Here is a 44,404-nt window from a genome sequence, read left to right as displayed (position 1 = left end):
CCTCGCCCATCATCGCGACAAGCCGGTCTTCGTCGAGCCCGGAGGCGGGCGCCGTGCCGACGATGCCGCCATCGCGCAGCACGACGATATCGTCGGCATAGGCCAGGATCTCGGCGAGGCGATGGGAGATGAAGACGCAGGCGATGCCGCGGGCGCGGGCGGCGCGCGTGAAGTCGAGGAGCTGGGTTGCGGCATGGCCGGCGAGCGAGGCCGTCGCCTCGTCGAGGATGACGAGGCGGACCTTCTCCTCGGTCTCGCTGAAGGCGCGGGCGATTTCCACCATCTGCCGCTCGCCGATCGACAGCGAACTGACCTGGCGGTCCGGGTCGATTCCGTGGCCGGGAAAGATCGCGTCGAGCGAGGCGCGGATCAGGTGCCGGGCGCGCCCGCGCCAGCCGGCGCCGCGCAGGCTCCGATGCATGATCCCGACATTCTCGAAGACGGTGAGGTTGGGGCAGAGCGAGAGTTCCTGGAACACGCAACGTATGCCGAGCGCATGCGCGGCACGGACGCCATAGGCGGGGATGGGCGCGCCGGCCACCGCGATCGCGCCGGAGGATGGCGGCAGGGTGCCGGCGATGATCTGCATCAGCGTGGATTTTCCCGCGCCGTTATGGCCGACGATGCCGAGCATCCGCCCGGCATCGATGTCCAGATCCACCCCTTGCAGGGCCCGCACGCTGCCGAAGTCGCGGGCGATCGCCGCGAGCCGGATCAGGGGGGCGGCGGCTGCGGTCAGTGCAGCGTCTCCGGGCCGGGCGAGGCCGGCGGCGCCGTGTGGTGGAGATTCGCCGCGATCAGGCGTTCCGTCCATGTCTGGCTGTAGAGCGGTGTCGCGACAGCGCCCTGCGGCAGCACCTTGAGCCAGCTCTGCAGCTGGTTGGCGTGGATCTGCAGCAGCGGGACGTTCACCACTTTCGGCACCTTCGCGCCAGCGAGGATCTGCTGGGCAACCCAGAAGGCGATGGACGACACGCCGGGCGCCGAGGAGAGCGAGATCGTGTGGTATCCGCCCGGCTTCTTGTCCAGCTTCGCCCAGAGCGAAAGCTCGACCTGGCGGTTGCCGAAAATGATCAGCGGCGTTCCCCGCCCGGCGGCCATGAAGGCTTCGTAGGTGCCATAGCCATCGCCGCCCTGGGTAACGACGGCCTCGATATGCGGCAACGAGGGCAGCACGCCGGCGACGGCCTTCTGCGCGATGCTCTGCGTCCAGTCGCCGTGGACGGAGCCGACGATCTTCATCTTCGGATATTTCCTGAACGTCTCGACGATCCCCTTGTGGATATCGGTATCGACAGAGGTTCCGGCGATGCCGCGGACTTCCAGCACATTACCCTTGCCGTGCAGGGATTTCGCGACGAAGCGGGCTTCGATCTGCCCCATGTGAACGTAGTTGTAGGCGACCTTGTAGGCGCAGGGGGCGGTGACGAGACTGTCGAACGCGACGACGACGATGCCGGCGTGGCAGGCCTTGGCGATGACGCCGTTCAGCGCCGTGGGCGAGGCGGCGTCGATCACGATGGCCTTCCAGCCCTCGAGGATCAGATCCTCGATCTGGGATTCCTGCTGGGAGGCGGAATTGTCGGCGTTGACGATCTTGGTTTTCGCGACGATGCCGCCGGAGATGGCCTGGTGGCTGGCTTCCTTCCACATCTTGAGCATCTGCTGGCGCCAGCTGTTGCCGGCGTAGGAATTGCTGAGGGCGATGCCGTCATGGGCGGTTGATTTCGCCATGGCGCGAGGGATGGCGAGGCCGGTGACGAGGGTAGCGGTCGAAGCCAGAGCCAGGGCGAAGCCGAGAGGGTTTCCAGTCCGCCGGGTCATGATCGTTTCCTTTCCCCATCGGCGCCACCCTCATTGCTGCGGGCGATCATCGGCCAGGGCGAACGCCGGATTTCTGTTTCTTGTCGGATCTCGACCTTAACACCACGAACCGGGTGACCAAAGCGATGTTTGCATCCCGGTCGTGGACCGGCGGTACAATTATTCCGGATCGGGCCGATCGGGAAATCAGCCGGCCGCCGGATCTTGCGAACTGCGCTTGTGAGCCATGAGGGCCATCAGCCGGCGGTCGCGCCAGGCCGAACGCTCGGCAAGCTGGTCGGCCGGGAGCGCGACCCGCCGCTGGCGCTCGACCTCGGCGATCAGCGCGTCGTCCCAGCCGAGATCGACGCCGCGCGAGCCCGCGATGGTTTCGTACATCGTCCGGAAGCGCCGCGCGTAGTCGGCGACGCCGCCGGGCGCGTTCAGGTCGATCGTCTCGAACGGACCCATGAAGCTCCAGCGCAGGCCGAGCCCGGCGGAGACGGTGCGATCGACGTCCTCGACCGACATGATCCCGTCCGCCACGAGCTTCCAGGCCTCGGCGAGGAGAAGCCCCTGCAGGCGGTTGAGCGCGAAGCCCTCGATTTCCCGCGTCAGTTCGACGGGTTCCTGGCCCACGCTTTCCATCAGCGCGCGCACCCGCTGCACCGTTGCCGCCGCCGTCCACGGCGCGGGAACAAGTTCGACGACCGGAATGAGATAGGGCGGGTTGACAGGGTGGGCGATCAGGCATCGCTCGCGGCAGCCGACATGATCGGTGAAGGCGGACGCCGGAATGCCGGACGATGAGCTGCCGATCAGCGTTTCGGGGCCCACCACCGCGTCCAGCGCCGCGAAGATCTGGCGTTTCTGCTCGACCGTTTCGAAGACGCTCTCCTGGATGTAGGCGGCATCGACGACGGCATCGGCGAGCGACGCCGCCACGCGGACGCGCTGGCCGGCCGCCGCAGCATCCTCGATCAGGCCGACCTCTTCGAGGGTTTTCAGCCGGTCGCCGATCAGGCCGATGGCGCGGTCCGCGCCGCCCTCGACCGCATCGTACACGGCAACGTCATGTCCCGCGCGGGCGAACACGATGGCCCAGGCCGAGCCGACGAGGCCGGCACCCACAACCGCAATCTTCATTCCACTCTCCAATTCAGCCGATTATGTCGCAGCCAGACCCGTCGCTCAGAACGCGACCCGGTCGGCGCCCTTGAGGGACAGGATCTGCCGCGCTTCGTCCGGCGTCGCGATCTCGAGGCCGAGTCCCTCGAGGATCTGCCGGACCTTGCGCACCTGCTGGGCGTTGGATTCCGCGAGCTGGCCGGGGCCGATCCAGAGCGAGTCCTCCAGCCCGACGCGGACATTGGCGCCCATCGCCGCGGCCTGCGCGGCGATGGGCATCTGGTTGCGTCCCGCCCCCAGGACCGACCAGCGATACTGGTCGCCGAACAGCCGGTCGGCCGTCCGCTTCATGTGCATCACGTCCTCAGGATGCGGGCCGATCCCGCCGAGAATGCCGAACACCGTCTGGATGAACAGCGGCGGCTTCACCAGGCCGCGCCCGAGGAAATGCGCGAGATTGTAGAGATGCGCCGTATCGTAGCACTCGAATTCGAAGCGCGTGCCGGCCTCGCCGAGCGTGCGGAGCACGAATTCGATATCGCGGAACGTATTGCGGAAAACCAGGTCGCGCGAAGTCTCGAGCGCCTCCCGCTCCCACGGATGCTTGAAGTCCTTGAACCGGTCGAGCATCGGGAACAGGCCGAAATTCATCGACCCCATGTTCAGCGAGGCAACCTCCGGCCGGAACGTCGCGGCCGGCTGCACCCGTTCCTCGACCGTCATGTAGGGCGCGCCGCCCGTGGTCAGGTTGATGACGGCGTTGGTCCGCTGCTTCACCCGCGGCAGGAAGCGCCCGAATGCCTCAGGCGACTGGTCGGGCCTGCCGGTTTCCGGATCACGCGCATGCAGATGCAGGATTGCCGCCCCCGCCTCCGCGGCAGCGACCGCCGAATCGGCGATCTCCTCCGGCGTCACCGGCAGATGCGGCGACATGCTCGGCGTGTGTATGGCGCCGGTGATGGCGCACGTGATGATGACCTTCCGCCCCGTTGCGCCCGATAGGCTCATGACCGACCTCCCTGTCCACCGTGTCTTACCAAGCAATCCCGTCAGCCGGCAAACCTCGCCGGACGCGCGACCGTTGGTGCGCCCGCTTCGACCAGACGAAGGCGGCGGTCGGGCCTATCCACCGGCCTGCCGCAGGAAATCGACAAACGCCTTGAGCGGCGCCGGCAACAGGCGCCGGCCTGAATAATAGAGAAACGGGCCGGAAAACGCCTGCCACCACGGTTCCAGGACCGGCTCGAGCATGAAGCTGTCGAGATGCGGCCGCAGCCAGTCCTCGAAGAGATAGATGATTCCGGCACCGGCAAGGGCAGCCGAAATCGCAAGATCGGCGGCGGTTCCGGAACTGACCAGCAAGGGGCCGGCCGGATCGATCTTCACGATCTCGCCGTCGCGCTCGAACTCCCAGGGTGGCATCGCGCCGCTGCGGAACCGGCCCCGTATGCAGGCATGGGCGAGCAGGTCGCGCGGGTGCGCCGGCCGGCCCCGCCGGTCGAGATAGGCGGGGGCGGCGGCCGTCGCGAAACGCTGGACGCGCGGGCCGATCGGCACGGCGATCATGTCCTGTTCCAGCCGCTCGTCATAGCGGATCCCGGCGTCGCACCCCGCCGCGACAAAGTCGACGAAATCATCCTCGGCAACGATCTCCACCCGGATCTCCGGGAACGTGGCGAGAAAGGGCGTAAGAATGGAAGGCAGGACCAGCCGGGCCGCGCTGACGGGGACATTGAGCCTCAGTGTTCCGGCGGGTCGGGCACGGAAGACGTTCACCACATCGAGCGCGTCCTCCACCTCCCGCAATGCCGGGCCGAGCCGTTCGATGAGCTGCGCCCCCGCCTCGGTCGGCACGACGCTTCGTGTGGTCCGGTGCAGCAGCCGCACGCCGAGCGCGGCCTCGAGCCGGCGCACCGATTCGCTCAGGGCCGACGCGCTGGCGCCGCTGACGCGCGCGCCTTCGCGGAAGCCGCCGGCACGCGCCACGGTCATGAAGGCGTTCAAGGCGTCGAGATCAGGTCCGATTGTTCATGTTCCCGCACAAGCCGTATGGATTGTAGCGGATTATCATGCGGATGGTCAGTCGCCAGCTGTGATCCATCCACAGCATGGAGAAGATCATGTCCAGCATAGACCCGTCCGGCACCTTCACCCTCGGCGACCGGCCCGTCAGGCGCCTCGGCTACGGCGCGATGCAGCTCGCGGGGCCGGGCGTTTTCGGCCCGCCCCGGGACCCCGAGGCTGCCCGCACGGTATTGCGCGAAGCCGTGGCCGCCGGGGTCAATCACATCGACACCGCCGATTTCTACGGCCCGCACGTCACCAACCAGCTGATCCGCGAGGCGCTGCATCCCTACGCTGACGACCTCGTCATCGTCACCAAGGTTGCCGCGCGCCGCGGCGATGACGGCTCCTGGCTGCCGGCACTTGCGCCCGCGGAACTGACCCGGGCCGTTCACGACAATCTCCGCAATCTCGGCCTCGAACGGCTGGAGGTCGTCAATTTCCGCAGCATGCACGCCATGCACGGCCCGGCCGAGGGCTCGATCGAAGAACCGGTCTCCGTCCTCGCCGAACTGCAGCGGCAGGGGCTGATCCGCCATGTCGGGCTGAGCAACGTGACGCCCGGACAGATCGCGGAAGCCCGCCGGATCACCGACATCGTCTGCGTCCAGAACCACTACAACCTGGCGCATCGCGACGACGACGCCCTGATCGACGCGCTGGCGCAAGAGCGGATCGCCTATGTGCCGTATTTCCCGCTCGGCGGCTTCACGCCCCTGCAGTCATCGAAACTCTCCTCGGTGGCCGGACGCCTCGGCGTGCCGCCGATGCAGGTGGCGCTGGCCTGGCTGCTCCGGCGGTCTTCGAACATCCTGCTGATCCCGGGCACGGCATCGGCGGATCACCTGCGGCAGAACCTGGCCGCCGCGGGCCTCGAGCTGTCGGCGGCCGACTGCGACGAACTGAACGACATCCAGGGCGCCGGACCGGCATGACCTGATCGCCCCGCGTCCCCCTCGCCCGCGGCGGGCCGGCGAAAGCCAACCGCCGCCGCTCGCCTCTGCCATGCGACCGGAGCATGACGGTTGCGGCGCGCCCGTCGGTTGTTCCGCGGGGCGCGAAGCACCACCCAATCTTTCGAGATCCGGGGGGAGTGTCGCCATGCATATCCGCAATCCGATCGAATGGGCGCTGTCGGCGCCGGGGCACGCCGTGGAGGAAATCGGCGCCGCCGATGGCGAGACCTACTGGGCCGAGGCGAAGACGCTTCCGGTGAACATCCGCCGGATCGGCATCGAGGATCTGGCCGTGGCGCTGCGCCGCGGGTTCGAGGATTTCGAAGCCGACCGAACCGATATCGTCGTCCTCGCCCTCGTCTTCCCGATTGCCGGTCTCTTCCTCAGCGCCGTCGTCGCGAACGGACATCTCCTGCCGCTCGTCGTGCCCCTGGTGGCCGGCTTTGCCCTGATCGGGCCGCTGGCGTCGGTCTGGCTGATGGAATTGAGCCGCCTGCGCGAAACCGGCCGCACGCCGAGGGTGATCGAGGCCGCCGGCATCCTGCGTTCGCCGCAGATCGGCGCGATCCTGGCGATGGGCGGCCTGCAGATCCTCCTCCTGCTCCTGTGGCTCGGGGCGGCGGAATTCATCTACATCCGGACCCTCGGGGCGGCCGAACCGCGGTCCTTCGCGGCTTTCGTGGCGGCGGCGCTGACCACGCCCGCCGGCTGGGCGATGATGGCCGCCGGGCTTTGCACCGGCTTCGTGTTTGCGGTCGCGGCGCTGGCCATCGGCGTCACGTCCTTCCCTCTGCTGCTCGACCGACCCGCCGACATGCCCGCGGCGCTCGGGATATCGATCCGGGCGCTGCGGCGGAATCCGGCAATTCTCGGCCTGTGGGGACTGATCGTCCTGGTCGGCCTCGCACTGGGCGCCGTTCCCGGATTGCTCGGCATCGCCATCGTCCTGCCCATCCTCGGGCATTCCACCTGGCATCTCTACCGGCGCATCATCGACTGAGCGGCGGCGGCCAGGAACGTGCGTAGCGCCGGCGTCACTGGGCCAGACCGGCGGCCCATAGGGGCGAAGATCAATCGTCGAGCCATTCGGCGGCGGTGGCGCAAACCGCGCGGGTCAGTGTCTCCAGCGCCCTGGCGTGCAGACGGGCCACGGTCCAGTACAGCTTCACGTCGATCCGCAGGCCGGGCGGCAATTCGGTCAGACGCCCGGCGGCGAGATGCGGCTCGGCCAGCGGCGCCGGGTGCAACCCCCAGGCCAGCCCGGCGATGCAGAGATCCAGAAAGGCATGCGTCGAGGGAATCCAGTGCGTCGGCGCGGCAAGCTCGACGCCGTGCGCCTCCGATGCCCAACGCGCCTGCCACGCGTCCCGCCGGTCGAACCGCATGTGCGGTGCCCGCATGAGCGTGTCCCGGTTCACGCCCCCGGCAAAATGCCGCGCCATGAAATCCGGGCTGGCGCAGGCGACATAGGGCAGCGCACCGAGCAGGATCGTCCGGCAGCCCTGCACGGGTTCGGGATCGGCCGTCACCGCGGCCAGCACCTCGCCCGAGCGCAGCCGGTCGGCCGTATGGGCCTCGTCATCCAGCGCGAGGTCGAGCAGGATCCCCGCGCCGCGCCCGAACGCGGCGGCCGCCTGAGGAAACCAGGTTGCCAGGCTGTCCGCATTCACGGCCACTTTCAGCGTGAGCGGCGAGACCGCCCCCGTCAGGGCGAGGGCCGGCGCCAGATCGTCCTCGAGAAGCCTGACCCGATCGAGATGCGCGCAAAGGGCACGGCCCATATCGGTGGGAACACAGGGTTGCCCGCGGACGATCAGAACCGAGCCGAGCCGTTCCTCAAGGCCGCGCACGCGCTGGGAAACCGCCGAAGCGGTGATTCCCAGCGCGTGCGCCGCGCGTTCGAAGCTGCCCTCGCGGATCACCGCGCCGACGGCGGCCAGGGCGGAATAATCAAGCATCTCTGAAGTATCACTTAATCGACCTTAGAAAAACAAGCTGTCCTAATGCGCGGGCCAGCCTCATAGATCCACGCATGACAAATCTTCTCCCCCCATTCCTCACCGGGTTCGCGTCCTCCGCGGCACTCATCGTCGCGATCGGCGCCCAGAATCTCTTCGTGCTGCGGCAGGGGCTGCGGCACGAGCATGTCGGTCCGATCGTGCTGTTCTGCGGCGTCGCGGATGCCGTCCTGATCGTGGCCGGCGTGAGCGGCGTGGGCGCCTTTCTGGGCGCCGCGCCCCAGTTCACGGCATTGCTCGCCCTCGGCGGCGCGGCGTTCCTCGCCTCGTACGGCCTGATCGCATTGCGCCGGATGCTGGGTCCCGCCGCGGTCACGATGGCCGAAAACGGCAGCCTCACCCTACGCCGCGCCCTCGCCGCCACGGCGGGCTTCACCTTCCTGAACCCGCATGTCTACCTGGATACGGTGCTGCTGCTCGGCACGATCGGGTCGGCGCAGCCCGCCCCCTTACGCCCGATTTTCGTCCTTGGCGCCGTCTGCGCCAGTTTCTCCTGGTTCACGGCGCTGGGCTACGGCGTGCGCATCCTGAAGCCCGTCTTCGCAAGGCCCGCCGCATGGCGCGTGCTGGATGCCCTGGTCGGCATCACGATGCTGGCGCTCGCCGCCTCTCTGATCGTCCGCGTGGTTCTGGGGTCGGCGCCCTGATGTCGTCCCCCTGACCGCGAGATACCGAGGGCCGCCGATCCAGCGCCGCGCGACACGCCGCCGCCCGTCGGAGACGCGCCAACCACCTCATCGCGGGCGCGGGCGAATCGGGCCTCAGCCGATCAGAGCAGGCCGCGCGCGGCGAGGCTGCGCATCAGGTCGAGCGTGCCGAAGCTCCAGGGCGCGCAATCCGGGCAGGGCCGCACGCGGTTGCGCAGCCGCCCCAGCCGGGCCGAGGCGATGGTGACGAGATCGCCGTCCTTGTGGGTGAAGCCCTCGCCCGGCCGATCGCGGTCCTGGATCGGCGCGAACATCGTCCCCAGCATCAGCACGAACCCGTCCGGATACTGGTGGTGCGCCCCGGCGGCGGCCTCGACCAGATCCGCCGGATCGCGGCTGATCTCGGTCATCGAGCTCATCCCCTCGAGGCGGAACCCGTCCGCCCCCTCGACCGTGAGGTCGAGCCGCGCGCGGCGGACATCGTCGAGCGTGAAGCCCGCGTCGAACAGCCGCACGAAGGGGCCGAGGCCGCAGCTCGCGTTGTTGTCCTTCGCCTTGCCGAGCAGCAGCGCCGAGCGGCCCTCGAAATCGCGCAGGTTGACGTCGTTGCCGAGCGTCGCCCCCACGATCCGCCCGGCCGGCGAGACCGCGACGACGATCTCCGGCTCGGGATTGTTCCAGCTCGAACCGGGATGGATGCCGACATGCGCGCCGAAGCCCACCGCGCTCATCGGCTGGCCCTTGGTGAAGATCTCGGCATCCGGGCCGATGCCGACCTCGAGATATTGCGACCACAGGCCGCGCTCGATCAGCGCCGCCTTCACCGCCATCGCCTGTTCCGAGCCGGGGCGCAGGGCGCGCAGGTCGGCGCCGATCAGCCGGTCGAGATCGGCGCGGATCTGCGTCGCCTTCTCCGGCGCGCCGCGCGCCTGTTCCTCGATCACCCGCTCCAGCAGGCTGACCACGAAGGTGACGCCCGAAGCCTTGACCGCCTGCAGGTCGACCGGCGCGAGCAGCCAGGGGCGCGACGGATCGTGCGTCGCCTCGTCGCTGTTGGCGAGAATCTCGTCCACGCGCCCGATCGTCTGCCCCGCCGCCGCGCGGGCGTGCCCGGCCGGGTCGTCGAGGGCGAACAGCGCGGAGGACGTCGGCACCGCGCGGCTGGTGATGTCGATCAGCTCGGCGCCGCGCAGCGCCACCACCACCGGCCCCACGCCGGGCAGCCAGGCGCGGCCGACCAGGGCCGCGCGGTCGGCATCCTCGGGCAACGCGTCGTCCACACGGATCGGGTCTGTCATCTGCTGTCTCCCCCTGTCATTGGCCGGTCAGGCTCCGCCGAGCATAGAGCGCCACGGCGGTGGCGCAACGCGACGGCGGGAATGGGCGCCCTGCGCGGCGCGCCCGGTCAGGCCGGGCCGAGCGCCTCGATCGCCGCGGCGATGGCGAAGATCCGCCGGTCCGTCTCCGCCACGCCGCAGACCATCAGCCCCACCGGGGCCGCGCCGGGCGCATTGAGCGGCAGCGAGATCGCGCAGCCATCGATCATGTTGATCAGCGTCGGGTTGCGCAGCACCCGCAGATTGGCCGCGGTGAAGGCCGCGTCGTCGTCGAGATCGGCGATGCGCGGCGGCAGGATGGCGACGGTCGGCATCAGCAGCGCGTCATGCGGGGCGAGCCGCGCCCGCGCCCGCGCCACCAGATCGGCGCGGCCGGCCAGCAGGTCGATGTAATCCGCCGCCGAAAGTTCCGCCCCCCGGCGCAGCCGCACCAGCACGCGCGGATCATACGCCTCGGCACCGCGCGCCAGCAGCGGGCGATGCCAGGCATGGCTCTCCGCCGCGGTCAGCCCGCCGCGCGCGTTCAGCTTCGCGACCTCGGCGAATTCCGGCATGGCGATGGTCTCGATCCGCGCCCCCGCCGCGGACAGGCGGCGCAGCGCCGCGTCGAACCCGGCGGCGACCTCGTCGTCCAGCGCATCGAGCGCGACGTCGCGCGGCACCGCGAGCCGCAGCCCGGCCAGTTCCGCCGGCGCCGGCGGGGCTTCCGGCGTGCCGGCCATGATCGAATCGAGCAGCGCGCAGCAGCCCACCGAGCGCGCCAGCGGCCCGACCGAGTCGAGCGAGGACGAAAGCGGCACCACGCCCTCGCGCGGAATCCGCCGCGCCGTCGGCTTGAAGCCGACGAGATCGTTGAACACCGCCGGAATCCGGCACGAGCCGCCGGTGTCGGTGCCGATGCCGGCATGCGCCATCCCCGCCGCCACCGCGACCGCCGAGCCCGAGGACGAGCCGCCCGGAATCCGCCGCTCCTCGCGCCGCCAGCGCGCCGGCGGCGTGCCGTAATGCGGGTTGGTGCCGATGCCGGAATAGGCGAACTCGGTCATGTTGGTGCGGCCGATCGGCACGAAGCCCATCCGCCGCAGCCGGGCGATCGCGGGCGCGTCCTGCGCCGCCGGCCCGCATCCCGCCAGCACCTTCGAGCCGGCGCGGGTCTCCTGCCCCGCCATGTCGAACAGGTCCTTCACCGCGATCGGGATGCCGGCCCAGGGCGAGGGCGCCATGCCGGCGCGGCGCATCGCGTCGAACCCCGCGGCCGCCGCCCGCGCGCCCGCCGCATCGACCGAGATGAAGGTCAGCGCCCCGTCCCCCGCCGGATCGGCGATCGCGGCGAGGCAGTCCTCGACCAGTGCTGCGGCGGTGGTGCGCCCCGCTTCAAGGTCGCGGGCAAGACGGTCGAGCGTGGGCAGGCGGGACTCTCTGTCGGTCATCGGGATCGGCTCTCCTGTGCGGCGTCGGCGCAAGTCTCGCCGCGCGGCGCGAAGCTGTCGAGACCCGGCAGGCGACCGGCGCGGCACGCCAGCGCACGGATCTGTGATTTGCAGCGCCCCCTGCCTATATTGGCGGCACGGGTTGGCGCTTTTTCCCACCACCACCGGCCCGCGGAGGTCCCTAATGAAGGGGTTGAAGATCTTTCGCACCATCCTGCTGGCGGCGGCCCTGTTCGCGGGGGCCGGGCTGTCCCTCGCCCCGGCGCGGGCGGCATCGCCGACGCCGCAGCAGATCCAGGCGCTGATCGCCGGCGGCCATCCCGACGCCGCACTGGCCGATCTGCGCGGCGCGCTGCGCGCCCATCCGCAGAGCGGCGTCGCCTGGTACCTGAAGGCCGAGGCGGAGGACGCGACCGGCCGCATCGCCGCCGCGCGCGCCTCGCTCGCGCGCGCCGAAGCCTATGCGCCCGGCCTGCCCTTCGCCGATCCGGGCCGCGTCGCCGCGCTGAAGGCGCATCTCGCCGCCGCCCCGGCCGCGCCGCGCAGCGGCGTGCACGTCCATCCCGCGGTGCTGGTGATCGGCGGGCTCGTGGTGCTGTTCCTGCTGGTGCGCTGGTTCGGCCATAACCGCCGCGCGATGCAGGCACCCTGGCCCGGCGCGCCCGGCTACGGCCCCGGCGGCATGCCGCCGAACGGTGCCCCGCCCTATGGCGCTCCCGGTGGCGGGATGGGCGGCGGCTTCGGCGGCGGCGGGCTCGGCAGCTCGCTGATGACCGGCCTCGCCGCCGGCGCCGGCTTCGCCGCCGGCGAGCGTATCATCGACGGACTGGCCGGCGGCAGCCACGCGGGCACGCCGATGATCGATCCCTCCGGCGGCGACCCCGGCGCCCCACCGCCCGACCGCGATGACGGCCTGCTCGGCAATCCCGGCTGGGACAGCGGCGATGCCGGCGGCGGCAACGATTTCGATCCCGACAACAACTGGTAGGCCGGCGCGCCTGAACGCGCGGCGTCAATGGCCCGGCATCCCCCGATGCCGGGCCTTTCGTTTCAGCGCCCCTGCGAGGCGAGCAGGGCGAGATACTCCCACACCATCGTCGCCCCGGCCAGGGCGGTGATCTCGCTCACGTCATAGGCCGGCGCGACCTCGACGAGATCCATGCCCACGAAATCGATCCCGCCGAGCCGGCGCAGCAGCGCCTGCGCCTGCCACGATGCCAGCCCGCCGATTTCCGGCGTGCCGGTGCCCGGCGCGAAGGCGGGATCGAGACAGTCGATGTCGAAGCTGAGATAGGTCGCCCCCGTCCCCGCCACCGCGCGGATCCGTTCGGCGACGCGGTCCACCCCCTGCTCATGCACGTCCTGCGCCGAGAGGATCGTCACCCCCTGCGCCAGCGTCCAGTCATGCGCCTCGTTGAGCAGCGGCGAGCGAATGCCGATCTGGATCATCCGGCGCGGATCGACCAGCCCCTCGTTCAGCGCGTGATAGAACACCGAGCCATGGCTGTAGACCTGGCCGAAATTCTCGGCCCAGGTGTCGGCATGGGCATCGAAATGCACGAGCCCGACCGGCCCGCCGCGCGCCTTCGCCAGCGCGCGCAGCAACGGCAGGGTGATGCCGTGCTCGCCGCCCAGCGCCACCAGATGGCCGATCTGCGCCGCCTGCGCCTCGATCAGCGCGAGGCTGCCCGGCAGATCGCCGAGGGCGATGGCGAAATCCCCGGCATCGGCAAGGTCCATGTCATCGACCATGACGCGGTAGTGCGGATGGTGGTTGCCCGCCAGCATGCGCGAGGCGACGCGGATCGCCGCCGGGCCGGACCGCGTGCCCGCGCGGTTGGTCACGCCGACATCGAGCGGAATGCCGGCCACCACATGGGCCGCGTCGCGCGCGCGGCGATCGAGCCCGAGAAAGGTGGGAAATGTCGCGAAAGTCGGCGCGTCGGCGCCCTGAAACTGTGTCATGGGCGCAGACTAGCAGTCGGTTCGCGGCCTAGTCGAGCCGCGGTTCGATCCGCCGCGGCGGCACGCCGCGCGGCGCCGGGCCACGGGGGCGGGGGGCTTCGCGGCCGAGTGGTTCACGCGCCGGCGCCTCGCGCGGCGGGGCCGGGCGGGGCGGCTCGGGCATCGGCGGTGGCGGCGCGGCGGCGGCCGGACGCCGGACCGCCGGGCGGTCATACCCCGCGGCGCTGCGCGGCAACGGGTCGTAAAGCCCGTCATCCACGGTCACGCCGCGCAGCGGTTCCGGCAGCCGCATCGTCAGGATGCGCAGTTCCTCCTGCACCTGATCGAGCTGTTCCTCGATCGCCTCCAGGCGGGATTTCACGCCGAACACCGAGAACGGCATCGCCAGCATCGCCAGCGCATAGAGCAGGCCGACGAGCAGCAGCACCAGCCCGAGCCAGGCAGGCATCCAGGCCGGGAAGGAGAACGGCAATGTCATGAGCGCTATTTACCGGTGCGGGACACCGCACGGCAAGCCTTGCCTTCCCCATGGCCGCGCGGACATAAGACGGAAAGGAAAAACGGGAGGATTCATGGCGTCGGATCTGGACATCGCACGCGCGTCACGCCTGCGCCCGATCGGCGAGATTGCCGCCGCCGCCGCCGGCATACCGGCCGAGGCGCTGATCCCCTATGGCCGCTACAAGGGCAAGGTGGATGGCGGCTTCATCCGCTCGCTCGAAGACCGGCCGGACGGCGCGCTGGTGCTCGTCGTCGGCATCAGCCCGACGCCCGCCGGCGAGGGCAAGACGACGACCTCGATCGGCCTCGGCGATGCGCTGCGCGCCGCCGGCGCAAAGGCGATGATCGCCCTGCGCGAGCCCTCGCTCGGCCCGTGCTTCGGCCAGAAGGGCGGGGCCACCGGCGGCGGCCGCGCCCAGGTCGCGCCGATGGAGGAGATCAACCTTCATTTCACCGGCGATTTCCACGCCATCACCAGCGCCAACAACCTGCTCGCCGCGATGCTCGACAACCATGTCTACTGGGGCAACGAGCTTGGCATCGACCCGCGCCGGATCGCCTTCCGCCGCGCCATCGACATGAACGACCGCGCCCTGCGCCAGACGGTTCTCGGCCTGGGCGACGGGGCGAACGGCGCCGCCCGCGAGCAGAAATTCGACATCACCGTCGCCTCCGAGGTGATGGCGATCTTCTGCCTCGCCCGCGATCTCGACGACCTGCAACGCCGCCTCGCCCGCATCGTCGTCGCCGAGCGGCGCGACGGCTCGCCCGTCACCCCGGCCGATCTCAAGGCCGTCGGCGCCATGGCCGCCCTGCTGCGCGACGCGCTGCAACCCAACCTGGTGCAGACGCTGGAAGGCACGCCGGCACTGGTCCATGGCGGGCCCTTCGCCAACATCGCCCATGGCTGCAACTCGGTCATCGCCACCCGCACCGCGCTCAAGCTGGCCGACATCGTGGTGACCGAGGCCGGGTTCGGCGCCGATCTCGGCGGCGAGAAATTCCTCGACATCAAGTGCCGGCAGGCCGGGCTCGCGCCCTCCTGCGCCGTCGTCGTCGCGACGATCCGGGCGCTGAAGATGCATGCCGGGGTGGCCAAGGCCGATCTCGGCGCCGAGAATCCCGGCGCGGTCGCGCGCGGTGCCGCCAATCTGCGCCGCCACGTCGCCGCCATGCGCGCCTTCGGCCTGCCGGTGATCGTCGCGATCAACGGCTTCGTCACCGATACCGGGGCCGAGCGCGAGGCCCTGCGCGCAGCACTCGACGAGGATGGCGGCGCGCGGATCTGCTTCTGCACCCATTGGGCCGATGGCAGCGCCGGCGCCACCGACCTCGCGCAGGCGGTGATCGAGACGATCGCGGCGAAATCCGCCCGCTTCGCCCCGCTCTACCCGGACGACATGAAGCTGCCGCACAAGCTGCGCACCATCGCCCAGCGCATCTACGGCGCCGACGACATCGAGCTCTCGCCGCTGGCGGCCAAACGCCTCGCCCGGTTCGAGGCGCAGGGATACGACCACCTGCCGGTCTGCGTCGCCAAGACGCAGTACAGCTTCACCGCCGATCCGGCCCGCCGCGGCGCGCCCACCGGCTTCACCGTGCCGATCCGCGATGCCCGCCTCTCCGCCGGCGCCGGCTTCGTGGTCGCCCTCGCCGGCGATGTCATGACCATGCCCGGCCTGCCGCGCATCCCCGCCGCCGAGGCGATCGGGCTCGACCCCGATGGCGCGATCCATGGCCTGTTCTGAGCGTAGGGCCCCCATGAACACGCCGAACGCGCCCCAACCCACCCCGCCGGCCGCCGCGCGCAAGCCGGTCCGCATCGAACAACTCGGCCGGGTGCGGACCGATGACTATGCCTGGCTGCGCGATGCCAACTGGCAGGCGGTGCTGCGCGACCCCTCCGCCCTCGATCCCGAGATCCGCGCCCATCTCCTCGCCGAGAACGCCTATACCGATGCCGTGCTCGCCGGCACCAAGGACCTCCAGGCGACGCTGCTCGCCGAAATGAAGGGCCGGATCAAGGACGACGACTCGACCGTGCCCGCGCCGCACGGCCCCTACGCCTATTACCGCCGCTTCGATCCGGGCGCCGAGCATCCGGTCATCGCCCGCACGCCCCGCGCCGGCGGCGCCGAGCAGGTGCTGCTCGACCTGCCGGCGCGCGCGAAGGGCCATGCCTTCTTCTCCGCCCCGGCGGTCGCGCACAGCGACGACCACCGCCTGCTCGCGTGGGCGGAAGACACCCAAGGGTCGGAAGTCTACCGCATCCATGTCCGCGAGATCGAAACCGGCGCCGAGCCCGCCCCGCCGATCGAATCCTGCAGCGGCGACTTCACCTTTTCCCCCTGCGCGCGCTTCATCTTCTGGGTCTTCCGCGACGATCACGGCCGGCCGACCAAGGTGTTCCGCCGCGCCCTGGCCGATGGCGGCGACACGCTGGTCTACGCCGAGCCCGATCCCGGCTTCTTTCTCGGCGTCGAGACCAGCCTGTCCGGCGGCTCGATCCTCGTCTCCGCCGGCAACCAGGACACCAGCGAGGTCTGGCGCATCCCCGGCGACGACCCGACCGCGCCGCCCGCGCTCATCGCCCCGCGCGAGCCGGGCCTGCGCTACGATGTCGATGATGCCGGCGACCGGCTGGTCATCCGCACCAATGCCGACGGCGCGGTGGATTTCAAGCTGGTCGAGGCGCCGCTCGATGCCCCGGGCCGTGCGCACTGGCGCGACCTCGTGCCGCACCGGCCGGGCCGCTACCTCGTCGGCGCCTTCGCGCTGAAACACCACATCGTCCGGCTCGAACGGGTCGAGGCGAACACCCGCATCATCGTCGCCCCGCGCGATGGCGGCGCCGAATGGGAGATCGCGCAGGACGAGCCGGCCTATGTGCTGCGCGCCGAACCCGGCCTCGAATACGACACCGGGACGATCCGCTACGTCTATTCCTCGCCCACCACCCCGCGCCAGACCTTCGACTACGATCTGGCCACCCGCGCGGCGATCCTGCGCAAGACCCAGGACATCCCCTCCGGCCACGACCCCGCGCGCTACGAAACACGGCGCATCGACGCGCCGGCTGGCGATGGCGCGTCGATCCCGGTGACGGTGCTGATGCGCCGCGGCCAGGCGCTGGACGGCGCGGCCCCGCTGCTGCTCTACGGCTACGGCGCCTATGGCATCCCGATGGAGCCGTGGTTCCGCACCTCGATCCTCTCGCTGGTCGATCGCGGCTGGATCTTCGCCATCGCCCATGTCCGCGGCGGCACCGAGAAGGGCTGGAACTGGTTCCTCGGCGGCCGCGCCGCGCACAAGATGAACAGCTTCACCGATTTCATCGCCGCCGCCGAGGCGCTGATCGGCGGCGGATATGCGCGGGCGGGGAACATCGTCGCCCAGGGCGGCTCGGCCGGCGGGCTGCTGGTCGGCGCCGCCTTCACCATGCGGCCGGATCTCTGGGCCGGGGTGATCGCCGAAGTGCCCTTCGTCGACGTGCTGAACACGATCTCCGACGATACGCTCCCCCTCACCCCGCCGGAATGGCCGGAATGGGGCAACCCGATCACCGACCCCGCCGCCTATGACACGATCGCCGCCTATTCGCCCTACGACAATCTCGCGCCCCGCGCCTACCCGCCGATCCTGTGCACCGGCGGCCTGTCCGACCCGCGGGTGACCTATTGGGAGCCGGCGAAATTCGTCGCCCGCCTGCGCGCGCTCGCCACCGGCCCCGCGCCGGCGCTGCTCAGGATCGACATGGAAGCCGGCCATGCCGGCGCCGCCGGCCGGTTCGACGCGCTGAAGCAGACCGCGCTGAATTACGCCTTCGCGCTCTGGTCGGTCGGTGCAGCCTGATCGAGCCGCCAGACCGGCTCCTTCAGCTTCTCGATGAACGCCTCGTGCGCGGCCAGCTCCGCCGCACTCGCGACGATCGGGCGCGGCGTGCGCGGCCCCTCGCTGCGATATTCGACGAGGCGGATCGTGCTCTCGGCGGCAAGGTCGAGCCCGCGCTGCCGCCCGCCGGTCAGCTCGACATAAACCTCCGCGAGCAGCTTGCAGTCGAGCAGCGCGTTATGGGTGGTGCGGGCGGAGAGATCGATGTCGAAGCGCCGGCACAGCGCGTCGAGCGAGTTCGGCATCCCCGGAAAGCGCTGCTTGGCCAGCGCCAGCGTGTCGATCATCCTCGCCCTGTCGAGGGCGGCGCGGCCGATGCGGGCGAACTCGGCGTCGAGAAAGCCGAAATCGAACGGCGCGTTATGCGCGACCAGCGGATCCTCAGCGAAGAACTCCAGCAATTCGGCGGCGATCTCGGCGAATTTCGGCTTGCCGGCGACATCGGCGCTGGTCATGCCATGCACCCGGCTCGCCTCGGCGGGAATGTCGCGTTCGGGGTCGATCAGCGTGTGGAACACCTTGCCGGTCGGCAGGTCGTTCCACAGCTCGATCGCCGCGACCTCGATCACCCGGTCGCCGCCAAGCGGCTCCAGCCCCGTCGTTTCCGTATCGAACAGCACCGCGCGCGACATCGCCGCCCCCTTTTTTGCTCCAGAGCATCAACAAGATCGAGCACTACATCCGATCCAATCGGATCGGAAAGTGCTCTAGCCGGCGAACACCACCGTCTTGCTGCCGCTGATGAACACCCGCCGCTCCAGATGGCCGAGCACGGCGCGCGCCAACACCCGGCGCTCGATGTCGCGCCCCTTGCGCACCAGCGCCTCCGGCGTGTCGCCATGCGAGATGCGCTCGACATCCTGCTCGATGATCGGCCCCTCGTCGAGCGCGGTGGTGACGTAATGCGCGGTCGCGCCGATCAGCTTCACCCCGCGCGCATAGGCCTGGTGATAGGGCTTCGCACCCTTGAAGCCGGGCAGGAAGGAATGGTGGATGTTGATGCAGCGCCCGGCCAGCTTCGCCACCAGCCCGTCCGACAGCACCTGCATGTAGCGCGCCAGGATGGCGAGTTCCGCGCCGCTCTCGCGCATCAGCCGCCACACCTCGGCCTCCTGTTCCATCTTGGTATCCGGCGCGATCGGCAGATGATGGAAGGGAATCCCGTCGAGATCGAGATGGGCGTAGCTCTCGCGCGGATGGTTGGCGATCACGCCGACGATGTCCATCGGCAGTTCGCCGATCCGCTGCCGATAGACCAGGTCGACCAGGCAGTGATCGAACCGCGAGACGAGGATCATCGTCCGCATCCGGTGCCCGCTTGGGGTGATCTCCCAGTCCATCCCGAACTCGCGCCCGACCGCGGCGAACTCCGCCTCCAGCCCGGAGGAAGGCGCGTCGCCCACCGGGGCAAACACCACGCGCATGAAGAAGCGCCCGCTCGCCCGGTCGTCGAATTGCTGCGCCTCGCGGATGTCCTGCCCGTGCGCGTGCAGGAAATGGCCGACGGCGCCGACAATGCCGGGCCGGTTGCGGCAGGAAAGGGTCAGGATGGAGCTCATGCGGTTCGGTCTCTCCGGAGTGCGGTGGTCGCCGCCGGGCCGCCCTTGGCGCCGGCACGCTGCTTCCCTATCAACATGGGCGCAGCACGCAAGCAGCGCGGAGGAAAACGCCCATGGCCGCCACCATCACCTATGTCTTCACCAGCCATTCCCCCTGGACCTATCTCGGCCACGCCGCCTTTCTCGACATCGCCCGCCGCCACGGCGCGACGGTGGACTACCGCCCGGTGCCGCTCGGCGCGATCTTCGCCGAAACCGGCGGCCAGCCGCTGGCCAAGCGCCACCCGGTCCGCCAGCGCTACCGTCTGGTCGAGCTGCAACGCTGGCGCGCCCGCCGCGGCCTCCCGCTCAATTTGCACCCGCAATTCTTCCCGGTGGACCCGGCGCTGGCGGATCGCCTGGCCATCGCCATCGTGGAAGCCGGTAGCGACCCCGACCCGTTCCTCCGCCGCGTCTTCGCCGCGGTCTGGGCGGAGGAGCGCAACCTCGCCGATCCCGCGACCATCGCCGACCTCGCCGCCGCGTCCGGCATCGCGCCCGAACTCCAGGCCCGCGCCGGCGCGCCCGAGATCGCCGCCGCCTATCAGCGCAACCGCGAGATGGCCGAGGCCGCCGGCGTGTTCGGCGCGCCCTCCTACATCCTGAATGGCGAGCTGTTCTGGGGCCAGGACCGGCTCGACCTGCTGGACGACGCGCTGGCCACCGGCCGCCCGCCCTATACGGCCTGAGCCGCCGGGGCCCTCACCTACCACGGCACCGCCTCGCCGCGATGGTCGAAAAACCCGCCGCTCTCGGCTGGGGTAAGCCGGTCGATCACCGCCAGCAGCCGCGCCGCCGCCACCTCCGGCGCCTGCACGTCGAGCCCGGCGGCGGCGAACGGGGCGGAAAGCCCCGTCGCCACCGTGCCCGGATGCAGGGCGACGCAGATCGCCGCCGGCGACCGCCGCGCCAGCTCCACCGCGGCCGTCCGCACGAACTGGTTCAGCGCCGCCTTCGACGCACGATAGCCATACCACCCGCCGAGCCGGTTATCGCCGATGCTGCCGACCCGCGCCGACAGCGTGGCGAACACCGCCCGCCCCTCGCGCGGCAAGGCGGGCAGCAGATGCTTCATCAGCAGCGCCGGGCCGATCGCGTTCAGCGCGAAGCTGCGGGCGAGGCGGCCCGAATCCAGCTCGCGCAGGCTCTTCTCCGGCATCTGTGCTTCATCGTGCAGGAAGCCGGTGGCATCGATCGCAAGGCGAATGGCCCCCCGCGCCGCCACCGCCCGCACCGGTTCGGCAATGCTGGCCTCATCGAGCAGGTCGAAGCGCGGCGCGCTGCCCCGCCCGAGCCCGATCACCGCGGCGAAACGCCGATCGCCCGCAAGGGCCGCCACCAGCGCGCCGCCGATGCCGCCGCCCGCGCCGAACACCACCGCCACATCATCCCGTCCCGTTCCGTCCATCGCATCCCTCCGCCCTGTCGCGGATATGGCGCGGAACCGCCGGCGCGAAACCGCCCCTTGCCGCCGGCGCCGCTTCATGATCGAAACAGCTCATGATCCTTTCCGGCCACGCACGCCTCGCCGGGGTGATCGGCTATCCGGTCGCCCATTCCCGCTCGCCCCGCCTGCACGGCACCTGGCTCGAACGCCACGGGATCGACGGCGCCTATCTCCCGCTCGCCATCGCCCCGGACGATTTCGCCGCCTGCGTCGCCGCGCTGGCGAAAATGGGCTTCGCCGGCGCCAACGTGACGATTCCGCACAAGGAAGCCGCCTTCGCCGTGTGCGACCGCGTGGCCGACAGCGCGCGGCGCGCCGGGGCGGTGAACACGCTCGTCTTCACGCCCACGGGGATCGAGGGCGCGAATACCGACGGGTCGGGCTTTCTCGCCAATCTGCGCGCCCATGGCGTCGACCCCGCCGCCGGCCCGGCGCTGGTACTCGGCGCCGGGGGGGCGGCGCGGGCGATCGCCACCGCGCTGCAGGATGCGGGGGCGGTGGTCACGCTGTGCAACCGCTCGCCGGAGCGCGCGGCGGCGCTGGCGCGGGATTTCGGCCTCGTCCACATCCCCTGGGAGGCGCGGTCGGCGGCGCTGGCGGACCACGCGCTGGTGGTCAACACCACCTCGCTCGGCATGGCCGGGCATAATCCGCTCGAACTCGATCTCGCCCGCGCCGCCCCCGGCATGGCGGTGGCGGACATCGTCTACGTCCCGCTGGAAACACCGCTGCTGGCGGCGGCGCGGGCGCGCGGCCTCGTCGCGGTCGAGGGGCTCGGGATGCTGCTGCACCAGGCGGTGCCGGGCTTCGCCGCCTGGTTCGGCGTCACCCCGGTGGTGGACGATGCGCTCTACCGCGCCGTCGCGGCCGACCTCATGGGATGAAGATCATCGGTCTCACCGGCGGAATCGGCATGGGGAAATCCACCGTCGCTTCACTCTTCCGCCGCCGCCACGTGCCGGTGTTCGATGCCGATGCCACGGTCCGCGCGCTGCAGGCGCCGGGCGGGGCGGCGCTTGCGCCCATCGCGGCGGCGTTTCCCGGCGTGGTGCGCGCCGGCGTGCTCGACCGCGCCGCCCTGCGCGCGCATGTGCTGGCCGATCCCGCCGCGCGGCGCCGTCTGGAAGCGATCATGCACCGCATGGTGCGCGCGGCGGAGACAAAATTCCTCGCCGCCGCCCGCAGGCGCGGCGCCCGCGCCGTGCTGCTCGACATTCCGCTGCTGTTCGAAACCGGCGGCGAGGCGCGGGTCGATCTCGCACTCACCGTCTCCGCGCCGCGCGCGGTGCAGATCGCGCGGGTGCTGCGCCGCGGCCTGCCCCACGCCGAGATCGAGCGGATCATCGCCCTGCAAATGCCGGATGCCGAAAAACGCCGCCGCGCCGATGCGGTGATCGCCACCGGCCTGTCCCGCCACCACACGGTGCGGCGCGTCCGCCAGCTCATGGCGACGCATGTGTTTCGCCCCGCGCCGCCAGCCCGCCGCCCCAGGCGGTTCCGCCAGCCGTTCAGCCGGCGGCGGCGATGACCTCGCGCAGCTGCGGATAGATCTCGTTCGCCCAGCGCGAGCCCGAGAACACGCCGTAATGGCCGACGCCGAGCTGGAGATGGTTGCGCTTCTGCGCTGGTTTCAGCCCGGTGCAGAGATCGAGCGCCGCGACCGACTGGCCGGGCGGGCAGATATCGTCCCGCTCGCCCTCGACGGTGAAGACCGATGTCTTGCGGATCGCCGCCGGGCGCACCGTCTGGCCGCGCCAGCTCAGCTGGCCGCGCGGCAGATCGTGCCGCTGGAACACGCGCTCGACGGTTTCGAGATAGAATTCCGCCGTCAGGTCCATCACCGACTGGTATTCGTCGTAGAACTTGCGATGCGCCGCCTCGCTCGCGTCATCCTCGGTGACGATGGCGCGGAACTGGCGCAGATGCGCGCCGATATGCCGGTCGAGATTCATCGACACGAAGGAGGCGAGCTGCACGAAACCGGGATAGACCGCCCGCCCCGCCCCGGCGAAGCGGCGCGGCACGGTGGTGATCAGGTTGCTGCGGAACCAGGCGATGTCACGGGTCTTGGCGAGGTCGTTGACCTTCGAGGGGTTGCGCCTGGTATCGATCGGCCCGCCCATCAGCGTCATGCTGCGGGGCGCCGCCGGATCGCCGGCCTCGGCCATCAGCGCGGTCGCGGCGAACACCGCCACCGCCGGCTGGCACACGGCGACGACATGCGCCCCCGGCCCGATTTCGCGCAGGAAGTCCATGATATGCGCCACATATTCATCGAAGCCGAAGCGCCCCGCGCTCACCGGAATGTCGCGCGCGTTCTTCCAGTCGGTGATGAAGACGTCGTGATCCTGCAGCATGACCTCGACGGTGTTGCGCAGCAGGGTCGCGAAATGGCCCGAAAGCGGCGCCGCGATCAGCACGCGCGGGCCGGGTGAGGCAGTCTCCTTGCGGAAATGCAGCAGGTCGCCGAAGGGCGTTCCGCTCACCACCGTCTCGGTCACGGGAATGTCCCGCCCGCCGGCGCGCACGCTGGCGATGCCGAACTCCGGCCGGCTGTGGGAAATGCCGCTATTGCCGAAAATCTCCAGTGCGGCGCGCGTCGCAACCGGCAGGGTCGGGATTCCCGCCGGCGGCGTCAGCAGGTCGATCAGCGGCGCCATCGCGCGCGCCGCCATCCGGAACGGGGCCAGAAGATCGTCCTGCGTCTGGTAAAGGTCATACATCATGGGCGCAAACCGCCTTTCTCGTCACGCCAGTCTGGCGCCGAAAAGTTCAAGGTTCCGTAAACGGATCCGGGACTGCGGACGCAGCTCACCCCGCCATTCGGCATAAATCTGCCCTGCATCCGCCGGAGTCCCCCTGCCGCTCCCGGGCCGATTCGCGTGGCACCGGCATTGTGTTACATTCCTTTTACAATATGGGTGAAGTCTCGCCAAAAAGAAAGCGCTGTCATGCGCGGCCGCGCAGACGGTGCAGCGCCCGCCGCAGCGGGAAGAGGGCCCGCCACATCGTGCTGCGCTCGATCGTCTCGGCATGCCGCCGCGCCGCCGCCGCGGCACCACTCGCCTCGGCCAGCCGCCCCTCCAGCGCGGCCATTTCCCGGCGAAGCCGGCCGATTTCGCGGTTCAGCGCCACCCTGTCCAGCCGTTCGAGCGTCGAATCCCGCCCGCCCGGCCCCACCCTCACCTTTGCCGGGTCGGCAACGCGGGCATGCGCGGCCCGGGCCGAAGCGGCATCCACGCTCGCCGGAAGAAGCGGGGCGAGCGCGCGGTAGAGATAGTCCGCGTCCTCGACGAGGCGCGGGAACGAAACCATCACCACCTTCACCTCCGCCGCGACGAGCCGCTCCAGCAGATGGTGGAAGCCGAGGGCGAGCACCCGCGCCTGGTCGAGCGGATGCAGCGAATAGACGATCCCGCCCGGCGTCCGCCCGCGATGCGCCCAGGGCCGTTCCATCACCGCCGGCCAGTCGGGCTCGGCCGCCATGTCGCGCAATTCGAGAATGGTCCGGCTCGCCGCCACGTCCATCAGGTCGCGCATCGGCACGATCACGCCATCCAGCACGATGCCCGGATCGGCCAGCAACTGGTCGATGAATTCGGACACCCAGGGCGATTTCACGACATAGGGCATGTCCGCATCCAGCGCGGGCAGCGGCAGGTTTTCCGCGCCGGCATTGGCCTCCTCGTCCCAGGCCGCATGCTCGCCGAAGCGGGAGAAATGCGTCTCCATCCCCAGCGCGTCGAACCAGCGGACGAGGAAGGACGTGCCGCTCCGCCCGGTCCCGGTGATCAGCAGATGATGCTTCGGCGAGTTCGTTGCGATCATGCGCATGATCGTGCCGGGACGGGCGCGCCGGATCAAGCCGCGCCGCGCGGCGATGGCGGCAATGCCGTGCTCCCTGTCGCCAGAACGGCGGATGTGCGGTAGATGCCACCATCATGGCCTATAGCGTGAAGGAAATCTTCCCCACCCTGCAGGGCGAGGGGCGCAATGCCGGCCGCGCCGCGGTGTTCTGCCGCTTCGCCGGCTGCAACCTGTGGTCCGGCCGGGAGGAGGACCGCGCCAGTGCGACCTGCCGCTTCTGCGACACCGATTTCGTCGGCACCGACGGACCGGGCGGCGGCCGCTTCGCCGATGCCGCAGGCCTTGCCCGCGCCATCCAGGCCGCCTGGCCCGCCGCCTGCACCCGCGATGCCCTCGTCGTCTTCACCGGCGGCGAACCGCTGCTCCAGCTCGATGCGCCGCTGATCGAAGCGGTGCATGACGCCGGCTTCGAAATCGCGGTCGAGACCAACGGCACGATCGAACCGCCGCCGGGCATCGACTGGCTCTGCGTCAGCCCCAAGGAAGGGGCCGAGCTGGTGGTGCGCCAGGGGTCGGAGCTCAAACTGGTCTATCCCCAGAAGGAGGCGACACCCGAGCGCTTCGCCGGGCTCGATTTCGCGCATTTCCTGCTCCAGCCGATGGACGGGCCGGATCGCGCGGCCAACACGCGCGCCGCCATCGAATACTGCCTCGCCCATCCGCAATGGCGCCTGTCGACGCAGACCCACAAATATCTCGGCATCCCCTGACCATGCACGAAATCACCAAGGAATTCCGCTTCGAGGCGGCCCACACGCTGCAACGCCAGATCGCCGCCGAGGCGAGCCGCCGCATCCACGGCCATTCCTACCGCACCACCGTCACCCTGCGCGGCGCGCCGGATGCGAGCGGCATGCTGATGGATTTCGGCAGGCTCGGCCAGCACCTCGCCGCGATCCGCGAGGCGCTCGACCACCGCTTCCTCGACGAGGTGGAGGGCCTCGGCCCGGCAACGCTGGAAAACCTCGCCCGCTTCATCTGGACGCGGCTCGCGCCATCCTGCCCGGGCCTCGCCCGCGTCGCCGTCTTCCGCGATTCCGAAGGCGAATCCTGCGCCTACAGCGAATAGGGACACAGGCTTGAGCCGGCTGCACCGCTACGCCACCACCCTGCGCTGGACCGGCAACCGCGGCACCGGCACCAGCGCCTACGCCGCCTATGGCCGCGACCACGAGGTGGAAGCCGACGGCCGGCCGGACCTCGCGCTGACATCCGATCCCGCCTTCCGCGGCGATCCCGCGCGCTGGAACCCCGAACTGCTGCTGCTCGCCTCGCTCTCCTCCTGCCACCAGCTCTGGTATCTGCATCTCTGCGCCGAGGCCGGGATCGCCGTGCTGGCCTACGAGGATCGCGCCGAGGCGGTGATGGAGGAGGAAGCCTCCGGCGCCGGCCGGTTCGTCGAGGCCATCCTGCGCCCCGTCGTCACCATCGCGCCAGGCAACGACGCCGCCCGCGCCGCCGCCCTGCACCGCGATGCCGGAGCAAAATGCTTCATCGCCCGGTCGATGAACTTCCCGGTCCGCCACGAACCCGAGATCCGCACCGCATGACCGAAACCAACGCCTATGGCCAGATCGTCGGCGCGCCCGTCCCCGGCTGGACGCCGCGCCCGCTTCCCGACGCCGCCGGTTTCGAGGGGCGCTATTGCCGGCTGGAACGGCTCGACCCCGCACGCCACGGCGCCGGCCTCATCGGCGGATTCCGCGCCGCACCGGACGACCGGGACTGGACCTGGTGGCGCACCGCCCGCCCGGCGGACGAACCCGCCTTCCGCGACTATGTGGATTCCATGGCCACCGCCCCCGGCCGCGTCGCCTATGCCATCATCGAGGCGGCAAGCGGCCAGCCCGCCGGCCACGCCGCCTTCATGAACATCGCCGCGGCCAACGGCGCGCTGGAGATCGGCTCGATCAACTTCACGCCGCTGCTCCGGCGCCACCGCGCCGGCACCGAGGCACTGTTCCTGATGCTCCGCCACGCCTTCGACGACCTTGGCTACCGGCGGGTCGAATGGCAGTGCAACAGCCTGAACCTGCCCTCCCGCGCCGCCGCCCTGCGTCTCGGCTTCACCTTCGAGGGCATCTTCCGCCAGAACGCCGTCACCCAGGGCCGCAACCGCGACACCGCCTGGTTCTCCATCCTCGATTCCGAATGGCCCGACCGGCGCGCCGCCCTCGATGCGTGGCTCGCGCCGGACAACTTCGACGATGCCGGCCGCCAGCGCCGCAAGCTCTCCGCCTTTCGGACATGAAACTACGCTAACCGATTGATTTCGATCATGGACAGTCCTCCGGAACCAGTCCAGACTGCCTCCCGCTTCCGATTGTCGGACGCCTGATCCACAGGGAGGATTTCAGCATGTCACGAATTGCACTCGTCACCGGCGGCACGCGCGGTATCGGCGCCGCCATCAGCGTCGCGCTGAAGGCGGCCGGCCGCACCGTCGTCGCCACCTATGCCGGCAACCAGACCGCGGCCGAGAATTTCACGGCCGTCCACGGCATCGAGACGGTGAAATTCGACGTCGGCGATTTCGAGCAGACCATCGAGGCGATCGGCCGCGTCACCAGCCGCCTCGGCCCGATCGAGATTCTCGTCAACAATGCCGGCATCACCCGCGACGCCACCCTCGCCCGCATGACCCGCGACATGTGGGATGCGGTGATCGACACCAATCTCGGCTCCTGCTTCAATCTCTGCAAGGCGACCTTCGACGGGATGAAGGAGCGCAAGTTCGGCCGCATCGTGAACATCGGCTCGATCAACGGCCAGGCCGGCCAGTACGGCCAGGTGAACTACGCCGCCGCGAAATCCGGCATCCACGGCTTCACCAAGGCGCTGGCGCAGGAAGGTGCCCGCTTCGGCATCACCGTCAACGCCATCGCCCCCGGCTATGTGGATACCGACATGGTGCGCGCCGTGCCGCCGGAAGTGCTGGAAAAGATCATCGCGAAAATCCCGGTCGGCCGCCTCGGCCATGCCGAGGACATCGCCCGCGGCGTGGTCTTCCTCACCGCCGACGAGGCCGATTTCATCACCGGCTCGACCCTGTCGATCAACGGCGGCCAGCACATGTACTAACGCTCTGCTCCGGCCCCGGTTTTTCCTCCGGGGCCGGATCTGAATGCGGTCCTATCGTCCGGGACGGAACTATTTCTTCCGGTCGAGGAAGCGGGAAATCCCCTCCCGCGCCGCCGCGTCCTGCATGTTGCAGGCCATCGCCTCGCCCGCCACCTCATAGGCCTCGGCGATGCCGAGCTCGATCTGCCGGTAGAACTGCGCCTTGCCGATGGCGAGGGCGGCGCGCGGCTTGGCGAGAATCTGCTCCACCAGCCGCGCCACCGCATCGTCCAGCTCGGCCTCCGGCACCGCCTCGTTGATCAGGAAGCGCCGCGCCGCCTCGGCGGCATCGATCATCCCGCCGGTGAACAGCATCTCCAGCGCGGCCTTGCGCGGCACCGCGCGGGCGAGGGCGACGCTCGGCGTCGAGCAGAACAGGCCGAGATTGATGCCCGAAACCGCGAAGCGCGCGCTCGCCGCCGCCACCGCGAGGTCGCAGCTCGCGACGAGCTGGCAACCCGCCGCCGTCGCCACCCCCTGCACCCGCGCGATCACCGGCACCGGCAGCCGCTGCAAGCCGAGCATCACCCGGGTGCAGCGGGCGAAGAGGTCGCGATGCGCGTCCGCCTCCTCGCGCGCGATCATCTCCCGCAAATCGTGCCCGGCGCAGAAGGCGCGGCCATTCGCCGCCAGCACCACCACCCGCGCGCCCGCATCCGCCGCGATCTCGCCGATCGCCGCATCGAGCGCGGCGAGCAGCTCGTCGGAAAGCGCGTTGAAGCTCGCCGGCCGGTTGAGCGTGAGCGTGACCACGCCCCGCGAATCCCGCCCGATCAGCAACGGCGCGGCCAGCGTGCCGGAACCATGCGTATCCATCTCTGCTCCTTGTCCGTGAATTCAGGTCGCCGCCGCCTGCGCCACCTTCTCGGCCAGCCGCGGCGGCGCTTCCGACAGATGCTCGAAACTGTGGACGAAACTGCCGAGCCCCGCGGTCTGCGACCGCAGCTCGACCGCCAGCCCGTGCAGTTCCGCCGCCGGCAGCAGCGCCTCGGTATCGTCCCAGCCAGGCCAGCCCGCGCGCTCGGCATAGCCCAGGATCTGGCCGCGCCGGCCGGTCAGCAGCCGCTGCACCCCGGCGGTGAAACCGTTCGGCGCGCTCACCGTGATCCGGTGGATCGGCTCCAGCAGCACCGGTTCGGCCTTCGCCAGGCCTTCCGCCATGCCCGCCCGCGTCGCCGAGCGGAACGCCATGTCGGAACTGTCCACCGCGTGGAACCCGCCATCGACCAGCGTCACCGCGATATCCACCACCGGATAGCCGAACGGCCCGCGGCGGGTCGCTTCCTCGGCGGCGTCGGCCACCGCCGCGATATACTGTTTCGGCACCGCACCGCCGACGATGCGGTCGTTGAAGGCGAACCCCTCGCCGCGCCCGCGCGGCTCGATTTCCAGTTTCACATCGGCGAACTGGCCATGCCCGCCGGTCTGCCGCTTCAGCCGCGCGTGCTCGCGCACCGGCCGGCGGATCGTCTCGCGGAAGGGCACGCGCGGCCGCGCCGTCCGCACCGCGACGCCGGAGAGCCGCTCCAGCCGCTCCACCGCGCTGCCGACGTGAATTTCACCAAGCCCGGCGAGGCGCGTTTCGCCGGTTTCACCATCGCGCGTGAGCCGCAGCGCCGGGTCTTCCTCCAGCAGCTTTTCCAGCCCGCCGGCGAGCTTCACGTCGTCCTTCCGCTCCGCCGCGGCGATCGCGACCTCATGCAGCGGCGGCGGCGGCGCGGGGAACGCCATTGCCGGCGCCGCCTCGCCCAGCGTGCCGCCGGTCGCCACCCCTTCGAGCCGGCCGAGTGCCACGACGTCGCCGGCCCCGGCCTCGGCCACGCGCTGCAATTCACCCTCGGCGAAGCGCATCATCCCGCCGATCCGCACGCCGCCATAGCTCGCCCCGTCGCGCAGCGCCCCGCGCCAGACCCGGGCGAAGGACAGCTTGCCCGCCGCCCCGCGCCAGCTCGTGCGGAACACCTGCGCCAAGGCCGGCCCTTCGGGTGCGATTCCATGCCGCGCCGCCGTCGCGCCCACATCCGGCGCGTCATGCCGCAACGCCTTCCACAGCCGCAGCACGCCATGCGCATGCTCGGCCGCGCCGAACATGACCCCCGCCAGGCTGCGCGCCTCCATGTCCTTGCGGAAATGGCTGTAAAGCTCGGCGGGCGTGGGTGTCGCACCTTCGATCACCTGTTCGAGCAGTTCGTCATCCCGGTCCGCGAGGCTGTCGATCAGCGCGTCATGCGCCGCCTGCTCGGTCTCGGCCACGGCCGCCGGCAGCCCGATCCGCTCGGACGCCGCATCCGGCCGGTAGCGGAACGCCCGTTCCGAGAGCAGGTCGACATAGCCGATGACCCGTTCGCCCTCGCTTATGGGCATCTGCCGCGGCACGAGCTGCACCGCGGTTTCCGCCTGCATCGCCGCCACCAGCGCCTCGGCCGGCGCGCTCAGCGCATCCACCTTGTTGACGAAGACGAGGAAAGGCACGCCGGAGTCCTCCAGCATGCGGAACACCGGCCGCAGCGCGATCGCCCGCGACGGGTCGGGTTCGGCCACCACGACGGCGAGATCCGCCACTGCGAGCGCCGCCGCCGCCTCGTGCACGAACTCCACCGATCCGGGACAATCCAGCAACGCCCATCGCTCGCCGAGGAAATCGCAATGGGCCGGCCGCATCTCGTGGGAGGAACTTCGCTCGCGCCCGCCGCGCCTTGCCTCGCCACCGCCGGCCATCTCGACCAGCGCGGCGCTCAGCGTGCTCTTGCCGCTTCCCTGCGGACCAACCAGGGCGACGGCGCGCGGCCCGTGCGGGGCCGCTCCGTGGGCGGGGTCTTCCATGTCCTTGTCCTCCCGGCGCCGCCCACTATTCGCCCTTTTCGCCGGAATTCAAACCGGAATTTTTCTCCTCGCCATAGATATGCTCATAGAGTGCCGGATAATTCCGCTTCAGTCTGTTGGCCGCGTAACCGATCTGTTTCGAATCGGCCGGCTGGCGCAATTCCGCGTCGGTCGCCAGTTCCCACTCGCCGGGGCGCGACCGCGGATCGAGCCACCGCCATCTCGAAAACCCGCGCAGCCAGCGGAACAGCACGGCGACCATCGCCGCCATGACGATCATCTGCACGATCAGCCCGATGCGCGCGAACGGGCTCGGCGTGGCGAGCGCGATCGCCAGGGACGCCAGGAACGTCGCGCCATAGGCCGCATACGTCCCGAGCCGCAGCCAGCGGAACAGCGCCAGCATCCGCACCTTGCCCCGCCCCATCCCGCCCATCACGATGCGCATGGCCGCCACCGCGACAATGGCGAACGGCCAGACCACGTAGAGCATGAACGGCCCGACGAACCCGGCGCCCCAGATCAGCTGCGCGAGGAAGATCAGTATCAGCGCGGGCATGAAGCCCAGCACGGTCACGCCGGTCACCGCCATCGGCATCAGCGCCGCCACCGGCGGCGGCCGCGGCCGGTCGCCCGGAGCCCCGCCGCTCATCGCACCGCCTGTCGCGAACGGCGACCGCTCCGATGCGACGCGATCACGTTCATTGAAAACAGGTCGTGCGGTTCGGCCACGCCAAACAGGCTCCGCATTGCCGCTTGGGATCGGGCCATCAGGGGAGGAGCGGCGTCATGCTTGCCGAAATCCCTGGCAAACGGATTGTTCGCACTCCAGACAGTCATCGAAACCCCGGCGGCGGCAAGGTCGCGCGGTCCGCTTTCTTTTCGCGCGTTCCATTGCCACCGCCACCAGGTGTCAATCTCATCTTGAAGTTCGTGTGCCTTGAGCTGAAGCGACTGCAAGTGTTGAGCCGCCTTCTGCGCTGCTTCGCGGGTAGTCTGCGCATGGCTCGCGCGCTCGCTCACCCGTGCCGCCGACTTCATCCGGGCCGCATCATCGGCAACAGGCGTCGCAACATGTCCCGGTTTATTGAGATACGCATTCAGCTTGGCGTCGCGCGCCTTGGCGGCTTCGAGGGCGTTCTGTGCCGCGTGTGCGGAAGCGTCGGCTTCCGCCGACGTCGCGCGTACCGCCGCGAGTTTCCCCTCCGCCGCCGGCAGGAGCGCCTCCGAGCGCATGGCCTGAAAGGCCTCACGGCCTGGATCCAGCAGGGCGACAAGCGGTGCGAAGCCTTCCGTCCGGCGATAAATCGAGGATTGTTCGTACTCGTCGACCATGGCCTCGTCTCCGCTCAGATAGAGGCCGAGATCGATCGAGTCCGCGACCAGCAACGCAAGCGAGGCCGCGGTCGACGCCGCGGCACTGGTGAAGACCGGTACGGTCACCGTATCGGCTGCGATGCCCACGAATGTTCCGGTGGCGCCAATCGTGGCCATTCCAGCGGCGATGACCGTCGCCCCCGACGCCACCACGCCCATTATGTCGATCCCTACCGCTACAGTCGCCGCAATCGCAGGATGATCGGCGACAAGGTTGTGCAGCGAGCGATAGATTTCCTGCTCGGCCGCCATTTCCGCCTGGGCTTGCGCGATTTGTGCTCGCCCGTACGCAGCCATGCCCTTGTCGAACGAATTGCCGATTTCACTGAAAAATCGCCCGATCGTCGATTCAATTTTCTCGAACCGAGAACGCGGCGGCGGTGGTGGTGGCGGCTTTACGGCCCCATGCCAAGTCAGCACGAGGCTCAAACCGTCGCCCGCGTCATCGTATGTCGGCTCGCGAACGCAGACTGCCAGCCCCGCCGGGTCCCGCCAGACTATGCCCATCCGACCGGAATAGCGGGGAAATGCGAGGGCGAGAAACGATTCGACATGCATCCGCACCCCAGCCGCGCTCTGGTACGGCCCGAACCGGATTGCGCGCGCAGCCCCCGCATTGCCCAATCGTGTCGACGACATCCCGCGCTCACCTCCGGCTATAGGCACAATCAAATCATGCCGGAGACGGGCGCACAATGGCGTAACGACCGCGCCGAGCGGCTGCAATCAGTAACCGAGCGCGCATCCGTCCTTGCGCGGGTCGGACCCGCCGATCAGCACGCCGCGCCCGCGATCGATCCAGATCGCCTGGCCGCCGCCATGCGGCCGCGCATCCGGCCGGTCGTCGCGCACCACCTTGTGGCCGCGCGCGACCAGGCCTTCGAGGGTCGCCGCCGGCACCGACCGCTCGACCTCGACCTGCCCGCCGAAGGGGAAGACGCGGGCGAGATCGAGCGCCTCCTGCACGTCGAGCCCGTACTGGCGCATGTTGGTCACCAGCCAGGACTGGCCCATCGGCTGGTAATGCCCGCCCATCACGCCGAACGGCATCACCGCCTCGCCGCCCTGGGTCGCCATGCCGGGGATGATCGTGTGCATCGGCCGCTTGCCCGGGGCGATGCAGTTCGGATGGCCGCGCTGGATGCGGAAGCCCATGCCGCGATTGTGCAGCACCACGCCGGTATCCCCGGCGAGAATGCCCGAACCGAAGCTCTCGTAGGTCGAGTTGATGAACGAACAGGCATTGCCGTCCTCGTCCACCACGCAGAGATAGACGGTGTCGCGATGCAGCGGCAGCGCCGTCTCGCCGGCGCGCGGCAGGTCCACCATCGCCCGGTCGTCGCGGATCAGCGCCCGCAGCCCGCCGAGATAGTCATCGCTCAGCAGATGCGCGACCGGCACCTCCGCCTGGTCCGGGTCGGCCAGCAGCGCGTCGCGATCGCGATAGACGAGGCGCGCCGCCTCGATGTGCCGGTGCAGCCGGATCGGCCCCATCGGCCCGTCCGGCGCCGGGCCGAACCCTTCGAGAATGCCGAGCAGCATCAGCGCCAGCAGGCCCGAACCGTTCGGCGGGCATTCCCAGATCGTCAGCCCGTCGAAATCGCGCCTGATCGGGGTGACGAATTTCGCCGCGGTGCGGCCGGCGGCGAAATCCGCCTCGGCATGCACGCCGCCGCGCGCCCGCAGCTCGGCCACGATCGTGGCGGCAATCGGCCCCTCGTAGAACGCCTTCGCCCCGTCCTTGGCGATCGCCCGCAGCGTGCGGGCAAGCTCGGGCTGGCGGAACATCGTGCCTGCGACCGGCGCGGCACCGCCCGGCAGCAGCGCGGCGGCACCGCTGCGGCGCAACTTGCCCTCGGCAATCTTCCAGTCGAAGGCGACGCGCGGATGCACCGGATGCCCCTCCTCGGCATAGCGGATCGCCGGCGCCAGCGCCGCATCGAGCCCGCGCCGCCCATGCGCCGCGAGCAGCGTCTCCCAGGCGGAGACGGCGCCCGGCACGGTGACGGCATGGGCCGAGATGTTGTCGAACTGGGCGATTCCCTGGGACTCGAAATAGTCGATCGTCGCGCCGGCGGGGGCGCGGCCGGAGCCGTTCAGCGCGATCACCTCGGGGCTGCCGGCCTTCTTGTAGAGGCAGAAGCAGTCGCCGCCGATGCCGGTCGATTGCGGCTCGATCACGCCGAGCACCGCCGCCGCCGTCACCGCCGCATCGAGCGCGTTGCCGCCCGCCCGCAAGGCGTCGAGCGCGGCGAGGGTCGCCGCCGGCATCGAGGTCGCCGCCATCGCCCGCCCCGCGTAAACCGCGCTGCGGCCCGGAAAATCGAAATCGCGCATTCTCTGGACACTCCTGTAACGATCTGCCGAATCAAATCGCACTCCGCCGCCGGATTGACAATGCGCCCGCGCTGGCCAATGCAGCCTCATGGCCGAGAACCCGCCCCCGACGATCACCTATGACGATTTCGCCCGTGTGGACATCCGCGTCGGCACCATCGTCGATGCCAAGCCTTTCCCCGAGGCCCGCAAGCCCGCCATCCGCCTGTGGATCGATTTCGGCGGCGCGCTCGGCGTCAAGCGCTCCTCGGCGCAGATCACCGTGCATTACGCGCCGGACCGGCTGATCGGCCGGCAGGTCTGCGCCGTGGTCAATTTCCCGCCCCGCCAGATCGGCCCCTTCATGTCCGAGGTGCTCACCCTCGGCATGCCGGACGAAAACGGCGAGGTCGTGCTGATCCGCCCCGATTTCACCGTGCCCGACGGAGGACGCCTGTTCTGATGGCCACGCATTACTACACCGTCTCGTGGGACCAGCTTCACCGCGACTCCAAGGCGCTGGCCTGGCGGCTCAACGCGCTGGCGCCGTTCGATGGCATCGTCGCGATCACCCGCGGCGGGCTCATCCCGGCCGCCATCGTCGCCCGCGAGCTGGAATGCCGCCTGATCGAGACCGTCAGCATCGTCACCTATGACGAGGAGCGGATCGGCAAGCCCACCATCACCAAGCCGCCCACCGCCGCAGGCGACGGCGCGGGCTTCCTGATCATCGACGATCTGGTCGATACCGGCACCACCGCGCGCGAGGTGCGCCAGCTTCTCCCCCGCGCCCATTTCGCCACCGTCTACGCCAAGCCGGCCGGCAAGGCGCTGGTCGACACCTTCATCACCGAGGTCTCGCAGGACACCTGGATCCTGTTCCCCTGGGACACCGAGCCGCAATTCGTCGCCCCCATCGCGCGCGCCGGCACGCCGCCGCGCCGGGCCTAGTGTCCCGCCCCTGAAATTCGTGGGTGAATTTCAGGGACAAGCAGGCCGCTGAACGATTGTTTTTCACTGTCCACTTTGAAACTGGTGGATCGGGCCGATGATGAATCGGCCCGGCTCTCCGTCCATCACCTGCGGGTGGATTCGTATGGGTGAGGGCCTCGAGCCGGCGGGACCGTGCGTGACCGCCGGCAGGTTCCCGGCCCGGCGGCGCCAGGCGGGAGCCGGTTCGTCAGGCCAGCGGCCCCGTCGACGCGGAGCCATTCGCCCTGTCGCGCAGCCGCGCCGCCGCCGCCCGCGCCGGGTCGACCATTCCGCGCGCCAGCGCGACGCTCTGGCCGATATAGGACGAAGGGTCGAGCGCGTCCCTGACCATCGCGGCATCGACGCGCCCGGCCGCATCGGGGGCGGCGGCGATCAGCGTCGCAAGATCCCCGCCGGTTTCCACCGCTTCGGCAATCGCATGATGGACGATATCGTGCGCCACGGTTCGGCCGAGCAGCGGCGCCAGCGCCATCATCGCATTCTCGGAGGCCATGAACGCGCCCGACATCGCGAGGTTGCGCCCGATCGCCGCCGGCCGCAGCCGGATCGCCGCCAGCAGTTCATCCATCTGCGCCGCCAGTTCGTAGGCCAGCGGGCAGGCCTGGTCGATCAGCGCCGAGAGCATCTGGTTGTTCGCGCCATCGCCCTCGAAACTCGGCTGCATCGCCTCCAGCGCCAGCGGCACCTGCGCGCGCACCCGCGCCGAAAGCGCGATCACATGCACCGCGATCTTCGAGTTCACCTTGTGCGGCATGGTCGACGAGCCAATCACCTCCTCGCCGAGATCCTCGATGACCTCGCCGAACTCGTCCGACATCATCACGTAGAGATCCCGTGCGATCTTGCCGCAGGTCGCCGCGAACATCCCGAGGAGCAGGACGTATTCGGCGAAGGTGTCGAGCCCGGCGCGCGAGGGGATCTCGTGCCAGCCGAGCCCGAGCCGCGCCGCGAGCCGGCGGTTCAGCTCGGGCCCGGCCTCGCCCACCGCATGCATCGCTCCCACCGCGCCGCCCCATTGCGCGCGGAAGACGCGCGGCGCCGCCTCGCGGAACCGCTCCTCATGGCGGAGAAATTCCTCGATCCAGCCCCCTGCCTTGAAGCCGAAGGTGATCGGCAAGGCGTGGCGGATATTGGTGCGGGCCACCGTCACCGTCCCGGCCTCGGCCTCGGCGAAGCCGGCGAGCCGGTCGAGGATCGCCGCGAGCCGGCGCATCAGTGCCGCGTGCGCCCGGCGCATCAGCAGGACCCGGCCGGTCTGCACCACGTTCTGCGTCGTCGCCCCCCAGTGAACGAAGCCGCCGGCCTCGCCCGCGCAAGCGCGCGAGAGCAGCCGCACCAGCGAGACCACCGGCGCGCGCGTCTTGGCGATATCCGCCGCCAGCGCCGCCTCGCCGATCGTCTCCAGCCGCGCCCGCGCGGCGATCTCGCGCGCCGCCTCCGCCGGGATCATGCCGAGCTCCGCCTGCGTCGCGGCGAGTGCGGACTCGACATCGAGCCAGGACTGCCAGACCGACTGGCGGCTGAACAGCGCCGCGATCTCGGCCGGCGCGGGTGGGGGGACGTCCTCGGTCATGGGCATATTCCTGTGGGCGGGGATCAGAGAACCTGGTCGAGAAACTGTTGCAGCCGCGCGGTCCCGGGATGGTCGAACAGGCGGTCCGGCGCGCCCGTCTCGACGATCCGGCCGCGATCCATGAAGACCACCTCGCCGGCCACCTCGCGGGCGAAGCGCATCTCGTGGGTCACCACCAGCATCGTCATTCCCGACAGCGCGAGATCGCGCATCACGTTGAGAATGCCCTTGACCAGCTCGGGATCGAGTGCGGAGGTCGCCTCGTCGAACAGCATCACCGCCGGCTCCATCGCCAGCGCCCGCGCGATGGCGACCCGCTGCTGCTGCCCGCCCGAAAGCTCCGCCGGCCGCCGCCGCTCCAGCCCCTCGAGCCCGACCGCGCGGAGCTGCGCGACCGCCCGCGCCTCGGCCTCTTCCCGCGCCATCCGCCGCACCCGGCGCAGCGCCAGCGTCACGTTGTCCATCACGTCGAGATGGCTGAACAGGTGGAAATGCTGGAACACCATGCCGACCCGTGCCCGCATCGCGTCGACATCCGTGCCCGGCCCGGTGATGTCCACGCCGTCGATCAGCACGCGCCCCTCGTCCGGCCGCGCCAGCAGGTTCGTGCAGCGCAGCAGCGTCGACTTGCCCGACCCCGACGGCCCGATGATGCAGGTTGTGCTCCCGCGGCGGACATCGAGCGAGATCTCGCTCAACACCTCGGTCGCGCCATAACGCTTGGTCACCTGATCGAACCGCACGGCAACCCCGTTCGCCGCGTCAGACATCGGCGCGCCCTCCCTGCCGCTCGCCGCGCAGCCGCCGCTCCCACGCATTCACCGCGTAGGTCATCGGCACCGTCAGCGCGAGATACAGGATCCCGGCCGCGGTGAGCGGCGAGAGATTGGCGTTGTTGATCGCCGAATCCTGCGCGATCGAGAAGATCTCCCGCTGCGACGAGGTCAGCCCCAGCAGGAACACCAGCGCCGTGCCCTTGATCACCAGGATGAACTGCCCGGTCAGCGGCGGCAGCACCCGGCGGATGCCCTGCGGCAGGATGATGTCGCGCATCGTCTGCCACCTGGTCATGCCCAGCGTGCGCGCCGCCTCGATCTGCCCGCGCTCGACGCTCTGCAGCCCGGCACGGAAGATCTCCGCCATGTAGGCCCCCTCGATCAGCCCGATCGAAAGCGCGGCGTAGGCATAGGTATCGTTGCCGAACAGGCTGAGCCCCGCGATCGGCAGCCCCTGGCCGATCAGGTAGATCGTCAGGATGTGCGGCAGCCCCCGCAGGATATCGACATAGACGCGGCAGGCGAGCCGCACCACGGCCGGCCGCGCGAGCAGTCCGGTCGCGATCGCCAGCCCCACCACCATCCCGATCAGCGAGGCCAGCACGGCGAGCAGGATCGTGTTCGGCAGGCCGACGCGCAGCAGCGTCGGCATCACATGCGCGATCATGTGCGCGTCGAAGAACGTCTGCTGAATCCGCGCCAGCCCCCGGAACATCGGCGCGCCCCGCGCTCAGGCCTTCGCCGGCGGCTGGTGCGGCATGCCCGGATAATCCTTGTAGAGCTGATCCGGAATGCGCACCGCCGGCGGATTCCACTTCACGAACAGCTTCGTGTAGGTGCCATCCTCCATCAGTTCGCCGATCGCCCTGTCCATCGCCTCGAGCAGCTTCGGATTGCCCTTCGCCACGGGATATTCGGCAACGCCCGTGGTCACGGTCTGCGACGCGACGAGACCGGGATGCTTCTTCACCAGCGCGTTCGCCGTCGCGAGCCCGGTGAAGAGTCCGTTCACCTGGCCCGCGATCAGCGCATTCAGGCTGGCGGCGATGTTCGGGAACTCCCGCACCTTCACCCCCGGCGCGATGTGGCGCAGCAGCGGGATCAGCGCGCTGCCCTGGGTGATCGCCACCGTCTTGCCGGACGCGCCGTCCACTGTCCCGATCGCCGCCCCGCTCCGGCTCACCAGCCGCGCCTGGCCGTAGCCGATCGGCGTGGTGAAGGCGACCGCCTTCTGCCGCGCCGGCGTCACCAGCGTCGCGAAAGCCGCCGTGTCGTAGATGTGGTTCCGCACGCCCGGCAGCATGCTGGCGAAACTCGTCGCGACGAACCTCACCTTCAGCCCGAGCTTCGCCGCGATCGCCTCCTCGAACTCCACCAGAAAGCCCGTCGGCTTGCCGTCGGCGATGAAGGAGACCGGCTTGTCGTCGGTCCGGTAGGCGACGGTGAGCACCCCCCTCGTGATCGTCGGCGGCGGCGCGGCGGCGAGGGCCGGCACTGCCATCCCCGCCGCGAGCCCGGCCACCATGGCCGCGAGACCCAGTGCGTTTCTGCGTGTGGTCATCTGGTTTCCTCCTCCTGATTGTTCCGCGCCGCGCCGAGCACGGCGTCGCGCGCCGCCGCCGCGGCGAACAGGGCGCCAGGGTCGTGCCCCACGCCCTCGATCTCGATAAGCCGGTGCCGCAGGGCCGCACCCTGCCGCGCCGCGAGATGAGCGATATAGTTGCGCCCGCGCGCCAGCCGGTGCGGCCCCTGCGCCAGCGCCGGCGGCGTGCGGTCGAGCATCCGGTGTTCCGGGTCGCAGTCGCGCCGCCCGAGCAGATAGACCACGTCGCGCCGGGCATAGCGCGCCTCGATCGCCGCATCGTCGAGCGCCCCGCCATAGGCAGGCCGCCCCGCGAGCCCGTATTTCCACGGCCCCGCCGCCGGCCCGAACCAGACATACGAGGCCGGGTTGGCGACGACGTAGCGCACCGCGTCGCCGAGCGGCGAGAGCACCGCATGCCGGTGCGCGAGCTGGCCGCCGGCCGAATGCCCCGCGATCACGATCTCGCTCACCAGCGGATACGTCGTGCGGTCGGAAAAATGCCCGATCAGCGCATCGAGGACCGAAAACGCATCGAGCCCGGCCGGCGCCACCGCCGCCCCGCCCTCGATCCAGATCCGGTCGGGCCAGCGCGCGAGCCGCGCCGCATCCTCCACCCCCGCCAGATCCGCTGCGATCGGGAATTGCGGCACCGCCAGCGCCAGCGTGCCGAGCCGGTCGCCAAACGCATCTGTCGCGATATCGGCATATTCGATGCAGTCCCGCCGCGCGCCGTGCAGGACGATCAGCGCCTGCCGCGCGGCCGCCCCCTCCGCGCCGCGGAACACCGCCGGTACGCTGAAACCGCTCGCGCCGGGCGCGAACCGCTCCGGTGCGAGCATCGCCCGCTTCACCGCGATGCCGAGACGTTCCTCCATGCCTTCGTGATACCGCACCGCCCGGCGCGGCCAATCAGCGATTCCGGTCAAATCGATAAGGAACTCTTATCGACAAGCCGGCGGGCGAGGCGAAGCGTGGCGCGCAGGGCGGGCGCGGTATCGCTGCGGCGGTAGATGAGGATGAGGTCGGTGACGACGCGTTCGCGCAGCGGCCGGTAGGCAACGCCCGGCACCACGAAGCGCGCCATCGTTTCCGGCACCATGGCGACGCCGATGCCGGTGCCGACAAGGCAGAGCATCGTGGCGATTTGCGGCACGGTCTGCACGGTGCGCGGCGCAAAGCCGGCGGCGGCGCAGGCTTCGGCGGTGAGGCGGCGGAGGCCGCCGCTCGGTTGTTCGATGTACTGGATGAAGGGGTGTTCGGCGAAGGCGGCGAGCGGCAGCGGCCCGGCATCGCGGCGGGTGCTGGTTTCGGCGACAGCGATCATCATGCGTTCGCGCGCGAGGGTGAGGGTCGCGAGGGCGGGGTCGAGGGTCGGCAGCGGCGAGCGGACAATCCCGAGATCGAGGCGGGTTGCGGCGAGGTGCTGGACCTGGATCGTGCCGGAGACCTGGTCGATGCGGAGCGCGATTTCCGGTCTGGTGGTGTCGATCGCGCGGATCAGGGCGGCGAAGAGAGGGTGGAAGGCGGCGGAACCGACATAGCCGGCGGCGATGGCGCGGCGCTGGCGGCGGGCGATCGCGGCGCCGGCGCGTTCGGCGCGGTCGGCCTGGGTGACGATCGCCCGCGCCTCGGGCAGCAGGCCGAGCGCGGCGGCGCTGGGCCGGATGTTGCGGCCGGCGCGATCAAAGAGCGACAGGCCGAGCGCGGTCTCGATCGCGCGGATGAGCTGGCTGAGGGCCGGCTGGCTGATGCCGAGGCGTTCGGCGGCATGGCCGAAATGACCCGCATCCGCCGCGGCGACAAAGGCGCGCCAGTGGCGCAGTTCGACCTGCATCGGCGTTTCCGGCCCCGCGTGAAGACAACGGGAACAGCGTATGCGCCGGGGCGGGTGCTGGCAAACCCGGCTCGGGGCGCACGGTCATGCGGGCCCGCTACCTGCCCTGGTGTCCTGCCCCTGAAATTCGTGGGTCAATTCCAGGGACAAGCAGGCCGCCAAACCGTCGTTTTTTCTGGTGTCCCGAATCTGAAATCCATCAGGATCGGAACGTGCTCTAGCGGCCGAAGCGGCGGTCGCGGCGCTGGAAGGCGCGGATCGCCCGCAGGTAGTCGATCCGCCGGAAGGCGGGCCAGGTGGCGTCGCAGAAATGCAGCTCGCTGTGCACGCTCTGCCAGAGCATGAAGCCGGAGAGGCGGATCTCGCCGCTGGTGCGGATGATCAGGTCGGGGTCCGGCATCCCGCCGAGATAGAGATGCCGGCGGATCGCCTCCGGGCTCACCGCGGCGGCGGCGGCGGCGCAGTCCATGCCGGCCCCGGCGCATTCGGCGAGCAGGGCGCGCACCGCATCGGCGATCTCCTCGCGCCCGCCATAGCCGATCGCGAGCGTGACCGTCATGCCGTCATTGCCGCTGGTGGCGTCCTCGGCGGCGTCGATCGCGGCGAGCAGGGCGGGGGGCAGGATGTCGCGCCGGCCGATCGCGGCGAGGCGGACGCCGCGGCTGCGGATGTGCGGATCGGCGACGAGCGCGCGCATCTTGGCCTCGACGGCGCCGAGAATGCCGCCGACCTCCGCCTCCGGCCGGCCGAGATTGGCCGGCGAGAAGACCCAGAGCGTGATCATCGGAATGCCGAGCTCGGCGCTCCAGGCGAGGATCTCGTCGAGCTTGGCGGCGCCGAGGCGGTAGATCTCGCCCGGGTCGCTCAGCCCGGCGAGGCGGGCGTGGCGGCGGTTACCATCGAGGATGATGCCGACATGGCGCGGCAGCGGCCCCGCCGCCACCTCGCGGGCGAGCCGCCTCTCGTACAGGCGATAGACCAGGCGCCACACAACGCGCCTTGCGGCCTCGGACAGTCTGGGGCGGCGGGATGCGGCCGCGCGCGGCGCGCCGGCCTGTTCGGCGAACATGCCGTCTTGTGGCCCCCGCGCCGCCGCAATGCAAGCCGCCGTCTGCGGCTATTCGGCGGCGATCGCCCCCGGCCCGGCGCGGCGGTGGCGCAGGCAGATATGGCCGACCGCCAGCGCCACAGCGACGGTGAGCATCGCCGCGACGGCCGGCGTGCCGAACCCGAGGCCGCTGCTGCTCACCGGCTTGTCGAACCAGTCCGCGAAGGAGGCGCCCATCGGCCGGGTCAGGATATAGGCGGTCCAGAACGCCGCGACCTCGTTCAGCCCGAACAGCCGCCGGGCGAGGCCGGGCACCGCGAACAGGGCGGTGAACAGGATGGCGGAGTTCAGGTAGCCGAGGCCGAAGGTCGATGCCGTGAGGTCGCCGGCGGCGGTGCCGAGGGCGAAGGTGGCGATCACGGTGGCCCAGTAGAACGCCTCGCGCCGCGGGGTGGCGACGGTGTGGATCGACAGCGTGCGTTCCGACAGGCTCCAGGCGCCGAGGATCACCACGAGGCTCGCGGCGAACATCCCGGTCGATACCGGATAGGGCACGCCGAGGACGACATGGATGACATCCGCCACCATCGTGCCGAAAATGCTGACCATCACGACCAGCAGCCAGTAGATCGCCGGCACGTAGCGCCGGGTCGCGAATTGCAGGGCGAGGGCGGCGAGAAAGCCGAGCCCGCCGCCGATCACCGCGAGATAGGGATTGGTGTGGAAGACCAGGAAGTCGGAAGTGGCCTCGCCCATCGCGGTGGAGAGGATCTTCGCGACCCAGAACGCCAGCGTGATCTGCGGCACCTTGGCGCCGTAATAGCGCCGCTCGTCCATGCGCATGAAAGTCCTGGCCCAGCCCACTGCCGATGGTCTCCCCTTCCCCGTTGCCGACCCGTCCGGAATGGCGGCCCCGCCGCATGACTGCAACCCCGCGCCGCGGAATGTGAACGCCCGCCGGCGGATTGACTTTTCCGCCGGGGACGGGAAGCTGCCGCGCGGCGCGAACCCAAGCCGGGGACCGCCGCCGCCGGACCGCATCTCTGCGCCGGCGCAACCAGCAGCCTGGGAACGACCATGACCGAGACGCAGACGAGACCGCGATACAGGGGTGTGTTCCCCGTGGTGCCGACGATTTTCGACGAGTCGGGGCGGCTCGATCTCGACGGCCAGTGCCGCGCCGTGGATTTCATGATCGATGCCGGCTCGGACGGGCTGTGCCTGCTCGCCAATTTCTCCGAGCAGTTCGTCCTCGGCGATGACGAGCGCGAGATCCTGATGAAGCGGATGCTCGAACACGTCGCCGGCCGCGTGCCGGTGATCGTGACGACGAGCCATTTCAGCACCGATATCTGCATCGAGCGCAGCCGCCGCGCCGAGGCGATGGGGGCGGCGATGGTCATGGTGATGCCGCCCTATCACGGTGCGACGATCCGCGTCGGCGCCGCCGGGCTGTGGGATTTCTTCCGCCGCCTGTCGGATGCGATCCGCATCCCGGTGATGATCCAGGACGCCCCCGTGGCCGGCACGCCGCTGCCGGCCGAGCTGCTCGCGCAGATGGCGCGCGAGATCGCGCAGATCGCCTATTTCAAGATCGAGACGCCGCAGGCGGCGGCCAAGCTGCGCAGCCTGATCGAGCTCGGCGGCGCCGCGATCGAGGGGCCGTGGGACGGCGAGGAGGCGATCACCCTGCTCGCCGATCTCGACGCGGGGGCCACCGGCGCGATGACCGGCGGCGGCTATCCCGACCTGATCGGCCCCATCGTGCACGCCTATCTCGCCGGCCGGCGCGACGAGGCGGTGGCCGGCTACGAGCGCATCCTGCCGCTGATCAACTACGAGAACCGCCAGTGCGGGCTGATCGCCGCGAAGGCGCTGATGCGCGAAGGCGGGGTGATCCGCAGCGAGGCGGTGCGCCATCCCCTCGCGCCGCTCCATCCGGCGACGCGCGACGGGCTGCTGGAAATCGCCAGGCGGCTCGATCCGCTGGTCCTGCGCTGGGGCTGAGGGCCGCGCTCTCCGGCAACCGGCTGGCAACCTTGTGAACCCGCCGGCATTGACTTGGCGCGCCGGCCCGCTCACTGCCTCGGCTCGTTTTCCCGCGATCCGCACGGGGCGATTTGCACGAAGACATTGCATGGCACGGCACGAACGGAGGTATTGCGGTTGATCGGGCCCGCCGGCCATGCGCCCGGCCCGCGGCATCGCGGACTTTTGCCCGCGCTGCGGCGGGTCGCCCCGCTGCTCGCCCTGGCGCTGGCGGGCTGCGCGCACGTCCGGCCCGCGCCGATCGACCCCGCCGCCGCC

45 protein-coding genes are annotated in these 44,404 nt (G+C 70.2%); 17 read left to right on the top strand and 28 right to left on the bottom strand.

Annotated elements, in window-relative coordinates:
- From RT91_RS14115 to RT91_RS14095, 5 genes are all read right to left on the bottom strand, one after another.
- Positions 1-814: ATP-binding cassette domain-containing protein (locus tag RT91_RS14115; RefSeq protein ID WP_152982834.1), on the bottom strand; the 814-nt coding region annotated here is incomplete at its 3' end.
- On the bottom strand, positions 736-1,824 hold the full coding sequence (locus tag RT91_RS14110) for an ABC transporter substrate-binding protein (RefSeq protein ID WP_007424332.1): 1,089 nt from the start codon (positions 1,822-1,824) through the stop codon (positions 736-738). The genes RT91_RS14115 and RT91_RS14110, both read right to left, overlap by 79 nt.
- Positions 1,825-2,010: 186 nt before the next feature.
- Positions 2,011-2,949: a 3-hydroxyacyl-CoA dehydrogenase gene (locus RT91_RS14105; RefSeq protein ID WP_007424331.1), complete on the bottom strand. Its 939-nt coding sequence runs from the start codon at positions 2,947-2,949 to the stop codon at positions 2,011-2,013.
- A gap of 45 nt (positions 2,950-2,994) precedes the next feature.
- Positions 2,995-3,939, bottom strand: coding sequence for a 3-keto-5-aminohexanoate cleavage protein (locus tag RT91_RS14100; RefSeq protein WP_007424330.1), 945 nt, complete (start codon positions 3,937-3,939; stop codon positions 2,995-2,997).
- Positions 3,940-4,053: 114 nt separating this feature from the next.
- A complete protein-coding gene (locus RT91_RS14095; RefSeq protein ID WP_138919229.1) occupies positions 4,054-4,956 on the bottom strand; it encodes a LysR family transcriptional regulator in 903 nt (300 codons plus the stop codon).
- Positions 4,957-5,051: 95 nt separating this feature from the next.
- On the opposite strand from RT91_RS14095, the gene RT91_RS14090 reads away from it, so the two are divergent.
- Both RT91_RS14090 and RT91_RS14085 read left to right on the top strand, forming a co-directional pair.
- Complete coding sequence (locus RT91_RS14090) at positions 5,052-5,930, top strand: aldo/keto reductase family oxidoreductase (protein ID WP_007424328.1); 879 nt, start codon at positions 5,052-5,054, stop codon at positions 5,928-5,930.
- A 166-nt stretch (positions 5,931-6,096) separates the two neighbouring features.
- Positions 6,097-6,951 carry a DUF2189 domain-containing protein gene (locus tag RT91_RS14085; RefSeq protein WP_012040302.1) on the top strand — a complete coding sequence of 285 codons (855 nt, stop codon included), beginning with the start codon at positions 6,097-6,099 and terminating at the stop codon, positions 6,949-6,951.
- 70 nt (positions 6,952-7,021) lie between these two features.
- On the opposite strand, the gene RT91_RS14080 is transcribed toward RT91_RS14085, so the two are convergent.
- Positions 7,022-7,909 carry a LysR family transcriptional regulator ArgP gene (locus tag RT91_RS14080; protein ID WP_035187819.1) on the bottom strand — a complete coding sequence of 296 codons (888 nt, stop codon included), beginning with the start codon at positions 7,907-7,909 and terminating at the stop codon, positions 7,022-7,024.
- A 74-nt stretch (positions 7,910-7,983) separates the two neighbouring features.
- Here RT91_RS14080 and RT91_RS14075 point away from each other — a divergent pair, with 74 nt between their 5' ends.
- On the top strand, positions 7,984-8,616 hold the full coding sequence (locus RT91_RS14075) for a LysE/ArgO family amino acid transporter (RefSeq protein ID WP_035187818.1): 633 nt from the start codon (positions 7,984-7,986) through the stop codon (positions 8,614-8,616).
- Between the two features lie 122 nt (positions 8,617-8,738).
- Here the strand turns inward: RT91_RS14075 and RT91_RS14070 are convergent, their stop codons facing one another.
- Complete coding sequence (locus RT91_RS14070; protein ID WP_035187816.1) at positions 8,739-9,914, bottom strand: fumarylacetoacetate hydrolase family protein; 1,176 nt, start codon at positions 9,912-9,914, stop codon at positions 8,739-8,741.
- 107 nt (positions 9,915-10,021) lie between these two features.
- Complete coding sequence (locus tag RT91_RS14065; protein ID WP_035187813.1) at positions 10,022-11,383, bottom strand: amidase; 1,362 nt, start codon at positions 11,381-11,383, stop codon at positions 10,022-10,024.
- A 184-nt stretch (positions 11,384-11,567) separates the two neighbouring features.
- Between RT91_RS14065 and RT91_RS14060 the strand changes: the two genes are divergently transcribed.
- Positions 11,568-12,371, top strand: a complete 804-nt coding sequence (locus RT91_RS14060; RefSeq protein WP_013641012.1) for a tetratricopeptide repeat protein — start codon at positions 11,568-11,570, stop codon at positions 12,369-12,371.
- Positions 12,372-12,433: 62 nt separating this feature from the next.
- Here RT91_RS14060 and speB read toward each other — a convergent pair whose 3' ends face one another.
- Entirely contained in the window at positions 12,434-13,348 is a 915-nt protein-coding gene (gene speB / locus RT91_RS14055; protein ID WP_007423713.1) for an agmatinase, read from the bottom strand.
- Between the two features lie 28 nt (positions 13,349-13,376).
- Positions 13,377-13,826 carry a hypothetical protein gene (locus RT91_RS14050; RefSeq protein ID WP_035187801.1) on the bottom strand — a complete coding sequence of 150 codons (450 nt, stop codon included), beginning with the start codon at positions 13,824-13,826 and terminating at the stop codon, positions 13,377-13,379.
- Positions 13,827-13,920: 94 nt separating this feature from the next.
- On the opposite strand from RT91_RS14050, the gene RT91_RS14045 reads away from it, so the two are divergent.
- Both RT91_RS14045 and RT91_RS14040 read left to right on the top strand, forming a co-directional pair.
- Positions 13,921-15,597: a formate--tetrahydrofolate ligase gene (locus RT91_RS14045; RefSeq protein ID WP_035187799.1), complete on the top strand. Its 1,677-nt coding sequence runs from the start codon at positions 13,921-13,923 to the stop codon at positions 15,595-15,597.
- A 13-nt stretch (positions 15,598-15,610) separates the two neighbouring features.
- Complete coding sequence (locus RT91_RS14040) at positions 15,611-17,701, top strand: S9 family peptidase (RefSeq protein ID WP_035187798.1); 2,091 nt, start codon at positions 15,611-15,613, stop codon at positions 17,699-17,701.
- Here RT91_RS14040 and dnaQ read toward each other — a convergent pair.
- Both dnaQ and purU read right to left on the bottom strand, forming a co-directional pair.
- Positions 17,665-18,372, bottom strand: a complete 708-nt coding sequence (gene dnaQ / locus RT91_RS14035) for a DNA polymerase III subunit epsilon (RefSeq protein ID WP_013641010.1) — start codon at positions 18,370-18,372, stop codon at positions 17,665-17,667. The genes RT91_RS14040 and dnaQ overlap by 37 nt on opposite strands.
- Positions 18,373-18,447: 75 nt before the next feature.
- Positions 18,448-19,299, bottom strand: coding sequence for a formyltetrahydrofolate deformylase (gene purU / locus RT91_RS14030; RefSeq protein ID WP_007422984.1), 852 nt, complete (start codon positions 19,297-19,299; stop codon positions 18,448-18,450).
- A 113-nt stretch (positions 19,300-19,412) separates the two neighbouring features.
- On the opposite strand from purU, the gene RT91_RS14025 reads away from it, so the two are divergent.
- Positions 19,413-20,027, top strand: a complete 615-nt coding sequence (locus RT91_RS14025) for a 2-hydroxychromene-2-carboxylate isomerase (RefSeq protein WP_007422985.1) — start codon at positions 19,413-19,415, stop codon at positions 20,025-20,027.
- A 17-nt stretch (positions 20,028-20,044) separates the two neighbouring features.
- Here the strand turns inward: RT91_RS14025 and RT91_RS14020 are convergent, their stop codons facing one another.
- Positions 20,045-20,746: an SDR family NAD(P)-dependent oxidoreductase gene (locus tag RT91_RS14020; RefSeq protein ID WP_007422986.1), complete on the bottom strand. Its 702-nt coding sequence runs from the start codon at positions 20,744-20,746 to the stop codon at positions 20,045-20,047.
- A 92-nt stretch (positions 20,747-20,838) separates the two neighbouring features.
- On the opposite strand from RT91_RS14020, the gene RT91_RS14015 reads away from it, so the two are divergent.
- Both RT91_RS14015 and coaE read left to right on the top strand, forming a co-directional pair.
- Positions 20,839-21,669, top strand: coding sequence for a shikimate dehydrogenase (locus RT91_RS14015; protein ID WP_035187797.1), 831 nt, complete (start codon positions 20,839-20,841; stop codon positions 21,667-21,669).
- Positions 21,666-22,313 (top strand): dephospho-CoA kinase, encoded by a 648-nt coding sequence (gene coaE, locus RT91_RS14010; protein ID WP_012040291.1) that lies wholly within the window; start codon positions 21,666-21,668, stop codon positions 22,311-22,313. The genes RT91_RS14015 and coaE overlap by 4 nt, the downstream gene beginning before the upstream one ends.
- On the opposite strand, the gene RT91_RS14005 is transcribed toward coaE, so the two are convergent.
- Together RT91_RS14005 and RT91_RS14000 are read right to left on the bottom strand one after the other, a co-directional pair.
- The gene (locus tag RT91_RS14005) at positions 22,294-23,511 is read right to left on the bottom strand and encodes a polyhydroxyalkanoate depolymerase (RefSeq protein WP_007422900.1); all 1,218 of its coding nucleotides are present in this window, start codon (positions 23,509-23,511) and stop codon (positions 22,294-22,296) included. The genes coaE and RT91_RS14005 overlap by 20 nt on opposite strands.
- A gap of 223 nt (positions 23,512-23,734) precedes the next feature.
- Positions 23,735-24,613: a hypothetical protein gene (locus tag RT91_RS14000; protein ID WP_240314309.1), complete on the bottom strand. Its 879-nt coding sequence runs from the start codon at positions 24,611-24,613 to the stop codon at positions 23,735-23,737.
- A 113-nt stretch (positions 24,614-24,726) separates the two neighbouring features.
- On the opposite strand from RT91_RS14000, the gene queE reads away from it, so the two are divergent.
- From queE to phbB, 5 genes are all read left to right on the top strand, one after another.
- On the top strand, positions 24,727-25,362 hold the full coding sequence (queE, locus tag RT91_RS13995) for a 7-carboxy-7-deazaguanine synthase (protein WP_007422898.1): 636 nt from the start codon (positions 24,727-24,729) through the stop codon (positions 25,360-25,362).
- Positions 25,363-25,364: 2 nt separating this feature from the next.
- Positions 25,365-25,721: a 6-carboxytetrahydropterin synthase gene (locus tag RT91_RS13990; protein WP_007422897.1), complete on the top strand. Its 357-nt coding sequence runs from the start codon at positions 25,365-25,367 to the stop codon at positions 25,719-25,721.
- Between the two features lie 10 nt (positions 25,722-25,731).
- Positions 25,732-26,202 (top strand): OsmC family protein, encoded by a 471-nt coding sequence (locus RT91_RS13985; RefSeq protein ID WP_007422896.1) that lies wholly within the window; start codon positions 25,732-25,734, stop codon positions 26,200-26,202.
- Complete coding sequence (locus RT91_RS13980) at positions 26,199-26,903, top strand: GNAT family N-acetyltransferase (RefSeq protein WP_007422895.1); 705 nt, start codon at positions 26,199-26,201, stop codon at positions 26,901-26,903. The genes RT91_RS13985 and RT91_RS13980 overlap by 4 nt, the downstream gene beginning before the upstream one ends.
- Before the next feature lie 107 nt (positions 26,904-27,010).
- A complete protein-coding gene (gene phbB / locus RT91_RS13975; RefSeq protein ID WP_007422894.1) occupies positions 27,011-27,733 on the top strand; it encodes an acetoacetyl-CoA reductase in 723 nt (240 codons plus the stop codon).
- 69 nt (positions 27,734-27,802) lie between these two features.
- Here phbB and RT91_RS13970 read toward each other — a convergent pair whose 3' ends face one another.
- The 5 genes from RT91_RS13970 to RT91_RS13950 form a co-directional block, all read right to left on the bottom strand.
- The gene (locus tag RT91_RS13970) at positions 27,803-28,588 is read right to left on the bottom strand and encodes an enoyl-CoA hydratase (RefSeq protein ID WP_007422893.1); all 786 of its coding nucleotides are present in this window, start codon (positions 28,586-28,588) and stop codon (positions 27,803-27,805) included.
- A 21-nt stretch (positions 28,589-28,609) separates the two neighbouring features.
- The gene (locus RT91_RS13965; RefSeq protein WP_007422892.1) at positions 28,610-30,595 is read right to left on the bottom strand and encodes an elongation factor G; all 1,986 of its coding nucleotides are present in this window, start codon (positions 30,593-30,595) and stop codon (positions 28,610-28,612) included.
- Between the two features lie 25 nt (positions 30,596-30,620).
- Positions 30,621-31,247, bottom strand: a complete 627-nt coding sequence (locus tag RT91_RS13960; RefSeq protein ID WP_007422891.1) for a hypothetical protein — start codon at positions 31,245-31,247, stop codon at positions 30,621-30,623.
- Complete coding sequence (locus RT91_RS13955) at positions 31,244-32,530, bottom strand: hypothetical protein (RefSeq protein ID WP_007422890.1); 1,287 nt, start codon at positions 32,528-32,530, stop codon at positions 31,244-31,246. Before RT91_RS13955 ends, RT91_RS13960 begins: the two co-directional genes overlap by 4 nt.
- A gap of 168 nt (positions 32,531-32,698) precedes the next feature.
- On the bottom strand, positions 32,699-34,309 hold the full coding sequence (locus RT91_RS13950) for a gamma-glutamyltransferase family protein (RefSeq protein ID WP_035187795.1): 1,611 nt from the start codon (positions 34,307-34,309) through the stop codon (positions 32,699-32,701).
- A gap of 88 nt (positions 34,310-34,397) precedes the next feature.
- Here RT91_RS13950 and RT91_RS13945 point away from each other — a divergent pair, with 88 nt between their 5' ends.
- Together RT91_RS13945 and gpt are read left to right on the top strand one after the other, a co-directional pair.
- Positions 34,398-34,751, top strand: a complete 354-nt coding sequence (locus tag RT91_RS13945; protein WP_007422888.1) for a tRNA-binding protein — start codon at positions 34,398-34,400, stop codon at positions 34,749-34,751.
- Entirely contained in the window at positions 34,751-35,239 is a 489-nt protein-coding gene (gene gpt, locus RT91_RS13940; RefSeq protein ID WP_035187794.1) for a xanthine phosphoribosyltransferase, read from the top strand. Before RT91_RS13945 ends, gpt begins: the two co-directional genes overlap by 1 nt.
- A 229-nt stretch (positions 35,240-35,468) precedes the next feature.
- On the opposite strand, the gene RT91_RS13935 is transcribed toward gpt, so the two are convergent.
- From RT91_RS13935 to RT91_RS13900, 8 genes are all read right to left on the bottom strand, one after another.
- Positions 35,469-36,854, bottom strand: a complete 1,386-nt coding sequence (locus RT91_RS13935; protein ID WP_035187793.1) for a lyase family protein — start codon at positions 36,852-36,854, stop codon at positions 35,469-35,471.
- 23 nt (positions 36,855-36,877) lie between these two features.
- Entirely contained in the window at positions 36,878-37,624 is a 747-nt protein-coding gene (locus tag RT91_RS13930) for an amino acid ABC transporter ATP-binding protein (protein WP_035187824.1), read from the bottom strand.
- Positions 37,617-38,345 carry an amino acid ABC transporter permease gene (locus RT91_RS13925; protein WP_012040280.1) on the bottom strand — a complete coding sequence of 243 codons (729 nt, stop codon included), beginning with the start codon at positions 38,343-38,345 and terminating at the stop codon, positions 37,617-37,619. Before RT91_RS13925 ends, RT91_RS13930 begins: the two co-directional genes overlap by 8 nt.
- Before the next feature lie 15 nt (positions 38,346-38,360).
- Entirely contained in the window at positions 38,361-39,191 is an 831-nt protein-coding gene (locus RT91_RS13920) for an ABC transporter substrate-binding protein (RefSeq protein ID WP_007423585.1), read from the bottom strand.
- Positions 39,188-40,090: a hypothetical protein gene (locus RT91_RS13915; RefSeq protein WP_035187792.1), complete on the bottom strand. Its 903-nt coding sequence runs from the start codon at positions 40,088-40,090 to the stop codon at positions 39,188-39,190. Before RT91_RS13915 ends, RT91_RS13920 begins: the two co-directional genes overlap by 4 nt.
- Before the next feature lie 47 nt (positions 40,091-40,137).
- Complete coding sequence (locus RT91_RS13910; protein ID WP_035187791.1) at positions 40,138-41,049, bottom strand: LysR family transcriptional regulator; 912 nt, start codon at positions 41,047-41,049, stop codon at positions 40,138-40,140.
- Positions 41,050-41,266: 217 nt separating this feature from the next.
- Positions 41,267-42,118 (bottom strand): polyprenyl diphosphate synthase, encoded by an 852-nt coding sequence (uppS, locus tag RT91_RS13905; RefSeq protein WP_007422662.1) that lies wholly within the window; start codon positions 42,116-42,118, stop codon positions 41,267-41,269.
- A gap of 48 nt (positions 42,119-42,166) precedes the next feature.
- Positions 42,167-42,934 carry a hypothetical protein gene (locus RT91_RS13900; RefSeq protein WP_240314308.1) on the bottom strand — a complete coding sequence of 256 codons (768 nt, stop codon included), beginning with the start codon at positions 42,932-42,934 and terminating at the stop codon, positions 42,167-42,169.
- A gap of 240 nt (positions 42,935-43,174) precedes the next feature.
- Here RT91_RS13900 and RT91_RS13895 point away from each other — a divergent pair, with 240 nt between their 5' ends.
- Positions 43,175-44,104 carry a dihydrodipicolinate synthase family protein gene (locus RT91_RS13895; protein ID WP_035187788.1) on the top strand — a complete coding sequence of 310 codons (930 nt, stop codon included), beginning with the start codon at positions 43,175-43,177 and terminating at the stop codon, positions 44,102-44,104.
- Positions 44,105-44,404: the final 300 nt, after the last annotated feature.

This window comes from Acidiphilium sp. JA12-A1 (genome assembly GCF_000724705.2).
Classification (GTDB): domain Bacteria; phylum Pseudomonadota; class Alphaproteobacteria; order Acetobacterales; family Acetobacteraceae; genus Acidiphilium; species Acidiphilium multivorum.
The sequence above is the reverse complement of the archived record's forward strand: the minus strand, read 5'-3'. Positions and strand labels throughout refer to the sequence as shown.

Coding starts and splice junctions, on each gene's coding strand:
- uppS (WP_007422662.1), bottom strand. CDS start 42,118: ATGTTCGCCGAACAGGCCGGCGCGCCGCGCGCGGCCGCATCCCGCCGC.
- RT91_RS13920 (WP_007423585.1), bottom strand. CDS start 39,191: ATGACCACACGCAGAAACGCACTGGGTCTCGCGGCCATGGTGGCCGGG.
- RT91_RS14075 (WP_035187818.1), top strand. CDS start 7,984: ATGACAAATCTTCTCCCCCCATTCCTCACCGGGTTCGCGTCCTCCGCG.
- RT91_RS13980 (WP_007422895.1), top strand. CDS start 26,199: ATGACCGAAACCAACGCCTATGGCCAGATCGTCGGCGCGCCCGTCCCC.
- phbB (WP_007422894.1), top strand. CDS start 27,011: ATGTCACGAATTGCACTCGTCACCGGCGGCACGCGCGGTATCGGCGCC.
- RT91_RS13990 (WP_007422897.1), top strand. CDS start 25,365: ATGCACGAAATCACCAAGGAATTCCGCTTCGAGGCGGCCCACACGCTG.
- RT91_RS14110 (WP_007424332.1), bottom strand. CDS start 1,824: ATGACCCGGCGGACTGGAAACCCTCTCGGCTTCGCCCTGGCTCTGGCT.
- RT91_RS14025 (WP_007422985.1), top strand. CDS start 19,413: ATGGCCGCCACCATCACCTATGTCTTCACCAGCCATTCCCCCTGGACC.
- RT91_RS14085 (WP_012040302.1), top strand. CDS start 6,097: ATGCATATCCGCAATCCGATCGAATGGGCGCTGTCGGCGCCGGGGCAC.
- RT91_RS14060 (WP_013641012.1), top strand. CDS start 11,568: ATGAAGGGGTTGAAGATCTTTCGCACCATCCTGCTGGCGGCGGCCCTG.
- RT91_RS13965 (WP_007422892.1), bottom strand. CDS start 30,595: ATGGAAGACCCCGCCCACGGAGCGGCCCCGCACGGGCCGCGCGCCGTC.
- RT91_RS13910 (WP_035187791.1), bottom strand. CDS start 41,049: ATGCAGGTCGAACTGCGCCACTGGCGCGCCTTTGTCGCCGCGGCGGAT.
- RT91_RS13895 (WP_035187788.1), top strand. CDS start 43,175: ATGACCGAGACGCAGACGAGACCGCGATACAGGGGTGTGTTCCCCGTG.
- RT91_RS14000 (WP_240314309.1), bottom strand. CDS start 24,613: ATGATCGCAACGAACTCGCCGAAGCATCATCTGCTGATCACCGGGACC.
- dnaQ (WP_013641010.1), bottom strand. CDS start 18,372: ATGTCGCGCGCGGTGCTGTTCGATACGGAAACGACGGGGCTGGAGCCG.
- RT91_RS14045 (WP_035187799.1), top strand. CDS start 13,921: ATGGCGTCGGATCTGGACATCGCACGCGCGTCACGCCTGCGCCCGATC.
- RT91_RS13955 (WP_007422890.1), bottom strand. CDS start 32,530: ATGCATGTCGAATCGTTTCTCGCCCTCGCATTTCCCCGCTATTCCGGT.
- RT91_RS14050 (WP_035187801.1), bottom strand. CDS start 13,826: ATGACATTGCCGTTCTCCTTCCCGGCCTGGATGCCTGCCTGGCTCGGG.
- coaE (WP_012040291.1), top strand. CDS start 21,666: ATGAAGATCATCGGTCTCACCGGCGGAATCGGCATGGGGAAATCCACC.
- RT91_RS13950 (WP_035187795.1), bottom strand. CDS start 34,309: ATGCGCGATTTCGATTTTCCGGGCCGCAGCGCGGTTTACGCGGGGCGG.
- RT91_RS14080 (WP_035187819.1), bottom strand. CDS start 7,909: ATGCTTGATTATTCCGCCCTGGCCGCCGTCGGCGCGGTGATCCGCGAG.
- RT91_RS14005 (WP_007422900.1), bottom strand. CDS start 23,511: ATGATGTATGACCTTTACCAGACGCAGGACGATCTTCTGGCCCCGTTC.
- RT91_RS14065 (WP_035187813.1), bottom strand. CDS start 11,383: ATGACCGACAGAGAGTCCCGCCTGCCCACGCTCGACCGTCTTGCCCGC.
- RT91_RS13935 (WP_035187793.1), bottom strand. CDS start 36,854: ATGACCGAGGACGTCCCCCCACCCGCGCCGGCCGAGATCGCGGCGCTG.
- RT91_RS14100 (WP_007424330.1), bottom strand. CDS start 3,939: ATGAGCCTATCGGGCGCAACGGGGCGGAAGGTCATCATCACGTGCGCC.
- RT91_RS14020 (WP_007422986.1), bottom strand. CDS start 20,746: ATGGACGGAACGGGACGGGATGATGTGGCGGTGGTGTTCGGCGCGGGC.
- RT91_RS13960 (WP_007422891.1), bottom strand. CDS start 31,247: ATGAGCGGCGGGGCTCCGGGCGACCGGCCGCGGCCGCCGCCGGTGGCG.
- queE (WP_007422898.1), top strand. CDS start 24,727: ATGGCCTATAGCGTGAAGGAAATCTTCCCCACCCTGCAGGGCGAGGGG.
- RT91_RS14070 (WP_035187816.1), bottom strand. CDS start 9,914: ATGACAGACCCGATCCGTGTGGACGACGCGTTGCCCGAGGATGCCGAC.
- gpt (WP_035187794.1), top strand. CDS start 34,751: ATGGCCACGCATTACTACACCGTCTCGTGGGACCAGCTTCACCGCGAC.
- RT91_RS14105 (WP_007424331.1), bottom strand. CDS start 2,949: ATGAAGATTGCGGTTGTGGGTGCCGGCCTCGTCGGCTCGGCCTGGGCC.
- RT91_RS14015 (WP_035187797.1), top strand. CDS start 20,839: ATGATCCTTTCCGGCCACGCACGCCTCGCCGGGGTGATCGGCTATCCG.
- RT91_RS14090 (WP_007424328.1), top strand. CDS start 5,052: ATGTCCAGCATAGACCCGTCCGGCACCTTCACCCTCGGCGACCGGCCC.
- RT91_RS13970 (WP_007422893.1), bottom strand. CDS start 28,588: ATGGATACGCATGGTTCCGGCACGCTGGCCGCGCCGTTGCTGATCGGG.
- RT91_RS13945 (WP_007422888.1), top strand. CDS start 34,398: ATGGCCGAGAACCCGCCCCCGACGATCACCTATGACGATTTCGCCCGT.
- speB (WP_007423713.1), bottom strand. CDS start 13,348: ATGACACAGTTTCAGGGCGCCGACGCGCCGACTTTCGCGACATTTCCC.
- RT91_RS13930 (WP_035187824.1), bottom strand. CDS start 37,624: ATGTCTGACGCGGCGAACGGGGTTGCCGTGCGGTTCGATCAGGTGACC.
- purU (WP_007422984.1), bottom strand. CDS start 19,299: ATGAGCTCCATCCTGACCCTTTCCTGCCGCAACCGGCCCGGCATTGTC.
- RT91_RS13900 (WP_240314308.1), bottom strand. CDS start 42,934: ATGGACGAGCGGCGCTATTACGGCGCCAAGGTGCCGCAGATCACGCTG.
- RT91_RS14040 (WP_035187798.1), top strand. CDS start 15,611: ATGAACACGCCGAACGCGCCCCAACCCACCCCGCCGGCCGCCGCGCGC.
- RT91_RS13925 (WP_012040280.1), bottom strand. CDS start 38,345: ATGTTCCGGGGGCTGGCGCGGATTCAGCAGACGTTCTTCGACGCGCAC.
- RT91_RS13915 (WP_035187792.1), bottom strand. CDS start 40,090: ATGGAGGAACGTCTCGGCATCGCGGTGAAGCGGGCGATGCTCGCACCG.